The sequence below is a fragment of the Amycolatopsis sp. La24 genome, assembly GCF_029087445.1.
GTDB classification, from domain to species: Bacteria; Actinomycetota; Actinomycetes; order Mycobacteriales; family Pseudonocardiaceae; genus Amycolatopsis; species Amycolatopsis nivea.
Genome location: NZ_JARACH010000078.1, coordinates 1 through 40,789 on the forward strand (window position 1 = coordinate 1; position 40,789 = coordinate 40,789).

Below are 40,789 nucleotides of genomic sequence, written 5' to 3' on the forward strand. Positions count from 1 at the left end.
TTTCGGTGGTTTTAGCGTCAGGGAAACGCCCGGTCCCATTCCGAACCCGGAAGCTAAGCCTGACTGCGCCGATGGTACTGCAACCGAAGGGTTGTGGGAGAGTAGGACACCGCCGAACTTAACCTGATAGGTCTGGGCCCCGGTCCGAGAACCCCTGGTGGTTCTCCCGGGGCCCAGACTCATGTTCGCGTCCGCTCGGAGGGCGCGCGAGGCGGCTCAGGTCCGCCCGCGCGAGGTTGCTCCGAACGGGCCCGTAGGATAGTCAATCGGCCCTCGTACGGAGGGCCGTCTTCAGAATTCCAGAGTTGTCTATGGCAGGAGGCCAGGTGTCCGAGTTCGGTCGACGTGACTCAGCGGATGAGGGGTCCGGTCGGTCGGCTCGCCGCGACCAGGACTCCCGCGGCGGCCGGTCCGACGCGCCCCGGGGAGACCGGCGCGGCGCGCGGCAGGACCGCGGCGGGCGGGACAGCCACCAGGGCCGGCCCCGGCGGGACGACCGCGGCGCACGCGGGTCCGGCGGGTTCGCCGGCCGACCCGATCGCGGCGACGGCCCCCGCGAAAACCGCGGCTACGCCGGGAAACGTGACGACGACCGCGACTTCCGCCCCCGCGGCAAGCGCGAGTTCGACCGTCCGCAAGGCAAGTCTTACGGCGATCGTTCCGGCGGAAAGCCTTACGGCGACCGTTCGGGGCGTCCCGAGGGACGTTCGTCCTACGGCGAGCGCTCCGGCGGGCCCGGCAAATCGTACGGTGATCGTCCGGAAGGGAAGTCTTACAGCGATCGCGGCGGGCGGCCGCAGGGCAAGTCCTCGTACGGAGAGCGGTCCGGCGGGCGCTGGAACGACGACCGGCGCGGCAGCGACGACCGGCGCGGGCCGGGCGGATACCGCGGCAAGGACTCCCAGGGTGGTGGGTTCCGCGACGATCGGCGCGGGTCCGGCGGATTCCGCGACAACGACCGGCGCGGCGGTTACGGCGACCGTGACAACCGCGGTGGCAAGCCCGGCGATCGCGAGGCGCGCGGCGGCTACCGCGACGACCGCGGTGGCAAGCCGGGCGGGTATCGGGACGACCGGGGTGGCAAACCCGGGGGCTACCGGGATGACCGCGGTGGCAAGCCGGGCGGCTACCGGGATGACCGCGGCGGCAAACCCGGTGGCTACCGGGACCGGGACGACCGCGGTCCGCGCGACGGTGGATTCCGCGACGATCGGCGCGGGTCCGGCGGATTCCGGGACGACCGGTTCGGTGGAAACCGGCGCGACGACCGCGGGTTCCGCAACGATCGCGACGAGCGTCGCGACAGCCGTCCGGGCGGGTTCCGCAATGACCGCCGCGACGAAGGCGGTTACCGCGGGGATCGCCGGGACGATCGCTCCAGCGGGTTCCGCGACAACCGGCGGGACGACCGTTCGGGCGGCTTCCGCAATGAGCGGCGCGACGAAGGCGGCTACCGCGGAGACCGGCGGGACGATCGGTCCGGTGGGTTCCGCAATGACCGCCGCGATGAAGGCGGTTACCGCGGGGATCGGCGCGACGATCGCTCCGGCGGATACCGGAACGACCGGCGTGATGACCGCTCCGGCGGGTTCCGCAATGAACGGCGCGACGAGGGCGGCTATCGGGGCGAGCGGTCCGGCGGGTTCCGTCGCGACGACCGCGCCGGGGACAAGCGGCCTGGCGGGGATCGCCGGGACGAGCGTTCGGGCGGGTTCCGCAAGGACCAGCGCGACGGTGGGTTCCGGAATGACCGTCAGGACGAGGGTGTCCGCGGGCGGCGCGACGAGGTCGAGGAGACCTCGTCGGCTGCGGTCGAGGAATCCGCGGTGGTCGACGAGGTGACTGTGGGCTCGGGTACCGCGGACGTCGAGTCGGGTGCGGGGGACCGGACCGACAGCGTCGAGGCCGCTGAGGGCCAGGAACGGCCGCAGGACAGCCGGGACGACCGCGGCGAGCGGCAGGACCGTCGGGAGCGCGACAATCGCAGCGACCGTGGCGACCGCGACAATCGCAGCGAGCGTGGCGACCGCGACAACCGTGGCAGCAGGGACAGCCGCGACAGCCGGGGTGACCGGCGTGACCGCAGGGACGACCGTCCGCGCACCAAGCGGCCGGTGACGGTCGAGGAGCAGGACGCGGCACTCGCCCGCGAGCTGCTCGAAGCTCCGGAACTGCCTGAGGACATCGAGTTCTCCGACCTCGACGAGGAAGTCCGCCGCGAGCTGCGGACCCTGCCGAAGGGGCTCGCGGAGACCGTCGGTAAGCATCTAGTCGCCGCGGGCGGGCTGGTCGACGAGGACCCGGAGGCCGCGCTCGAGCACGCGCGGTACGCGAAGACCAAGGCGTCTCGGGTGCCGATCGTCCGCGAAGGGCTCGGGCTGGTCGCCTACCACGCCGGCAACTGGCAGGAAGCGCTGTCCGAACTGCGCGCCGTCCGGCGGATGACGCGCAGCGACGAGCACATCGCGATCATCGCGGACGCCGAGCGCGCGCTCGGCCGTCCGGAGCGCGCCCTCGACCTCGCCAAGGAGACCGACAAGGAACGGCTCACCAAGTCGACCCAGGTCGAGCTGGCGATCGTCGCGGCGGGTGCGCGGCGCGATCTCGGGCAGCTGGACGCGGCGGTCGTGTCGTTGCAGGGGCCGGACCTCCAGGCGGCCAAGCGCGATCCGTGGAGCGCGCGCCTGTTCTACGCGTACGCCGACAACCTCGAGGCTGCCGGGCGCAAGGAAGAGGCCGTGCAGTGGTTCCTGAACGCCGCGGAGGCCGACGCCGAGGACGAGACCGACGCCGCCGAGCGGGCCGCGGACCTGGCGAACGAGGCGAACGCGAACGAGGCGAACGGTTCCAGCGAGACGGATGACTGACGTGGCCTACGACGCGCTGCTGTTCGATCTCGACGGCACCGTGTACCACGGGACGCAGGTGATCGAGGGCGCCGCGGAAGCCGTGGCCGCCGTGCGCGACAAGGGCACGGCGGTCCGGTTCGTGACCAACAACGCGTCCAAGGCCCCGTCGGCGGTCGCGGAGCATCTCCGGGACCGCGGGATCTCCGCGGACACCGAAGAGGTGCACACGAGCGCTCAGGCGGCGGCCGGGCTCCTTCGGGACCGGCTGCCGTCCGGGGCGAAGGTGCTCATCGTCGGCACCGTCTCGCTCGGCGACCAGATCTCCGCCGTGGGACTGGAACCGGTGCGGACTGCGGGCGACGACGTTTCCGCGGTGGTGCAAGGACATTCGCCGGAAACCGGATGGGCGGACCTCGCCGAGGCGAGCATCGTGATCCGGGCAGGCGGGCTGTGGGTCGCGACGAACACCGACACCACGCTGCCGACCGAGCGCGGGCTGATGCCGGGCAACGGGTCCATGGTCGGGGCGCTCAAGATCGCCACCGGGGCGGAGCCGGTCGTCGCGGGGAAGCCGCAGCCGCTGCTGTTCGAGACGGCCGCGCGGTCGGCGAAGGCGAAGCGCCCGCTGGTGGTCGGGGACCGGCTCGACACGGACATCGCGGGTGCGGTCGCGGCGGGGCTCGACTCGCTGTGCGTCCTCACCGGCATCGCGACTCCGGCGACGCTGCTCACCGCGATCCCGGCGGAACGGCCGACTCACCTCGCCGCCGACCTCACCGCGCTCGCGCAGCCGGCCGACGAATTGCGCGTCGGCAAGCGAACCGGCTGGGAGATCAGCGAAGGGGACGTGCTGACCGTCCGCGGCGAAGGCGACAAGCTCGACCTGCTGCGCGCGCTGTGCGACGCGGCGTGGCGCACGGGCGTCTCGCAGGTGCGCGCGGACGGCGACGCGGCCGCGGCGGCAGTGACCGGGCTCGGGCTGGCCTGACTGGTAGTTTGGGGCTGTGCACCCGAACGTTCCGCGGCCGGTTCCCGGACCCCCGCCGATCCCCGGACCCGGCCCGCAGCAGACTGACCCGCGGGCGGGCATCGACGAGGCCGTCGCCGGGCTCGACGACCTCGACACGCTGCCGCCCGCCGAGCACGTGGACCGGTTCGAGGCCGTGCACACCGAGCTGACCGTGGCCCTGTCCAGCATCGACAAGGTCTGACCGGCGTGGCCAAACGGGCCAGGCTCGACGCGGAACTCGTGCGGCGCGGACTCGCGCGCTCCCGCGAACAGGCCTCCGCGCTCATCACCGGCGGCAAGGTCACCGTGCGCGGCATGGTCGCCACGAAACCTGCCACCGGCGTGGAAAACGACGCGCCGATCGTCGTGAAGGACGAGGACGACCCGGGCTGGGCGTCGCGCGGTGCGCACAAACTCCTTGGCGCGCTTGAGCGTTTCGGTCCCGAGGGGCTCACCGTCGAGGGCCGTCGCTGTCTCGACGCGGGCGCGTCCACCGGCGGGTTCACCGATGTGCTGCTGCGCAACGGCGCCGACCAGGTCATCGCCGCCGACGTCGGGCGCGGGCTGCTCGACTGGAAGCTGCAGACCGACGATCGCGTCGTGGTCCTCGACCGCACGAACGTCCGCAACCTGACGCCCGACGTCCTCGGCGGCCAGGTGGATCTCGTCGTCGGCGACCTTTCCTTCATCTCTCTCAAGCTCGTGCTGCCCGCGCTCGCCGAATGCGCCCGCGACGGCGCGGATCTGCTGCCGATGGTCAAACCTCAGTTCGAGGTCGGCAAGGACCGGCTCGGCAGCGGCGGCGTGGTGCGCGATCCGGAACTGCGCGTCGAATCCGTGCTGGGCGTGCTCGCCGAAGCCGCGAAGCTCGGCCTGTCGCTGCGCGGGGTCGTCGCGAGCCCGTTGCCGGGACCCTCCGGGAACGTCGAATACTTCGTGTGGCTCCGCAAAACGGAGCCGGAAGACGCGGGCAGCGAGGACGCCGAACGGCTCGTGCGCACCGCAGTCCAGGAAGGACCCCAGTGACCGCCGAACGTGAAGTGCTCCTCGTGGTGCACCCCGACCGGGACACCACCCGGGAGGCCGCCCGCGAGGTGTCCCAGCGGTTCGCCAAGGCCGGGATCCGGCTGCGCGTGCTCGACGAGGACGTTCTCCAGCTGATCGACCCGGACGGCTGCATGGCGAAGCCGTGCACCGTGGTCGCGCCCGAGCACAACCCGGCCGAGGGCGCCGAACTCGTGTTCGTCCTCGGCGGCGACGGGACCCTGCTGCGCGCGGCGGAGCTCGCCCGCCCGGCCGAGGTGCCGGTGCTCGGCGTGAACCTCGGCCGCGTCGGCTTCCTCGCCGAGGCCGATTCGGACGCGCTCGCCGACGCCGTGCAGCGCGTGGTCGATCGCGAGTACCACGTCGAGGACCGGATGACGGTCGACGTCACGGTCACCGCCGACGGCGCGGAGATCTACCGGACCTGGGCGCTCAACGAGGCCAGCGTCGAGAAGTTCAGCCGCGAGCGGGTGCTCGACGCGCTGATCGAGGTCGACGGCCGCCCGGTGTCGTCCTTCGGCTGCGACGGCGTGCTGTGCGCGACGCCGACCGGTTCCACCGCGTACGCCTTTTCCGCGGGCGGCCCGGTGCTGTGGCCGGACGTAGAGGCGCTGCTCGTGGTGCCGAGCAACGCGCACGCGATGTTCTCCCGTCCGCTCGTCGTGTCACCCGAGTCGGTGATCACCGTCGGCATCGACCCGAAGGGCCCGAAGGCGGCGCTGACCTGCGACGGGCTGCGGTCGTTCGACCTGCCGCCGGGCGCGCTGGTGCGCGTCGTGTGCGGCAAGCAGCCGGTGCGGCTGGTGCGGCTGTGGGACGGCGTGTTCACCGACCGGCTGGTGTACAAGTTCGGCCTGCCGGTGCGCAGCTGGCGCGACCGGCGCGGCGGGGAGCGCCAGGGCGGCTGATCCGCGACGCGCCCGCACAAGTGTTCGACCAGCGAAAAGAAGAGTTAGCGGACCTCGAACGCACAGAAGGTCGGTGCGGGCCGCTACCGTATGCGTCGTGCTGGCCGAGATGCGCATCCAGGGCCTCGGAGTCATCGAGGAAGCCCTGCTGGAACTGCACGCGGGCTTCACCGTGGTCACCGGTGAGACGGGTGCGGGCAAAACCATGGTCGTCACCGGGCTGCATCTGCTCTCGGGCGGACGGGCCGAGGCGTCGAAGGTCCGGAACGGGATGCTGAAGGCATTCGTCGAGGGCCGGTTCACCGTGGGCAAGGACGACGCGGCCGCCCGCATCGTCACCGACGCGGGGGCCGACGTCGACGAGGACGGCAGCGTCATCGCGCTGCGCACGGTCGCGGCCGACGGGCGCTCGCGGGCGCACCTGGGCGGCCGGTCGGTGCCGGTCGGGGTGCTGTCCGACCTGTCCGAGCAGGTGATCGCCGTGCACGGGCAGAACGACCAGCTGCGGCTGCTGCGCCCGGCCGAGCAGCGCGCGGTCATCGACCGGTTCGCCGGCGAGGACGTCGGGCGGCCGCTCGCCGCCTACCGCCAGGTCCGCGAGGAATGGCTGGCCGTCATCACCGAGCTGAGCGAGCGCTCCAACCGCTCCCGCGAGATGGCGCAGCAGGCGGACCTGCTGAAGCACGGGCTGAACGAGATCGACGCGGTCGCCCCAGAACCGGGCGAGGACGTCGAGCTCACCGAGCAGATCAAACGCCTCGCCGCGGTCGACGAACTGCGTGCGACGGCCACCGAGGCGCACGCGGCGGTGTCCGGCGCGCAGGACGGCGATCCGGACGCGCCGGGCGCGCTCGGCCTGGTCGGCGAGGCGGTGCGGCGGCTGGTGTCGGCGGAGGATTCCGCGCTGAGCGACCTCGTGCCGCGGCTGGAAGAAGCGTCCACGCTGCTGAGTGACGTCGGCGCGGAGCTGGGCAGCTACGTCGAGAACCTGGACGCCGACCCGGCGCTGCTGGAGAAGGTGCTCGCGCGGCAGGCCGATCTCAAGCGGCTCACCCGCAAGTACGCCGCGGATGTCGACGGAGTGCTGGCATGGGCCGAAGACGCGCGCCGTCGGCTCGAATCGATGGACACGTCCGAAGAAGCCCTGTCCGCGCTGGCGTTGCGCCGGGACGAGCTGGCCGTGCAGCTGGTCGCGCACGCCACCGAGGTTTCCGCCGCGCGCGGCAAGGCGGCCGCGGAACTGGCGACGGCGATCACCAAGGAGCTGTCCGGTCTCGCGATGGGGCAGGCGGAGCTGGAGATCACCGTCGAGCAGCGTCCGGCCGAGCACGGCGACCGGCAGGCGCTCGCGATCGACGGACACGCGGTGCACGCGGGCCCGGACGGCGTCGACGAAGTGGAACTGCTGCTGCGGGCGCACAACGGCGCGCCGCCGCTGCCGGTGCACAAGGCCGCTTCGGGCGGTGAGCTGTCGCGGGTGATGCTGGCGATCGAGGTCGTGCTGGCGCACGCGGACACCGTGCAGACGCTGGTGTTCGACGAGGTCGACGCCGGGGTCGGCGGCCGGGCCGCGGTCGAGATCGGACGGCGGCTGGCGCGGCTCGCGCGCACCCACCAGGTCCTCGTGGTCACGCACCTGCCGCAGGTCGCCGCGTTCGCCGACCAGCATCTGGTGGTGGACAAGGGAACCAGCGGCGGCGTCACGCGCAGCGGCGTGAAAACGCTCGACCAGGACGACCGGGTGCGCGAACTGGCCCGGATGCTCGCCGGCATGGACGGCACCGAGACCGGCCGCGCCCACGCCGAGGAACTCCTTGCCACGGCGGAGAAAGACAAGGCGAAGAACACCGGCGCGAAGCGCAAGCGCGCGAAGAAGGGCTGACCGGATTCCATGACCTGGGCCACGCTGGCCGACGTCGAAGCCGAACTCGCCCGCGCGCGGCGGGAGGACGATCTCGACCGCTTCCTCGGACTCCTCGGCGACGAGGAGCTGTTCGTGCCGATCCACCGGGACGAGGCGCAACGGCTCGCGCAGGACCGGACCTGGTCGCCCGCGAAAGTCTGCTGCGCGCACGGCGGCGAACCGTCGCTGCAGGTGTTCACCCGCGGCGCGCTGCCGGATTTCGGCGCGGACGTGGTGTTCCTCAGCGGCGACCTCGACTGGGCCACGCACGGTCTCGGCCACGAGGAACAAGTCGTGTTCAACCGCGGCACGCTCGGCGAATGGCGGGTGAGCGCGGCGGCCGTGCTGCCCTGGGTCGACGCGAACCCGCACCGGGTCACCGCGGTGGAGCAGCAGGTCGAGCGGCTTTACACGGCCCGGTACGGACTTCTCGACGGTCCGGTCGCGCACGCGCTCGCCTGCGGCGCGCACCAGGCGGTGCTGTCGGCCGAACCGTGGAACGTCCTCGACGCGCGCTACCACGACTACGTCGCCGAGGTCCGCGGCCTGCGCGACTGGTGGGGCGTCGCGGACGCGACGGGCTGGCGGGCCGCGATGGACCGGCTGCTCGGCGATTCCTACCAGCTCACCACCGGAAACCTCGTGCTCGTGCTGCGCGCCCGCAGCGGGCTGGCGCTGGACGTCTACGGCTGGGTCGAACTGGTCCGGCAGTGGTGCGCCGACAACGACGCCGAGGACCAGGCCGGTCCGCTCCTCGATGCGGTGCGCCGGATCGTCCGGTACGAACAGCGGTTCCGCGCCGACGGCCTGCTCGAGCCGGACGGCGTGGTGGACAGCATCATCGGCTGGGACGTCGGCCGCGCGGTCGAATTGGCGCGCTGGGGTCTGGCGGTCGGGTACTGCGACGCGCTCACCGCGGAATTGATGGTGCTGGAAGCCGGCGCGATCGCCCGGCGCTACCACGGTTCCTGGGCGGAATTGTCCACCGGATACGTGCTGGGCAGGCTGCTCGCGCTCGACGGCGAGGAATTCGGGCCGGAATACGTTTCGGCCGCCCGGGTGCGCCACCGGCTGCTGAACGATCCCGCGAGCCCCTGGTCCAACCTCGATTTCGAGGCGGGCGGACCGCACAGTTAACCCCGGCTCCGCCTACCGCGCGACATGGCTCACCACAACGAGTCACGTCCGCATCGGCGCGTCGGCTCCGCACCCCGGCACAAATTTGTCACCATCAGCCACATGAAGCTCACTGGTCTACTCGCGCGGAACCAAGAAGCCCTCCCCGGCGTCATCGGTGTCGCGCGGGTCGACCGGCGCACGAGGGAACTGCTGCGCCGGGTCAGCGCGGGCGACATCGTCGTGCTGGACCAGCTCGACCTCGACCGGGCCACGGCCGACGCGCTGGTCGCCGCCGAGGTCGCCGCGGTGGTCAACGCGTCCCCGTCGATTTCCGGCCGGTTCCCCAACCTCGGCCCGGAAATCCTGGTGGCGGCGGGCATCCCGCTGGTCGACTCGGTCGGCGGGGACCTGCTGCGCAGCGTCAAGGACGGCACGAAGCTGCGCGTCCACGAGGGCGCGGTCTACCTGGGGGAGCGGCAGCTGGCGACCGGGGTCGAGCAGACCCCGGAAAGCGTCGCCGACCAGATGATCGAGGCGAAGGCCGGGATGTCGACCCAGCTGGAAGCCTTCTCCGCCAACACGATCGAGTTCCTGCGCCGCGAGCGGACGCTGATCCTCGACGGCGTCGGCGTGCCGGAGCTGAAGGTCCCGGTGCGCGACCGGCACGTGCTGGTCGTCGCCGCGGGGAATGGGCACGCCGAGGACCTCAAGAAGCTCAAGAAGTACATCGGCGAGCACCGGCCGGTGCTGATCGGCGTCGACGCGGGCGCGGACACCCTGCGCGCGCAGGGTTATCAGCCGGACGTCATGGTCGGCGACCCGACCGGGATCGGCACCGCGACGCTGCGCAGCGGCGGCGAGGTCGTCGTCCCCGCGCAGCCGGACGGGCACGCGCCGGGCGTCGAGCGGATCCAGGACCTGGGCATCGGCGCGGTCACCTTCCCGGCGTCCGGCAACGCCGAGGACCTCGCCCTGCTGCTGGCCGACGCGCACGGCGCGAGCCTCGTGGTCACCGTCGGATTCCAGGCCACGCTGCGGGAATTCCTCGACCACGGCCGGTCCGGGTCGAACCCGTCCACGTTCCTCACTCGGCTCAAGCTCGGCACGAAGCTGGTCGACGGCAAGGCTGTCGCGACGCTGCACCGGGCCAGGGTGTCGCTCGGCGCGGTCGCGCTGCTCGTGCTCGCCGCCATCGTCGTCGTCATCGCCGCGCTGCTGGTCTCCGACGTCGGCTCCGTCTATCTCGAGTGGATCCAGCACACCTGGTCCACGTTCGTCGCCTGGGTGAAGGGTCTCTTCACGTGATTTCCCTGCGGTACCACATCGTTTCCATCACCGCGTGCTTCCTGGCGCTGGCCGTCGGCGTGGTGCTGGGCTCGACCGCGCTCAACGGTTCGCTGCTGTCCGGGCTCGCGGACCAGAAGAAAGACCTCGGCACGCAGGTGGCCGATCTCGAAGCGCAGCGCAATTCGCTCAACGCGCGGCTGTCCGACGCGGACGCGTTCGCCGGGACGATGGGCCCGAAGGTCGTCGCGGGCGCGCTCGACAAGCGCAGCGTCGTCCTCGTCACCACGCAGGACGCGCGCCCGGCCGACCGCGACGCGCTCAAGAAGCTCGTCGGCCAGGCCGGAGCCTCGGTCACCGGCGAACTGCAGCTCACCGACGCGTTCACCGACCCGGCGAAGGCCGACCAGTTGCGCGACGTCGTCACGCGGCTGCAGCCGGCCGGGGCGAAGTTCCCGACCGCGGGCGACTCCGGCACGCTCGCCGGCGCGCTGCTCGGCTCGACGCTGCTGCTGGACAAGGCGAGCGCGAAACCGCAGTCGAGCGGCGACGAACTCGCCGCCGCGCTCGGCGGGCTGACCGACGGCGGTTTCGTGAAGCCGAGCCAGGGCGTGCAGCCCGCGCAGCTGGCGATCGTGCTGACCGGAGCGCAGCAGACCGGCGACGGCGCGGGGGACCGGGCCGCGACGATCGCGCGGTTCGCCGCGCAGATGGACCGTTCCGGCGCGGGCACGGTGCTCGCCGGGGACCCGGGTTCGGCGGGCGGCTCCGGCCCGATCGGGGTGGTGCGCGCGGACACCTCGGCCACGTCGATTCTGTCCACTGTGGACAACGCGGATTCGGCCGCGGGCCGGGTCGCGACGATCCTGGCGTTGCAGGAACAGCTCAACGGCGGGTCGGGACGGTACGGCATCGCGGGCAACGCGCAGGCGATCGCGCCGGGCGTGACCGCTTCGGGGAACTGAGACTTTTCGCCTCCCGCACACCAGTCGGCGGCGGCACCGGATTCCCTTCGTGGGCGAGGAAATCCGGTACCGCCGCCGGCTGTGTTCGCGGGCAACGCGGCGGTTTCCCTTCGGGGCGGGAAAACCAGCACAGGCAAGGCGGCGGCACCGGGTCTCCTGTCGGGGCGGAGAACCCGGCGCCGCCGTCATTCACGCGCCTGCTGCGGGGTCAGCAGGTGCCGTTGTCGGCCCAGACCGCGGCGCTGCCGGGCGTTTCGCCTCGCGTCCACCACTTGGCGGACCAGCGGTGGCCGTTGTAGGACACGACCGCGCCGGCGTTGTAGGACTGGGAGGTGTTCCACGCCGCCGGGCACGCGGTGGTGGGACCGCCGCCGCCGGAGCAGGCTCCGTTGTCCGACCAGACGTCCGAGGTGCCGGGCTGCTCGCCCTGCGTCCACCACTTCGCCGTCCAGGTGTGGTTGTTGTACGACACGACCGCGCCGCCGTTGTAGACCTTGCCCGAATCCCAGGCCGCCGCGGTGCACTGGCCGCCCGGCGGAGTCGTGGGAGTGGTGGGCGTGGTCGGGGTCGTCGGAGTGGTCGGGGTCGTGGGAGTGGTCGGCGTAGTGGGAGTGGTGGGCGTCGTCGAGGTGGTCGGCGGCGGGCCGGAGCAGCCCTCCGTCGGCGCGGCGAGCCCGTCCACCACGGCGTGGAACAGTGTCGAATCCGGGTCGAGGTCGTAGAGCGAGAACATCATCGCGCCGCCGAGGCCGTTGCAATGGATGTAATCGGTGCGCGCCTTGATCGACTGCTTCGACGAACCGCCGTAGAAGCTCGTCCCGTCGTAGAACCACGCGGATTGCGTTGTCGGGTCCCAAAAGGTGGTCGCCGGGTTGTCGACCACGCCGGTGAGTTCCTTGTACATCGCGACGCCGGGCACGTTGCCGCTCAACGGATGCGGAGCGGACGGACCGGTCGCCGTCTGGTACAGCCCGTGGTTCGAGCCGGCCGGGACGCCGGTCCAGCCCCGGTAGTAGAACGGGATGCCCAGGGTCAGCTTCGAGGCCGGGAACCCGCCGGGGATGCCGTACGCCGGATCTCCTTGCGTGTACGCCTTCATCACCTGGTCGATGGTGTATTTCTCGGTGCCCGGCGGAATGGGCGTCGACGGGTCGTTCGGCGAGGGGTAGAGCGGGTCCTGGAAGTTCGTCGGACCGGTCTTGTCCCACGCGCCGTGCATGTCGTAGGTCATCGGGTCCGCGAAGTCCATGTACTGGTGGATCTTGTCGGTCTGGATCTTCGCGATCTTGTCCTGGCCGCCGGGCAGGGCGGCCGAAAGCGCGTAGTGCTTGCCCAGCGCGTCGAGCTGGCCGCGGAACTCGGCGAGCAGCGAGGTGAAGTTCTGGGTGTCGTTGGGGCTGTAGTGGTTGCCCGTGTGGCCGCCGGGGTGCGCCGGGTACTCCCAGTCGATGTCGAACCCGTCGAAGATGTTCGCGGCGGTGCCGGGGCCGCCGAAACCGCCCGCGGCCGGGATGTTGCCCTTGATGAACATGTCGATGCAGGAGCTCACGAACTTCTTGCGGGAGGCGTCCGTGGCCGCGGCGTCGGAGAAGTACTTCGAGTAGGTCCAGCCGCCGAGCGACAGCAGCACCTTCAGCTTCGGGTGCCGGGCCTTGAGTTCCTGCAGCTGGTGGAAGTTGCCGACGATCGGCATGTTGTAGGTGTCGGCGGTGCCGTCGACGCTGATGTCCGAGCCGAACGACTTCTGGTAGTCGGCGAACTGGTCGCCCGCGCCGTCGCCCGCGTTCGGGTCGTCCTCGCCGCCCGGGTCGGGGGTGGTCGCCTTGGTCGTCTCGAAGCAGGTGAGGTTGTTCGGGTCGATGTTCTCGAAGTCGTAGAGCAGGTAGTCGATGTTGTCGGCGATCTTGTCGACGTTCTTGAGGTAGTAGGCGTTCTGGTAGATGCTCCATTGGTCGAAGTAGGCGATGCGCAGGCCTCCCGAAGAGGGCGCGGGCGTCGCGGTGGCCGGGGCGGGCCGGGCCAGGATGGCGAGACCGGCCACGACCACGGCGGCCAGGGCGGCGCAGGCCACGGCCAGCGGTCTCAAGGTCCGGTGGGGCATAAGGGTTCTCCCTCGCACAAGCGAAGTCCGCCCGCCGCACCGGAATGCGCGGCAAGCGTCGGACATCGGGTGATCACTGCAGGAGCGGGGGCCGGCCCGTAGTCGAATGTGAACCAGGGCACAGCCGGAGTCAATACTGTGGACTAGACCAATTTCCGCGCCTGGGCGTTTTGTGGTGAAGTGTCCGGAAAGGCCCGACGAACGGCCTGTTCCAAGCGGGGCGAGTGGTCCGGACCACCGCGGGGTTCCGGTTCACCCGTACGGGTGTGGCTGATCCGACACCCGTCCCGTCCGGCATCAGGCGGGTCTCAGGAAGATCATGGGTGGTTCACAGCTGCGCACGAGAGCCTGGCACCATGAGCGCCAACGACCCCGGGAGCACGGCCGAACGATGACCACTACCGAGATCCCGCTCGTCCGTGCGGACGAGCCGGCGCCCGCCCGATCGCCGCACCTGCGTCAGCTCGATTTGTACCGGGTCGTCACGTTCGCCCTGGTCATCCTCATCCACGTGGTCGGCTCCACGACCTTTCCGCAGGACGTCGTCGCCGACGCGATCCAGACCCCGCTGCACCTGACCCGCGAGGCGTTCTTCGCGCTGACCGCGTTCGTGCTCGTGTTCGGCTACCGGGACCGGCCGGTGCGGACCGGGAAGTTCTGGCGCAGGCGGTTTCCGCTGGTCGCCATTCCGTACGTGACCTGGACGGTCATCTACCGGGTCTACACGCTGATCACCTCGGGCCAGCCGTTCGGGTCGGTCGGCGCGCAGCTGCGCACGCTCGGGCTGGACCTGCTCACCGGGAACGCCTGGTACCACATGTATTTCATGCTGGTGACGCTGCAGGTGTACCTGCTGTTCCCGCTGCTGGCCAAGATGTTCGACCTGATCCGCCGCCGTCCGTGGACCGTGCTGGCGGTCTCCGGCACGATCCAGGTCGCGGTCGCGATCTTCATGAGCTACCCGCCCGCCGCGCTGGGCTATGTGTTCGTCAGCAAGTTCTTCGCGACTTTCCTCGTCTACCAGTTCTACATGCTGCTCGGCGCCGCAGCGGCGCTGCATTTCGAGGCGGTGCACGCCTGGTTGCGCACGCACACGCGCTGGGTCCTGCTGGCGATGGCGGGCGGGCTCGCGATCGCGGAGACCGGCTACTTCGTGAGTGTCCACTTCGGAGAGTGGCCGGAGATGGCGTCGGACGCCTTCCGCCCGTACCTGATCCCGTGGTTCGTCGCGGTGATCGCGGGCATCTACCTCGCGGGCGCGCGATGGGCGGAGAGCAGGCAGCGCGGCGGAAGGTTCGTGTCCTGGGCGGTGAACCGGTCGTTCGCGGTGTTTCTGACCCACCCGATCGCGATCGCGGTGCTGGACCCGCTGTTCGTCTTCGTCGGCGACCGCTACGGCGCGCCGTGGACGACGCTGGTGGCGTACCCGGCGACGGTCGCGCTGACCTTCGCGATCGTCGAGGTGCTCCGGCGGCTGCCGTGGAGCAAGGCGCTGACCGGGCGCGCCCGGGTGCCGGTGCGCGGCTGAGCGGTCAGCCCGGCCAGGTGCGGTGCTTGTCGAGCGGCCGCGCGTAGGAACCGGCCCGGCTGGTGCGCAATCCCAGTGCCACCAGGGATTCCGCGAGCCGGACCGCGGCGGCGACGCCGTCGACCACCGGGACGTCGAGCATCGCCGACATCTTGCGGTCCAGCCCGGTCATCCCGGCACAGCCGAGCACGAGCACCTCGGCGCCGGCGTCGCGCGCCCGCAATCCCGCGGTGAGCAGGGCGGATTCCGTGCGTTCCTCGTCGCGCAGCTCCAGCACGCTCAAGCCGGTGCCGACGACCGCGACGCAGTTGGCGGCCACTCCGGCCGAGTGCAGGCTGTCCTCGATCAGCCCGCACGTGCGGTCCAGCGTCGTCACCACGCCGTACCGGCGGCCGAGCAGCCCGGCGAGATGCGCCGCGGCCTCGGTGATGTCGACTACCGGCACGTCCAGCAGTTCCCGCGCGCCCTCGCGGCCGTGCTCGCCGAAACCGGCGAGGACGACCGCGTCGAACGTTTCCCCGGTGGTGCGCAAGAGGTCCAGCACCGCGGCGGCGGACAGGAAGCTGTCCAGCCAGCCCTCCGCCGATTCCGGGCCCCACTTCGGCGTCAGTGCGACGATCTCGGTGCCGGGGCTGGCCGCCGCCCGCGCCCCGGTCTCGATCTCCTTCGTCATGGCCTCGGTGGTGTTGCAGTTGGTGACGAGGATCCGCATCAAGCCCTCCGCTGGCGGTACGAAACGGCGTAGTAGAGCAGTCCGGCGCTGGCGGTGCCGAGGAACCACGAGTACGGCGCGGCCGGCGCGAAGAACGGCACCAGCGCGATCACCGCGGACAGCACCGCGCACGGGAAGAAAGCCGCCATCGCGCGCGGATTCACCTTGGGGTACTTGCCGTCGCGCACGAACAATTGCTCGACGTCCACCTTGCCGCGGCGGATCAAGTAGTAGTCGACGATCATGATCCCGAACAGCGGCCCGAGGAACGCGCCGAGCCCGCCGAGGAAGTAGTTGACCACCACCGGCGACGAGTACAGCTTCCACGGCAGCACGCACAGCGCGGCGACGGCGCTGATCATCCCGCCGACGGTGAACGAGATCCGCTTGGGCCAGATGTTGGCCAGGTCGTAGGCGGGGGAGACGAAGTTCGCGACGATGTTGACGCCCATCGTGGCGATGGCGAAGGTGAGCGCGCCGATGATCAGCACCGGGGTGTTGTGCACGCGGGCGAGCAGTTCGGCCGGGTCGGTGATCGCCTCGCCGAACACCTGCAGGCTGCCCGCGGTGACGATCACCGACAGCAGCGCGAACGCCGTCGAGTTCACCGGGAGGCCCCAGAAGTTGCCGCGCCGCACCGTTTTCTGGTCCGGGGCGTTGCGGGAGAAGTCGCAGAAGTTGAGCATCAGCGTGCCGTAGGTGGACAGGATCAGCCCGGCCGCGCCGAACCACTGCCGCACCTGCTCGCCGCCGGACAGCCGCCGCGGGCTGCTGGTGAACGAGATGTGCCAGTGGCTCGCGGCGAGGATCCACACCGCGAGCGCGATCATCACGATCCAGATCAGCGGGCCGCACCAGTCCTGGAACTTGCGCACCGCCTCCATGCCGCGGGTCAGTACGAACGCCTGCACCAGCCACAGCGCCACGAAGCACATCCAGCCGAGCGCGTGCAGGCCGAGGAAACTGTGCTCGGTCAACGGTTTCAGGCCGGGATCGATCGCCAGCACGAGCAGGGTGATCGCGACGCTGGCGAGATAGGTCTGGATGCCGTACCAGAAGATCGCGATCACGGCGCGGATCAGCGCGGGCAGGTTCGCGCCGAACGTGCCGAAGCTGATCCGCGCGACCACCGGGAACGGGACGCCGGTGCGCTGCCCGATCCGGCCCATCAGGTTCATCCCGAAGAAGATGATCACGAACCCGAACAGTAGCGCGGTGAACACCTGCCAGGCCGACAGGCCGAGCACGAACAGGCCGGCGGCGAAGGTGTAGTTGCCGAGGTTGTGCACGTCCGACATCCAGAGCGCGAAGATGTCGTAGACCTTCCAGCGCCGCTCCTCGGCGGGTGCCAGGTCCTCGTTCCACAGCCGGGGGTCGGGTTTCGGCTGGACGTCCGCGCTGGTTTCGGTGGACGGGGCGTGCGTCATTGCAGACCTCCGGTCGACGTGCCGGCAGCTTTGGGATCCCAAACTTGGGATCCCAAATATCGCGCCGCAGGTCTGCTGAGTCAACCCTCTGCCCGATAAACTCGCGAATGGCCGGTGTCGGCGAGAGGGGGTCAGGTGGGCGCCACGGAGGAGCGGCAGCCGCTCGCGGCGACGCGTGCCCGGGTGCTCGACGAGCTGCGGGAGCGGATCCTGACCGGGCGGCTGAAGCCGGGGGACCGGCTGGTCGAGCGCGAGCTGGCCGACGATCTCGGGGTCTCGCGGGTGCCGGTGCGCGAGGCGATCCGCAGCCTGGAATCCGAGGGGTTCGTGGTCGTGCCCTCGCCCCGGCGGGTGGTGGTGCGGCAGTTGGCGCGCGTGGACGTCGAGGAGCTGTTCGACGTCCGGGAGGCGCTGGAGAGCCTCGCCGCCGCGCGTGCCGCGCAACGGGCCGGGAAGCCGGAGATGCGCCGGCTGGAGCGGCTGCTAGCCGAGTCCGCGAGGGTCACCCAGGGTGGCGACGGCGCGCGGATTTCGGAGGTCAACAGCAGGCTGCACGACGAGATCATCGCCATCGCGGGCAACCGGCTGCTCACCACGATGCTGCATCCGCTCGAAGGCCAGCTGCGGTGGCTGACCAGCCAGAACGAGCACTGGGGCGAACTGCTGGACGAGCACCGCCGCCTGGTGGACGCCATCGGGTCCGGCGACGTGGAGCGGGCGCGCGAGTACGCCGCCGAGCACGTCCGGGTCAACCGCGCGGTGACGTTGCGCGACCTCTTCGGGGACGACGAGCGGGACGAGCGCCCCGCGGGCTAGTAAGGTGACCCTAACTTCAAGCGAGGGGGTCGCTGGTGGCGCACGTGCAGGGCGAGCCGGAGTGGGTGTCCACCAAGGACGGACGACGGCTGTACGCGATGGTGCTGCGCGGCCCGGAGAACGCGCCGACTGTGGTGTTCGAGGCGGGCGCGGCGGCGAGCCGGTCGTCGTGGGGGCTCGTGCAGCCGCTGGTCGGCGAGTTCGCACGGGCGGTGGTGTACGACCGGTCCGGGCTCGGCCGCAGCGCGCCGGATCCGGCCGGGCGCACGCTGGACCGGATGGCCGACGACCTCGTGGACGTGCTGAGCCACTTCGGGCCGGGGCCGTACGTGCTCGTCGGGCACAGTGCCGGGGGACCGATCGTGCGGCTCGCCGCGTCCCGGACTTCCGCTCAGGTGTCGGGGCTGGTCCTGGTGGACCCGACCGACGAGGCGGCGGACGTGCTGTTCTCACCGCGATTCCGCAGCCTCGAACGGAAGCTGCTGCGCACCGGCCGGATCCTCGCGGCGACCGGATTGCTGAAGTTCTTGTACCGCCCCATGCTGCGGGCCGCGCCCGAAGACGTCCGGCGCGATCTGGTGCGGGAAGCCTTTACCTCGCAGGTGTTGCGCACTCAGACCGAGCAGGCGCGGACCTTCCTCGACGAACTGGAAGCCTGGCGGACGAATCCGCCCGTGCTGAACGGCTGCCCGGTGACGGTTGTGTCCGGCGGCCGGGCCGGGGACGGGATGAATGCGGCGGTGCGTGCGGAGGCGAATGCCGCGCACGCGCTACGGGTGTCGCCGCGGGGACGGCATCGGATCGCGGAGGAGTCCGGACATCTGGTGCCGGTCACTGAACCCGAGGCGGTGGCGGAGGAGGTCCGCCGGTTGCTCAGCTGACGGCGTCGCTCCACGTCTCGACGAACTTCGGGAACGTCTTGCCGACCGTGTCCGGGTTCTCGACCAGCACGCCGGGCACGCGCAGCCCCAGCACCGCCGCCGCCATCACCAGCCGGTGGTCTTCGTAGGTGTGGAAAACCCCGCCGTGCATCGCGGCGGGAGTGATTTCCAGGCCGTCCTCGAGTTCGGTGACGCCCGCGCCCAGGCCGGACAGCTCGGTCGCCAGTGCGGTGAGCCGATCGGTCTCGTGGCCGCGCAGGTGCGCGACGCCGGTGATGCTCGACGGGCTCTCGGCGAAGCACAGCATCGCCGCGATGACCGGGGTCAGTTCGCCGACCTCGTGCAGGTCGAGGTCGATGCCGGGGAACGCGCCGCCGCCGGTGACGACCAGGCCGTCGTCGTCCAGCGTCGCTTTCGCGCCCAGTTCGGTCACCAGGCCGCGCAGCCAGTCGCCCGGCTGCGTGGTCTGCTTCGGCCAGCCGTGCACCCGGACCGTCCCGCCGCCGACGACCGCGGCGGCCACGAACGGGGCCGCGGTGGACAGGTCCGGCTCCACGACGTACTCCGGGCACGACAGTTTCGCTGGCTCCACGTGGAATTCCGTGCCGGAACGCTCCACAGTGGCCCCGAACCGGCGCAGCATGTCCAGCGTCATCGCGATGTGCGGTTCGCTCGGCGGGGCGCCGCCGACCAGTCGCACCGTCACGCCCCGCTCGAACGCCGGACCGGCGAGCAGCAGCGCGGACAGGAACTGGCTGGAGGCCGACGAATCGAGGTCCACCCGGCCGCCGCGCAGCCCGCCGGTGCCGTGCACGGTGAACGGCGGCGCGCCGCGTCCGCCGTCGTCGATCCGCGCGCCGAGCTTGCGCAGCGCGGCCAGCAGGGGGTCGATCGGGCGGCGGCGGATCGCGTCGTCGCCGTCGAACTGCACCGAGGCGTCGCCGAGGGTGGCGAGCGCGGGCGTGAACCGGGCGACCGTGCCGGCGTTGCCGAGGGTGACGGTCGTTTCGTCGCCGCGGCCGCTGATGGTGCCCAGCGGGTGGACGAGGAAGCCGTCGATGGTCTCTTCGGAAAGCGCGCCCAGCGAGGCGAGCGCGGCCAGCATCAGCCGGGTGTCGCGCGAATCGAGCGGATGGCGCACCCGCGTGGGGGCGCTCGCGAGCGCGGCGAGCACATAGGCCCGGTTGGTGATCGACTTCGATCCGGGGACGCGCACCGCGGCGTCCAGCGAGGCGCCCGCGACGGGGGCGGTCCAGTGGTCATCGCGGATGTTCGGCACGCGCGCAGCCTAGCGCGGCGCGGGTGAACCGATTCCGCCGCGCCGGGAAGAGGCGTCGGCGAGCGATCTGCCGGGAGTGGGATATGCTGGCGGCCCGTGGGACTTCAGTCGCGGGCTACCAAGTATGTCTTTGTCACCGGAGGCGTTGCCTCCTCTCTGGGTAAGGGTCTGACGGCGTCCAGCCTCGGACAGCTGCTCACTTCGCGCGGACTTCGCGTCACGATGCAGAAGCTCGACCCGTACCTCAATGTCGACCCCGGGACGATGAACCCGTTCCAGCACGGCGAGGTGTTCGTCACCGACGACGGCGCCGAGACCGATCTCGACATCGGGCACTACGAGCGCTTCCTCGACCGCTCTCTCGACGGCAAGGCGAACGTCACCACCGGACAGGTGTACTCGGAGGTGATCGCCAAAGAACGCCGCGGCGAGTACCTCGGCGACACCGTCCAGGTGATCCCGCACATCACCGACGAGATCAAGGCGCGGATCACCGCCGCGGCCGGGCCGGACGAGAACGGCGTCGCGCCGGACGTGGTGATCACCGAGGTCGGCGGCACGGTCGGCGACATCGAGTCGCTGCCGTTCCTCGAGGCGTGCCGCCAGGTGCGCCACGACGTCGGCCGCGACCAGTGCTTCTTCCTGCACGTGTCGCTGGTGCCGTACCTCGCCCCCTCGGGCGAGCTCAAGACCAAGCCGACCCAGCACTCGGTCGCCGCGCTGCGCAACATCGGCATCCAGCCGGACGCGCTGGTGTGCCGCGCGGACCGGGAGATCCCGGACGACCTCAAGCGCAAGATCGGCCTGATGTGCGACGTCGACACCGAGGCGGTCATCGCCTGCCCGGACGCGCGCTCGATCTACGACATCCCGAAGGTGCTGCACGGCGAGGCGCTCGACGCGTACGTGGTGCGCCGGCTGGGCCTGCCGTTCCGGGACGTCGACTGGACGGTGTGGGGCGACCTGCTCGACCGCGTGCACAACCCGAGCGAGATCGTCCGGGTCGCCGTGGTGGGCAAGTACATCGACCTGCCGGACGCGTACCTCTCGGTCACCGAGGCGCTGCGCGCGGGCGGGTTCGCGCACCGCGCCAAGGTCGAGATCGTCTGGGTCGCCTCGGACGACGCGCAGACCGAATCCGGCGCGGCGTCCGTGCTGTCCGATGTGGACGGTGTGCTGATCCCCGGCGGGTTCGGCATCCGCGGCATCGAGGGCAAGGTCGGCGCGATCCACTACGCGCGCACGCACGGCGTCCCGCTGCTCGGGCTGTGCCTCGGCCTGCAGTGCATGGTCATCGAGAGCGCGCGGAACCTCGCGGGCATCGAGGGCGCGAACTCGGCCGAGTTCGACGAGGACACCCAGCACGCGGTGATCTCGACCATGGCCGACCAGCGCGACGTCGTCGCGGGCGAGCGGGACATGGGCGGCACCATGCGGCTCGGCGCGTACCCGGCGAAGCTCAAGGCCGGTTCGCAGGTCGCCAAGGCGTACGGCACCACCGAGGTGTCCGAACGCCACCGCCACCGCTACGAGGTGAACAACGCCTACCGCAAGCAGATCGGCGACGCGGGCCTGGTGTTCTCCGGCACCTCGCCGGACGACCGGCTCGTCGAGTTCGTCGAACTGCCCGCGGACAAGCACCCGTTCTTCGTGGGCACCCAGGCGCACCCCGAGCTGAAGAGCCGCCCGACCCGGCCGCACCCGCTGTTCAGCGCGTTCGTGAAGGCCGTCGTGGACCGCAAGGTCGCCGAGCGGCTCCCGGTCGAACTCCCCGAAACGCCCGTGGCGGCTCGGTGAGCGCGCCCGGCACGCACGAGTTCTCCGTCGCCGGCAGCACGGTCGTCCACGTGGGACGCGTCGTCGGCCTCCGGGTCGACGACGTCGTGATGCCCGGCGGGGAAACCGCCAAGCGCGAGGTGGTCGAACACCTCGGCGCGGTGGTGATCGCGGCGCTGGACAGCGAGGACAACGTCACGCTCGTGCACCAGTACCGGCATCCGCTCGGGCGCAGGCTGTGGGAGCTGCCCGCCGGGCTGATCGACAAGCCGGGGGAGGAGCCGGTCGAGGCGGCGAAGCGCGAGCTGGCCGAGGAATCCGGGCTGGCGGCGGCCCGCTGGGACACCCTGGTCGACGTCGCGGCCTCGCCCGGGTTCACCGACGAGGTGGTGCGCGTCTTCCTCGCGCGCGATCTGTCCGAAGTGGACCGCGACGTGCTCGGCGACGAGGAGGCCGACCTGGTGGTGCGGAAGTTCCCGCTCGCCGAGGCGGTCCGGATGGCGCTCGCGGGCGAGCTGGTCAACGGCGCGACCGTCTCGGGCGTGCTGTCGGCGCACGCGGTGCTGACCGGGGCGGCGGAGACGCGCCCGGCCGACGCGCCGTGGCAGGACCGGCCCTCCCGGTTCGCCCGCCGACTGGCCGAGGGCTGAATTCCCGGTTCTGTCGGGGCGCCGTCCTAGAGTGGCGGCGTGAATGACGCGAGAGTCGAGGTGCGGGGCGCGATCGCCACGTACCTCGACCATCTCGTCGTCGAACGCGGCACCGCCCGCAACACCCTCGACAGCTACTCCCGCGACCTCCGCCGCTACGCCGCCCACCTGGAAGCGGCGGGGATCGCGCGGCTGACCGAGGTCACGCCCGCGCACGTCACCTCGTTCGGAGCGGCGCTGCGCGAAGGCGACGAAGAACACCGGCCGCTGGCGGCGTCGTCGGCCGCGCGGGCGCTCGTCGCGGTGCGCGGGCTGCACAAGTTCGCGCACGCCGACGGGCTCACCGAACACGACCCGGCCCGCGACGTCCGTCCGCCGGCCGCGGCGAAACGGCTGCCCAAGGCGTTGCCGGTCGCGGACGTCCTGAAGCTGCTCGACACCCCGCCGCCGGACGGCGAACGCGCCTTGCGCGACCGCGCGCTGCTGGAACTGCTCTACTCGACCGGAGCCCGGATCTCCGAGGCCGTCGGGCTCGACGTGGACGATGTGGACGAGACCGAGCGCACCGTCCTGCTCGACGGCAAGGGCGGCAAGCAACGGCTGGTGCCGATCGGCCGTCCCGCGCTGGAAGCACTCGACGCGTACCTGGTCCGCGCTCGTCCCGCGCTCGCCGCGAACGGCCGGGGCACGTCCGCGATCTTCCTCAACGCCCGCGGCAGCCGGCTGTCCCGGCAAAGCGCGTGGCAGGTGCTCAAGGACACCGCCGAGCGGGCCGGGATCACCGCCGCGGTGTCGCCGCACACCCTGCGCCACTCGTTCGCGACCCACCTGCTCGAGGGCGGCGCGGACGTCCGCGTGGTGCAGGAACTGCTCGGCCACGCCTCGGTGACCACGACCCAGGTGTACACGCTCGTCACGGTCACGACGCTGCGAGAGGTCTACGCCACCGCGCATCCGCGCGCGCTGGGCTGAACGTCCGAACCGCCTCAGGGCCTTCCCACGCTGCGGTGACTCGGCCCGTGCGGCCCGGCGCGGCGCTTTGCCGGTGCTCCGGAAATCCGCATAGGCTGCCGGAGACCCCGCCGAACAAGGAGCTTTCGCGCCATGTCGACACCGACTCCGAACCAGCCGGAGGACCCGGCAGCGCCCGCCGGGCCAGCTGGGCCGGCAGTGTCCGCCGGGCCCGCTGCGTCGTCCGGGTCCTCCGGTTCGGCCGCGGCGAACCTCGAGCACGCGCGGATCGCCACGCCGGCGGACCACGAGGGCGACGAGCCGGAACGGCCGCTGACCCGCGCCGAACGCGCCCGGATGCGGGCGAAGGAGCGCGCGGAGAGCGGGATCGGGCCGACCGGCCGCCCGCTGCGCGAGATCCCCGAGCCGCCGCCGCTCGAGCGGCACGGCCCGGCGAAGGTGCTCGCCATGTGCAACCAGAAGGGCGGGGTCGGCAAGACCACGTCCACGATCAACCTCGGCGCCGCGCTCGCCGAATGCGGCCGCCGGGTGCTGCTGGTCGACTTCGACCCCCAAGGCGCGCTGTCGGTCGGGCTCGGCATCCAGCCGCACGAACTGGACCAGACGGTCTACAACGTCATCATGGAGCGCTCGGTGCAGATCGAGGACGTGCTCCGCAAAACCCGCGTCGACGGCGTTGACCTGCTGCCGAGCAACATCGACCTGTCCGCGGCGGAGGTCCAGCTCGTCGCAGAGGTAGGGCGCGAGCACACGTTGTTACGGGTCCTTCGTCCGGTGATGAACGACTACGACTATGTTCTTGTCGACTGCCAGCCCTCGCTCGGCCTGTTGACGGTGAACGCATTGACCGCCGCGGACGGTGTGATCATCCCCCTGGAGTGCGAGTTCTTCAGTCTGCGAGGCGTCGCGCTCCTGATCGACACGATCGAGAAGGTGCAGGAACGCCTCAACCCCAAACTGGACATCACGGGGATTCTCGCCACGATGTACGACCCGAGAACCCTGCACTCGAAGGAGGTCATGGCTCGCGTGGTCGAGGCATTCGGCGACACCGTGTTCGACACGGTGATCAACCGCACCGTGCGGTTCCCCGAGACGACGGTCGCGGGCGAGCCCATCACGACCTGGGCCCCCAAGTCCGCCGGCGCCGCGGCTTACCGCGCGCTGGCCCGCGAGGTGATCGCTCGGTGAGCAGGCGCGCTTCCCTGCCCGGAGCGTCGGAGCTCTTCCGCCTCACCTCCAGTCCGGCGACCCCCGCGCTCGAACGTCCCGCCGTGCCCGCTCCGGCGGAACCGGTGGCCCCGCCGCGCAAGCCGAGCGCTCCGGCGGACGCCGACCAGCTGGCCCGCAACGCGGCGCGCAGCGGGTCCGGGCGCACCAAGCACGACGCGAAGATCACCGTGTACGTCTCCGGCGAGGAACTGCTCGCGATGGAGCAGGCCCGGCTGAACCTGCGCGCCAAGCACGACCTGGTCGTGGACCGCGGCCGGCTGGTCCGCGAGGCGGTCGCCGTGCTGCTCGCCGACTTCGACCAGCGCGGCGAGGACTCCGTGCTCGTGCAGCGATTGCGGGCGAACGGCGAGGACGGCGGAACCGAGGGCTGATGGACGAACCGGCATCGGCCGAGCTGCCGGAGCCGGAAGCGGCAGCCACCGAAAGCACGCGCGGCACGGAGGAACCCGGCGCAGCGGCTCCGGAAAGCACGGCGGCCGCGGAGGCTCCGGAGGAGACCGACGCTCCGGAAGCCCCCGGGCCCGCCGAGGCTCCGGCCGTGCACGAGACGGTGCACGGCGGCACCATCCCCGAGGGATACGCCGCCGACGAGGGGTCCTCGAAGTTCAAGGTGCGGCTGCAGAACTTCGAGGGCCCGTTCGACCTGCTGCTGCAGCTGATCTCGCAGCATCAGCTGGACGTCACCGAGGTCGCGCTGCACACCGTCACCGACGACTTCATCGCCTACACCCGCGCCCTCGGCCCGGACTGGAACCTCGACGAGACCACCGAGTTCCTCGTGATCGCGGCGACCCTGCTCGACCTCAAGGCCGCCCGGCTGCTGCCCGCGGCCGAGGTCGAGAACGAGGACGACCTCGCGCTGCTGGAAGCCCGGGACGTGCTGTTCGCGCGGATGCTGCAGTACCGCGCGTACAAGCAGGTGGCCGCGCTGTTCGGCGAGCTGGAGGAAGGCGCGCTGCGGCGGTACCCGCGGTCGGTGGCGCTGGAGGAGCGGTACCTCGGGCTGCTGCCGGAGGTGATGCTGGGCGTCACGCCGGAGCGGTTCGCGGAGATCGCGGTCGCGGTGTTCCGGCCGAAACCGCCGCCGCAGGTGTCGATCGCGCACATCCACATGGGCCGGGTGTCCGTGCGCGAGCACGCCGCGCTGCTGCGGCTCAAGCTCGCCGAGGCCGGGCAGGCGACGTTCAAGGAACTGACCTCGGACTGCGAGCACACGGTCGAGGTCGTGGCGCGGTTCCTCGCGCTGCTGGAGCTGTACCGCGAGTCGTCAGTGCAGTTCGACCAGCTGGAGGCATTGGCGGAACTGCACGTCCGCTGGACCGGCGGCAGCGTGGCCGAGGCGTCCGTCGCCGCCGAGCACGACCGCGCGGCGGCCGATGAGGAGGAATACGGGTGAGCACCGAAGACGACCGCGCACCGGAGCGGGAGGAGAGTCCGGCGGAAGAGGCTCAGGTCGAGGCCGAACAGGCTGCGGTCGAGCCGGACGAGACTGAGCCGGAAACCGCGCCGCAGCCGGAAAACGAGGCCGAGCCTGTGGAGGCCGTCGAGCCGGAACCCGCGCCGGAAGTCGAAGCGCCGGAGCCAGCCGAAACCGAGCCGGAGTACGCCGAAGCCGAATCCGCGCCGGAGGCCGAAGCCGCGGAGCCGTCCGACGACGAAGGACTGGTCGCCGTCGACAGCGGCCTGCCCAGCGTCGAGTCGGACGAGGCGCTCGAAGCCGCTCTCGAAGCGCTGCTGCTCGTCGTGGACTCGCCGATCGCGGAGGATTCCCTCGCCGAAACGCTGGACCAGCCGGTCGCCAGGGTGACCGTCGCGCTGCGGACGATGGCGCAGAAGTTCACCGAGCGGGCCAGCGGGATCGACCTGCGGCGCGTCGGCGAAGGGTGGCGGTTCTACACTAGGGACACCTACGCCCCGTTCGTGGAGAAGCTCCTGCTGGACGGCCAGCGGTCGAAGCTGACCAGGGCCGCGCTGGAGAGCCTCGCCGTGATCGCGTACCGGCAGCCGGTCACCCGGGCCCGGGTCGCGGCGGTGCGCGGGGTGAACGTGGACGGCGTGATCCGGACCCTGCTGGCGCGGGGGCTCATCGAGGAGATGGGCACCGACCCGGAGACCACGGGCACGCTGTACGTGACGACCGAGCTGTTCCTGGAGCGACTGGGGCTGTCGTCGCTGAACGACCTACCCCCGATCGCTCCGCTGCTACCCGAAGTGGACACCATCGATGACATCTGAGCAACACCCCGACGGCATCCGCCTGCAGAAGGTCCTGTCGCAGGCGGGCGTGGCGTCGCGCCGGGCCGCCGAGGACCTGATCGCGGCCGGCCGGGTGGAGGTGGACGGCGAGGTCGTCACCGAACTGGGCCGCCGCGTGCACCCGGACGAGGCGGTGATCCACGTCGACGGCACGCGGGTCAACCTCCGCGACGACCTCGTGTACCTCGCGTTCAACAAGCCCAAGGGCGTGCACTCGACGATGTCGGACGACCGGGGCCGCCCGTGCGTCGGCGACTACCTGCGCGGCCGGTGGGAGGAGACCCCGGGCGTCGTGCACGTCGGACGGCTCGACGAGAACACCGAGGGCCTGCTGCTGCTGACCAACGACGGCGACCTCGGGCACCGGCTGATGCACCCGTCGTACCGGGTGCTCAAGACGTACTTCGCGGAGGTCGAGGGGCTGGTGCCGCGCGGGCTCGGCAAGGAGCTGCGCGCGGGCTGGGAGCTGCCGGACGGGATCGTGAAGGTCGACCAGTTCCGGGTCAAGGACATGCATTCCGGCCGGAGCATGATCGAGCTGGTGATCCACGAGGGCCGCAAGCACATCGTGCGCAGGCTCATGGCGGCCACCGGGCACCCGGTCCGCAAGCTGGTGCGCACCGCGGTCGGCGACGTGCAGCTGGGCAACCAGCGCCAGGGCACGATCCGCAGGCTGAACCGCGGCGAGGTCGGCACGCTGTACCGCACCGTGGGACTCTGACCGGTTCCCCACTTTCGGCCCTGCTGCCGGACCCCGCGCCCCGACCAGAGTTGTCGGTACCCGACGACGACTCTGGAGGGCGACGGGAATGCGTGTGCTGACAGGGCTGTGCGCCGCCGCGGTGCTGGCCGCGGGAGTGGTGGTGCCGGCGGCCGCGACGGCCGCCCCGGCGAGAACCGCCACGGAGCCGCAGTACGACTACGCCGGGGCGATCCGCGAAACGGTGTGGGTCGACCTCGGCCGGGACGGCGACGGGGACGGCGTGCCGGACCGGGTCGCCGCCGACATCGTGCGACCGAAGGAACCGGCCGAGGCGGGCAAGAAGATCCCGGTGATCATGGACGCCAGCCCGTACTACTCCTCGGTGGGGCGCGGCAACGAAACCCAGTTCAAGACGTACGACGCGCAGGGCCGACCGGTCGGCTTCCCGCTGTTCTACGACAACTACTTCGTGCCGCGCGGGTACGCGGTGGTGCTCGTGGACCTCGCGGGAACCAACCGGTCGACCGGGTGCATGGACGTCGGCGGCAACTCGGACGTCCAGTCGGCGAAGAAGGTCGTCGACTGGCTGAACGGCCGCGCGACCGGCTACACCGCGAAAACCGGCGGCACGAAGATGTCGGCGGGCTGGAGCGACGGCGGCGTCGGGATGATCGGCAAGTCCTACGACGGCACCATCGCCAACGGCGTCGCCTCGACCGGCGTCGAAGGACTCAAGACCATCGTGCCGATCTCCGCGATCAGCTCCTGGTACGACTACTACCGCTCGGACGGCGCGTCGTTCGGCTTCAACCCGGACGGGCTCGCGCAGACCGTCGAGCGGCGCAACGGCGGCCAGGATTGTTCGGCACAGAACCGGAAACTCGCCGAGGGCGCGACCGAGAACGGCGACTACGGCCCGCTGTGGGCGGAGCGCGACTACGTGGCGAACGCGAAGAACGTGCGCGCCAGCGTGTTCATCTCGCACGGCGTCAACGACCTGAACGTCATGCCGATCAACTACGGCCAATGGTGGGACGCGCTCGCCGCGAAGGGCGTGCAGCGCAAGATCTGGCTCGCCCAGACCGGCCACGTCGACCCGTTCGACTACCGCCGTACCGAGTGGGTCGACACCCTGCACCGGTGGTTCGACCACTACCTGATGGGCATCGACAACGGCATCGATAAGGAACCGCAGGCGACCGTCGAACGCCAGCCGGACCAGTGGGTCAACGAAGCGACCTACCCCGCGCCGGGCACCAAGGGGACGGTGTTGCGGCCGCAGCCGGGCCGTACCGCTGGCGTCGGCACGCTCGGCACCGCGGGTGGCCGGGGCAGCGCGTCGTTCACCGACAACCCGAAGATCGGCGAGAACGAGTGGGCGGCGAACCCGTCGGGCACGTCGCCGAACCGCGTCCTGTACAGCACTAGCGCGCTCTCTTCGCCGGTGCAGGTCTCGGGCACCTCGTCGATCACCGTGACGGCCACGCCGAGCACTCCGACCGCGCATCTATCGGCGATGCTGGTGGACTACGGCCCCGCGAAGATCCGCAATTTCTCGGGCTCTGGCGAAGGAATCGTGACCGGCACGGACCGCACGTGCTGGGGTTCGAGCATCGACGGCGACAGCGCTTGCTACAAGGTGACCAGCGCGGACACGACGAACGTGGACTACACGATCATCAGCCGAGGCTGGGCGGACCTGGCGAACTACCAGTCCCTGAGCCGGGAAGCGCGGCTGACGCCGGGCAAGGCGTACACGATGACGTTCCGCCTGGCGAGCACCGACCACATCGTCCCGGCCGGGCACCGGCTGGCACTGGTGATCGGCGGCACGGACGCCAATTTCATCACCGCACCGGCGAACCCGCCGAAGCTGACCATCGACCTGGCCAAGACCTCGGCCCGGATCCCGCTGGTCGGCACGGTTCCGGCGCGTCCGCGGACGGAATCCGCTCCGGCGGGTCCGCTCGCGCACGTTCCGGCCGCGGCGCGGTTCGACCTGCGCTGACAAAAGTCCGTGAAGGGCTCCTTGAGAGAATCAGATTCCCTCAAGGAGCCCTTCACGGACCTCGGCCCCACGCACTCACCCGCCGCCAGAGGGACGCAACCCTCCGCGAGCGCGGCGCGTGACGCTGCCCTCGGTCGGGGAGCACGGTCGGGCTGGTGCGGAGGTCGTGAGGGGAACCCTGACGGAATCAGATTCCCTCAGGGTTCCCCTCACGGACGTCAACCGGAGCGGAGAAGCAACGCAGCCCCGTCGACGCTGCGCCTCGCCGTACCAACACCGCCCGCCGCGCCACTGAGAAAACCCCAATGCCGCATTGGGTGCGTGCGACGCACCGAACGCCACATTGGGTGCATGTGACGCACCCAATGCCACATTGGGGCGCTTCTAGCCACCCACCAAACCGCAGCCGCTCACCCAGCAGTGACGGTCTCCTTGGCCGCTGCCTTGCGCTGGAAGGCTTTCGCGATCGGCTCGACCACCCGAGCCGCGGTCGGTCCGAGGATCGCCATCAGCAGCACGTAAGCCGTAGCGAGCGCGGCCAGTTCGCCATCGACAGCTCCAGCAGTAACCGCCAACCCGGCGATGACGATCGAAAACTCGCCCCGCGCAACCAAAGCCGCTCCCGCGCGGGCCCGGCCGAGTCGACCGATTTTCTGCCGCCGAGCAGCCCACCACCCGGTGGCCACCTTCGTCAAAGTGGTCACCACAGCAAGCGCCGCAGCCCACCCGAGCACCGGCGGAATCGACGCCGGGTTGGTGTTCAGCCCGAACACCACGAAGAACATCGCAGCAAAGAGATCCCGCAGCGGTTCCAGCAGCCGGGTCGCGTTGTGCGCGGTCGACCCGGACACCGCGATGCCCAGCAGGAACGCCCCGACCGCCGCCGACACCTGCAGTGCCGAAGCGATCCCGGCCACCAGCAGGGCGGCGCCGAGGATCTTGAGCAGGAACACTTCCCGGTCGTCGCTGTCCACCAGCGCCGACACGTACCGCCCGAACTTCAGCGCGATCACCAGCACCACCGTGATCACCAGCAGCGAAATGCCCACGGCTTCCAGCCCGCCGAGCAGGCTCACCCCGCCGAGAATCGCGGTCAGGATCGGCAGGTACAGCGCCATCACGAGGTCCTCGAACACGAGGATCGACAGCACCACCGGCGTTTCGCGGTTGCCGAGCCGGCCGAGGTCGCCGAGGACCTTCGCGATGATGCCGGACGACGAGATGTACGTGACGCCCGCCATGACGATCGCGCCGATCGGGCCCCAGCCCAGGATCAGCGCCACCGCCGCGCCGGGTGCGGCGTTGAGCACGATGTCCACCAGTCCCGCGGTCCACGACCGCCGCATGCCGGTGAACAGTTCGGCCGCGGAGTACTCCAGGCCGAGCAGGAGAAGCAGCAGCACCACGCCGATTTCGCTGGCGAGGTGGGCGAAATCGCCGATGTCGGCGAGCGGGATCAGGCCGCCCGAGCCGAAGCACAGGCCGCCGAGGAGATACAGGGGGATGGGGGAGAGGCCGATCCGGCCGGCGAGCCTGCCCAGCGCGCCGAGCACGAAGAAGACCGCGCCGAGTTCGATCAGCGAAAGTGCGGTGTGGTCCATCAGCCGTGCTTGAGGATCTTGGCGGCGGCTTCCAGTCCCTCGGACGTGCCGACCACGACGAGCAGGTCGCCCGCGGTGAAGAGGAAGTCCGGCGTCGGCGACGGGTGCACCTGTCCGGCCCGCATCACCGCGACGATCGAGACGCTGGTCCGCGTGCGCATCGCGGTGTCGCCGAGCGAACGGCCGTCGAACGGGCTGTCCGCGGTGATCGGCAGCTGCTTCGTGTTGATGCCCGGCAGCTCGCGGTGCTCCTCGTTCAGCTGCGCCACCAGCTGCGGCGCGCCGAGCAGGTTCGAGAGCGCGCCCGCCTCGTCCGCGGTCAGCGGCAGCGACGCGAGGCAGGCGTCCGGATCGTCGGATTTAGAGACGATCAGCTCGATCTTGCCGTCCCGCTGGGTGACGACGCCGATGCGGCGGCCCGCGCGGGTGGCGAAGTCCTTGCGGACACCGATTCCGGGAAGAGGGGTGACTTCGACGTTCACTCGGACACGGTAACTCATTGTCCGATTCGCGGAGTTCAGCCCAGCAGGAACAGGACCGAGGTCGCGGCCATGAACGCGGCGGTCGCGCCGTGCACTCCGTAGGCCATGCTCTTCTTCCCCTTGTGCCGCAGGATGATCAGCATGTCGCACGCCGGCATGACGGTCGCGGCCAGCAGCAGCCAGCCGGCCAGGTGCGCGCTGCCCGCCAGCATCGCGACGCCGAGGATCAGCCCGGTGCCGATGTCGCGGTTCCCTTTGATCTCGAAGAACGCCGTCGAGCCGGTCGGGATTTCCCGCAGGCCGAACGTCGCGGCGCTTTTCGCCGGGGCGGTCAGATAGCCGATGCCGACGTAGATGATGCCGAGGACGGGGACGGCGGCGAGGACGTAAGCGGCGATCAGCATGGGGACCTTCCGAGGGAGTTAGCAGCGCTAGGAACAAGTGCAACGCTAACTTAGCGGCGCTAGCTTGTCTAGCGGCGCCTGAATTTCCGCCGCGGACACCGCCTGAGGTGCCGGGACCGGCTACGGGCAGAATGAACCGGACTGGGTGTGCGGGACGAACGTGAGGAGAGCATCGGTGACGGGAGCCCTACGTGGGGTGGTCGCGCTGGACGGCCCGTCGGGAACCGGCAAGACCACGGTGGCGCGCAAGCTCGCCGGACGGCTGAGCGCCCGCTACCTCGACACCGGAGCGATGTACCGCGTCGTCACGCTCGCCGTGCTGCGCGCCGGGATCGACCTCGCCGACGAACACGCGGTCGGCGCCCTCGCGCACGACGTCGACTTCTCGCTCGGCACCGACCCGGAGCGGCCGGACATCCGGCTGGCCGGCGAGGACGTCGCGGCCGAGATCCGCGGCCCCGAGGTGACCGGCGCGGTGTCGCCGGTGTCGGCCGTGCCGCAGGTGCGCGAGGTGCTCGTCGCCCGCCAGCGCCGGATCATCGCCGACGCGGTCGAGGACGACGGCGGGATCGTCGTCGAGGGCCGGGACATCGGCACCACCGTCGCGCCGGACGCGCCGCTCAAGATCTACCTCACCGCCTCGGCCGAGGTCCGCGCCGCGCGGCGGAACACCCAGGACTCCGCGGCGGGACGGGCCTCGAGCGTCGAATCCGCCCGCGAATCGGTGGAGCGCCGCGACCGGATCGACTACACCCGCGCCGCCTCGCCGCTGCGCGCGGCCGGGGACGCGGTCCAGGTCGACACCTCCGAGCTGACCATCGACCAGGTGATCGTCGCGCTGGCCGAACTCGCCCGCGGGCGGGGGCTGCTCGGCGACTGCCCGGCCGAACCGGCCGCCGCCGAGGCCGGGGTCAGCCGGTGAGCGGGGCCCTCCCCGAGGGGGCGAACGGCCTCCTGCTCGACATCGGGCGGACCGCGGGCCGGTATTATCTGCGTCCGGCGTTCCGGATCCGGGTGCACGGCCGCGACCGGGTGCCCGCCGACGGGCCGCTCGTGGTGATCGCGAACCACAGCTCGAACGTCGATCCGCAGCTGGTGATCGGAATGCTTCCGCGCCGCAGCGCGTTCTTGGCCAAGGCCGAGCTGTTCACGGGGATCGGAGGCCGGTTCCTGCGGGCGATCGGCCAGATCCCGGTCCGCCGGGGCGAGATCGACCGGACGCCGCTGACCACGGCGGTCGGGGTGCTCAAGGCGGGCGGGGCGGTCGGGATCTTCCCGGAAGGCACGCGCGGCGAGGGCGACGTCGGCGCCGCCGAGCGCGGAGCGGCGTGGCTGGTGCGCGCTTCGGGAGCCACCGTGCTGCCGATCGCGATCCGCGGGACGCGCAAGCCCGCCGACGGCAAGCGCCGCTGGCGACCGCGCGTGGACCTCCTCTTCGGGGAGCCGTTCGCGCTGAAGGTCGGTCCGGGCCGCAAGGGCCTCGACCAGGGCACCGAGGAGCTGCGCACGCAGCTCGCGGCGCTCGTGCAGTCTTTGGACGACTGGCGCGGCGAACACGGGTTCGCCACGCCGTAGGTGAAGTTGGGAAACGATGACAGGGTTTGACGCCGCCGCTGACAGTGCGGTGGACGGTCTCGGCGAGGTCGACGGCAGCTGGTCCGACGAGTCCGAGTTCGCCGCGCTCGACGCGAAGATCGAGGCCGAGGAGGCCGACGGCCGGGCGGCCGCCGCGCAGCCGGTGCTCGCCGTGGTCGGGCGGCCGAACGTGGGCAAGTCCACGCTGGCCAACCGCATCCTCGGCCGCCGGGAAGCGGTCGTGCAGGACGTGCCGGGCGTGACGCGCGACCGCGTCGCCTACGACGCGTTCTGGGCCGGGCGCCGGTTCACGCTCGTCGACACCGGCGGCTGGGAGCCCGACGCCACCGGCCTGCAGGCCTCGGTCGCGCAGCAGGCCGAGATGGCCATGCAGACCGCGGACGCGGTGCTCCTGGTCATCGACGCGACGGTCGGGGCTACCGCCACCGACGAGGCCGTCGCGCGCGTGCTGCGCCGTTCCAAGAAGCCGGTCCTGCTGGCCGCGAACAAGGTAGACGACGACCGGCTGCTGGCCGACACCGCGTCGCTGTGGTCGCTGGGCCTCGGCGAACCGCACCCGGTCAGCGCGCTGCACGGGCGCAGCTCGGGCGACCTGCTCGACGCGATCATGGCCGCGCTGCCCGAAGCACCGCGCGAAGCCGGCACGGTGACCGCCGGGCCGCGCCGCGTCGCGCTGGTCGGCAAGCCGAACGTCGGCAAGTCCAGCCTGCTCAACAAGCTTTCCGGCGAGCAGCGTTCGGTGGTCGACTCGGTCGCGGGCACCACGGTCGACCCGGTCGACTCGCTGGTCGAGCTGGACGGCGAGGTCTGGCGGTTCGTGGACACCGCGGGCCTGCGCAAGCGCGTGAACTTCGCCGACGGCGCGGAGTACTACGCCTCGCTGCGGACCAAGACCGCGATCGACGCGGCCGAGGTCGCGCTCGTGCTGCTGGACGCCTCGGAACCGCTGACCGAACAGGACCTGCGGGTGCTGACGATGGTGGTCGAGGCGGGCCGCGCGTGCGTGCTCGTGTTCAACAAGTGGGACCTGGTCGACGAGGACCGCCGGTACGCGATGGTGCGCGAGCTGGACCGCGGCCTCGTGCGGGTGCCGTGGGCGGAGAAGGTCAACGTCTCCGCGCTCACCGGACGCGCGGTGCGGAAGCTCGCGCCCGCCCTGCGCACGGCGCTGTCCTCGTGGGACCAGCGCGTGTCGACCGGTCAGCTCAACGGCTGGCTGTCCGACCTCATCGCGGCCACGCCGCCGCCGGTGCGCGGGGGCAAGCAGCCGAAGGTGCTGTTCGCGACGCAGGCGGGCATCCGCCCGCCGACGCTGGTGCTGTTCACCACCGGGTTCCTCGAGGCCGGGTACCGCCGGTTCATCGAGCGGAAATTCCGCGAGCAGTTCGGCTTCGCGGGCAGTCCCGTCCGGGTGAATGTGCGCGTCCGCGAAAAGAAGCAGAAGCCGAAGGCGGGCGGAAAAGCGGCTCGCAACCGCTGAGCCGGGACCGCCCCAATGTGGCATTGGGTGCGTAGGACGCACCCAATGTGGCATTCGGTGCGTGAGATGCACCCAATGCCACATTGGGGTTATCCCTTGCCCGGCCTGCGCGTCGTGATGTCCGACACGCCGCCGTTACCCTGACGCGACCTGGGCTTGATCGCCGCGTAAGGTGGACGGTCGCTACGGGCGCCTCATTCGGATGGCCGGCCCGAATGACGCTCGCGAAAGGTGAGTGATGGGCTTGCGCGCCCAGAGTTCGACCGTGTCCACCCCGTTCCGGAATACCGGAACGCACCCGGCCGCTGGGGCGGCCCGGTGACGCTGACCGCCGATTCCGGCAGCACCGAAGCCCTGACTCTCGCCGTCGAGGCGGCGCTCTCGCCCGCTCTGTTCGAGACCGCCGCGCCCGCCGCCGAGCGCACCCTCCTGGACATCCTCACCGCGACCGCGGAGCGGCACCCGAACGCCGCGGCGCTCGACGACGGCACCGGCCCGCTGAGCTACCGCAGGCTGACCGAAGAGATCGACGCGTACGCCCGCAAGCTGCGCGAGCACGGCGTCGGCCTCGGCGACCGTATCGGCATCCGGATCTCCTCGGGCACCGCCGAGCTGTATATCGCGATCCTGGCGACCCTGTCGGTCGGCGCGGCGTACGTGCCGGTCGACGCCGACGACCCCGACGAGCGCGCCGAGCTGGTGTTCGGCGAGGCAGGCGTCGCGGCGATCGCCACCGACGGCGAGATCACCGTCGCCGGGACCCCGAGCGGCGCCACCGGACAGCCCGGCCCGGCCGACGACGCGTGGATCATCTTCACCTCCGGCTCCACCGGCAAGCCGAAGGGCGTCGCGGTCACGCACGCCTCGGCGGCGGCCTTCGTGGACGCCGAAGCGCAGCTTTTCCTCGCCGACGAGCCGATCGGCCCCGGCGACCGGGTGCTGGCCGGGCTGAGCGTCGCGTTCGACGCCTCCTGCGAAGAGATGTGGCTGGCCTGGCGGCACGGCGCCTGCCTGGTGCCCGCGCCGCGCGCGCTGGTGCGCACCGGCGTCGACCTCGGCCCGTGGCTGGTCGCGCAGGGCATCACGGTCGTCTCGACGGTGCCGACGCTGGCCGCGCTGTGGCCGGCGGACGCGCTGGAAGACGTGCGCCTGCTCATCTTCGGCGGCGAAGCCTGCCCGCCGGAGCTGGCCGAGCGCGTGGCCGTCGAAGGCCGCGAAGTGTGGAACACCTACGGCCCGACCGAGGCGACCGTCGTGGCCTGCGCCGCGCAGATGACCGGCGAGGGCCCGGTGCGGATCGGCCTGCCGCTGGCCGGCTGGCAGCTCGTCGTGGTGAACGAGGAGGGCGAGCCGGTCGCCATGGGCGAGACCGGCGAGCTGGTCATCGGCGGGGCCGGGCTCGCCCGGTACCTCGACGCGGAGAAGGACGCGCAGAAGTTCGCGCCGCTGCCGTCGATGGGCTGGGAGCGCGCCTACCGCAGCGGCGACATGGTCCGCGCGGAGCCGGAAGGCCTGCTGTTCCTCGGCAGGCTCGACGAGCAGATCAAGCTCGGCGGCCGCCGGATCGAGCTGGGCGAGGTCGACGCGGCGCTGCAGGCGCTGCCGGGTGTGCGCGGCGCGGCCGCCGCGGTCCGCCGCACCAAGGCGGGCAACCAGGTCCTGGTCGGCTACATCGTCCCCGAGGACGGCGAAACGCTCGACACCGACGACGCCGCGACCCGGCTGCGCGCGCAGCTGCCCGCCGCGCTGGTGCCGCTGCTCGCGACGATCGACGACCTGCCGACCCGCACGTCCGGCAAGGTCGACCGCGCCGCGCTGCCGTGGCCGCTGTCCACTGTGGACGCGAGCGCGGCCGGGCTGTCGCCCACCGAGGCGTGGCTCGCCGAGGGCTGGAGCGAGATCCTCGGCGTGTCGGTGAGCACCGCCAGTGCCGACTTCTTCACCAACGGCGGCGGCAGCCTCACCGCGGCGCAGCTGATCGCGCGCATCCGCACCCGCCACCCCGAGGTGTCGGTCAGCGACATCTACCAGAACCCGAAGCTCGGCGCGCTCGCCGCGAAGCTGGACGCGCTCAGCGGCGAGGAGACCGAACGCCGCGAGATCGCGCCGACGCCGCGTCGCGCCGGTCTCGTGCAGTCGCTGCTGATGGTCCCGCTGATGGGTCTCGTCGGGCTGCGCTGGACCACGCTCGCGGCCGCCTGCTCGAACGTGCTGGCGTTGCTGGGCGTGTCCTGGGCGCCGACGCTGAACTGGGCGTGGCTGGTGCTCGCCTGGCTCGTGCTGTTCACCCCGGCGGGCCGGATCGCCATCGCCGCGGGCGGCGCGCGCGTGCTGCTGTCCGGGGTCCGCCCCGGCACCTACCCGCGCGGCGGGAGTGTCCACTTGCGACTGTGGACCGCCGAGAAGCTGGCCGAGTTCAGCGGTGCGGACAGCGTCGCGGGCGCGTCGTGGATGACGACGTACGCGAAGGCGCTCGGCGCGCGCATCGGCAAGGACGTCGACCTGCACTCGCCGCCGCCGGTCACCGGTTTCCTCAAACTGGGCCGCGGCGCGGCGGTGGAGCCCGAGGTCGATCTGTCCGGCCACTGGGTCGACGGCGACGTCGTGCACATCGGCAAGATGCGGATCGGGGCCGAGGCCCGGGTCGGCGCGCGCAGCACGCTGTTCCCCGGCGCCCGGGTCGGCAAGGGCGCGGAAATCGCGGCCGGGTCGACCGTGCGCGGCGCGGTCCCGGCGGGCCAGCGCTGGGCCGGTTCGCCCGCGGTGCGCTCGGACGTCAAGGACGCGCTGAAGTGGCCGTCGAGCCGTCCGCCGCGGTCGCGGTTCTGGGCTTCGGTGTACGGCGCGACCTCGGTGTTCCTGGGGCTGCTGCCCGGGATCGCCGCGCTGCCGGGCGTCGCGGTGATCGGGTACGCGATCGCCGGCACCTCTGATCTGGGTGCCGCGTTGAGCCAGGCGTTGATCTTCGTGCCGGTCGCGACCGTCGCTTACTTCCTGACCTACGCGCTGCTCGTGCTGGCCGGGGTCCGCGCGCTGGGCGTCGGCATGGTCGAGGGCTATCACCCGGTGCACGGCCGCGTCGCGTGGCAGGTCTGGGCGACCGAGCGGCTGATGGGGATGGCCCGCGAAGGCCTGTTCCCGTTGTACGCCAGCCTGTTCACGCCGGTGTGGCTGCGGCTGCTCGGCGCGAAGGTCGGCCGCAACGTGGAGGCGTCGACCGTCCTGGCGCTGCCGAAGATGACCAAAGTGGACAGTGGCGCGTTCCTCGCCGACGACACCATGGTCGCCACCTACGAACTGGGCCACGGCTGGCTGCACGCCGCCCCGGCGCGGATCGGCAAGCAGGCGTTCCTCGGCAACTCGGGGATGACCGCGCCGGGCCGTTCGGTGCCGAAGCGCGGGCTGGTCGGGGTGCTGTCCTCGACGCCGGCGAAGGCGAAGAAGGGCTCGTCGTACCTGGGCATGCCGCCGCTGCCGGTGCGCCGCGCGGTGGAGGAGAGCGACACCAGCCGCACGTACACGCCGCCGCTGCACCTCAAGGCGGCGCGGGCGCTGGTCGAGCTGTGCCGGATCCTGCCGGTGATGTGCGCGGTCGCGCTCACCGTCGGCGTCGCGTTCGCACTGGTGGCGCTGGCGGCGTGGGGCGGCTTCTGGGTCGCCGCGCTGCTGGCCGGGCCGGTGCTGCTGGCCGCCGGGATCGTCGCGGCGCTCACCGCGACCGCGGCGAAGTGGCTGCTGGTCGGGAAGTTCCGCGAGATCGACCATCCGCTGTGGAGTTCGTTCGTGTGGCGCAACGAGCTGGCCGACACGTTCGTCGAGGCGCTCGCGGTGCCGTGGCTGATCGGGTCGCTCGGCGGCACGCCGCTGCTGCCCGCGTGGCTGCGCACGATGGGCGTCAAGATCGGCCGCGGCGTCTGGCTCGACACCTACTGGCTGCCCGAGTCCGACCTGGTCGAACTGGGCGACGGCGCGACGATCAACCGCGGCTGCGTGGTGCAGACGCACCTGTTCCACGACCGGATCATGACCATGTCGCGGGTGAGGCTGGAAGAGGGCGCGACGCTCGGCCCGCACGGGATCGTGCTGCCGGGCGCGAGCATCGGCGCGCGCACCACGGTGGGCCCGGGTTCGCTCGTGACGCGCGGCGACGCGGTGCCCGCGGACAGCCGCTGGCTCGGCAATCCGATCTCGGCCTGGCGGCGGTGAGGGCACGGCCGTTGCGGCTCCTGCTTTCGTGCCTCATCCTGGAAACGATCACGGCAGCGGGCGAAGGCGGGTTTCGGTGCGGGTGAACGGGAAAGCGGCCGCGCCCGGAGCGGAGACCTCGGGCGACGGGTACCTCCCCGCGCACGGGAACGGCGGCTACCGGGTCCGGCACTACGACCTCGATCTCGACTACCGGATCGGGCCGAACCGGCTGTCCGCCACCGCGGTGCTCACCTGCGAGGCCACCCAGGCGCTGTCCCGGCTGACGCTCGACTTCGGCGAGTTCCGGGTGTCGCGCGTGCTGGTCGACGGCAAACCGGCGAAGTACGTGCGGCGAGGGCTGAAGCTGCAGGTCAAACCGGCGCGGTCGCTTCCGGCCGGTGCCGAGTTCCAGGTGGAGATCCGCTACGCGGGCAACCCGCGGCCGGTCAGCAGCCGGTGGGGAGACATCGGCTGGGACGAGCTGACCGACGGCGCGCTGGTGGCGAGCCAGCCGGTGGGCGCGCCGTCGTGGTTCCCGTGCAACGACCATCCGGCGGACAAGGCGAGCTACCGGATCTCGGTCGCGACGTCGTCGCCGTATCTCGTTGCGGCGACGGGGAATCTCGTGTCGCGGTACCAGTCGGCGAGCACGACCAAGTGGGTGTTCGAGCGGCCGGAGCCGACTTCGACGTACCTGGTGAGCGTCCAGATCGGGCGGTACGAGGACCTCGAATTGTCTTCCGGCGCCTGGGTTCCGGGGACCGCGGTCGACCGGCCGGGCGGAGTCGTCCAGCGAGCCGCGGTGCCGCCCCGGCTGCGGCGGGCGTTCGCGCGGGACTTCGGGCGGCAGGGCCGGATGATGGACGCGCTCGAGGAGTGGTTCGGGCCGTATCCGTTCGGCGAGTACGTGGTGGTCGTGACGGACGACGACCTCGACGATCCCATCGAGGCGCAGGGGATGGCGATCTTCGGGGCCAACCATGTGGACGGGAAGCGGACTCACGAGCGGCTGGTGGTGCATGAGCTGGCGCATCAGTGGTTCGGGAACAGTCTGACTGTCGCTGACTGGCGGCATATTTGGCTCAATGAGGGGTTTGCTACTTACGCCGAGTGGTTGTGGTCGGAGCGGGCTGGTGGGGAGTCGGCGGAGGCGTTGGCTCGGGGTTGGTATGCGCGGGTGCGGGCCAAGCCGGCGGATGTGAGTATCGGGGATCCTGGGGTTTCTCGGATGTTTGATGAGCGCGTGTATAAGCGTGGGGGGTTGACGCTGCACGCGCTGCGGGGGGAGATGGGGGATTCGGCGTTTTTCGCGCTGGTTAAGGCTTGGGCGGTGGAGAATCGGCATGGGGCGGTGACTACGGAGGGGTTCGTGGCGCTGGCCGAGTCTTATGCTGGGCGGTCTTTGGGGGAGTTCTTCGTCCGGTGGTTGGAGAGGGTTGAGTTGCCGTCCTTGCCGTTGTTGTGATTCGGCTCGTCGCCTGGCGGCGACATTGCGCACGGGTGGTTGCGTGGGGCACCCCGAAGTTTGATTGTGCTGACGGTTCGGGGGTGCTTGTCAAGGCGGGAAAGATGCCTTGACAAGCACCCCCGAACCGCAGGGGAGCTTCGTATCGGG

33 protein-coding genes and 1 rRNA gene are annotated in these 40,789 nt (G+C 71.2%); 27 read left to right on the forward strand and 7 right to left on the reverse strand.

Annotation, left to right across the window (positions count from 1 at the left end; genetic code table 11):
- Window position 1: 1 nt before the first annotated feature.
- The 10 genes from rrf to PUT80_RS41250 all read left to right on the forward strand — a co-directional run bounded on the left by rrf (window position 2) and on the right by PUT80_RS41250 (window position 11,081).
- Window positions 2-118: ribosomal RNA gene (gene rrf / locus PUT80_RS41205) — 5S ribosomal RNA — on the forward strand.
- 208 nt (window positions 119-326) lie between these two features.
- Window positions 327-2,867: a hypothetical protein gene (locus tag PUT80_RS41210; protein ID WP_275295380.1), complete on the forward strand. Its 2,541-nt coding sequence runs from the start codon at window positions 327-329 to the stop codon at window positions 2,865-2,867.
- Window positions 2,860-3,837, forward strand: a complete 978-nt coding sequence (locus tag PUT80_RS41215; protein WP_275295381.1) for an HAD-IIA family hydrolase — start codon at window positions 2,860-2,862, stop codon at window positions 3,835-3,837. The genes PUT80_RS41210 and PUT80_RS41215 overlap by 8 nt, the downstream gene beginning before the upstream one ends.
- A gap of 16 nt (window positions 3,838-3,853) precedes the next feature.
- Window positions 3,854-4,060 carry a hypothetical protein gene (locus tag PUT80_RS41220; protein WP_009079580.1) on the forward strand — a complete coding sequence of 69 codons (207 nt, stop codon included), beginning with the start codon at window positions 3,854-3,856 and terminating at the stop codon, window positions 4,058-4,060.
- Window positions 4,061-4,065: 5 nt separating this feature from the next.
- Complete coding sequence (locus PUT80_RS41225) at window positions 4,066-4,884, forward strand: TlyA family RNA methyltransferase (protein ID WP_275295382.1); 819 nt, start codon at window positions 4,066-4,068, stop codon at window positions 4,882-4,884.
- Window positions 4,881-5,810: an NAD kinase gene (locus PUT80_RS41230; protein ID WP_037815439.1), complete on the forward strand. Its 930-nt coding sequence runs from the start codon at window positions 4,881-4,883 to the stop codon at window positions 5,808-5,810. The genes PUT80_RS41225 and PUT80_RS41230 overlap by 4 nt, the downstream gene beginning before the upstream one ends.
- A gap of 97 nt (window positions 5,811-5,907) precedes the next feature.
- A complete protein-coding gene (recN, locus tag PUT80_RS41235) occupies window positions 5,908-7,692 on the forward strand; it encodes a DNA repair protein RecN (RefSeq protein WP_037815441.1) in 1,785 nt (594 codons plus the stop codon).
- A 9-nt stretch (window positions 7,693-7,701) separates the two neighbouring features.
- Window positions 7,702-8,850 carry a DUF1266 domain-containing protein gene (locus tag PUT80_RS41240; RefSeq protein WP_275295383.1) on the forward strand — a complete coding sequence of 383 codons (1,149 nt, stop codon included), beginning with the start codon at window positions 7,702-7,704 and terminating at the stop codon, window positions 8,848-8,850.
- Window positions 8,851-8,952: 102 nt separating this feature from the next.
- A complete protein-coding gene (gene steA / locus PUT80_RS41245) occupies window positions 8,953-10,137 on the forward strand; it encodes a putative cytokinetic ring protein SteA (protein WP_037815443.1) in 1,185 nt (394 codons plus the stop codon).
- Window positions 10,134-11,081: a copper transporter gene (locus PUT80_RS41250; protein WP_275295384.1), complete on the forward strand. Its 948-nt coding sequence runs from the start codon at window positions 10,134-10,136 to the stop codon at window positions 11,079-11,081. The genes steA and PUT80_RS41250 overlap by 4 nt, the downstream gene beginning before the upstream one ends.
- A gap of 208 nt (window positions 11,082-11,289) precedes the next feature.
- On the opposite strand, the gene PUT80_RS41255 is transcribed toward PUT80_RS41250, so the two are convergent.
- The gene (locus PUT80_RS41255) at window positions 11,290-13,182 is read right to left on the reverse strand and encodes a glycosyl hydrolase family 18 protein (protein WP_275295385.1); all 1,893 of its coding nucleotides are present in this window, start codon (window positions 13,180-13,182) and stop codon (window positions 11,290-11,292) included.
- A 391-nt stretch (window positions 13,183-13,573) separates the two neighbouring features.
- Between PUT80_RS41255 and PUT80_RS41260 the strand changes: the two genes are divergently transcribed.
- A complete protein-coding gene (locus PUT80_RS41260) occupies window positions 13,574-14,710 on the forward strand; it encodes an acyltransferase (protein WP_275295386.1) in 1,137 nt (378 codons plus the stop codon).
- A gap of 4 nt (window positions 14,711-14,714) precedes the next feature.
- Here the strand turns inward: PUT80_RS41260 and PUT80_RS41265 are convergent, their stop codons facing one another.
- On the reverse strand, window positions 14,715-15,422 hold the full coding sequence (locus tag PUT80_RS41265) for an aspartate/glutamate racemase family protein (protein ID WP_037815451.1): 708 nt from the start codon (window positions 15,420-15,422) through the stop codon (window positions 14,715-14,717).
- Window positions 15,422-16,849 carry an NCS1 family nucleobase:cation symporter-1 gene (locus PUT80_RS41270; protein ID WP_037815454.1) on the reverse strand — a complete coding sequence of 476 codons (1,428 nt, stop codon included), beginning with the start codon at window positions 16,847-16,849 and terminating at the stop codon, window positions 15,422-15,424. The genes PUT80_RS41265 and PUT80_RS41270 overlap by 1 nt, the downstream gene beginning before the upstream one ends.
- Window positions 16,850-16,984: 135 nt before the next feature.
- On the opposite strand from PUT80_RS41270, the gene PUT80_RS41275 reads away from it, so the two are divergent.
- Window positions 16,985-17,665, forward strand: coding sequence for a GntR family transcriptional regulator (locus tag PUT80_RS41275; protein ID WP_275295387.1), 681 nt, complete (start codon window positions 16,985-16,987; stop codon window positions 17,663-17,665).
- Window positions 17,666-17,700: 35 nt separating this feature from the next.
- Window positions 17,701-18,546 carry an alpha/beta hydrolase gene (locus PUT80_RS41280; protein ID WP_275295388.1) on the forward strand — a complete coding sequence of 282 codons (846 nt, stop codon included), beginning with the start codon at window positions 17,701-17,703 and terminating at the stop codon, window positions 18,544-18,546.
- Here the strand turns inward: PUT80_RS41280 and aroA are convergent.
- The gene (aroA, locus tag PUT80_RS41285; protein ID WP_275295389.1) at window positions 18,539-19,825 is read right to left on the reverse strand and encodes a 3-phosphoshikimate 1-carboxyvinyltransferase; all 1,287 of its coding nucleotides are present in this window, start codon (window positions 19,823-19,825) and stop codon (window positions 18,539-18,541) included. The genes PUT80_RS41280 and aroA overlap by 8 nt on opposite strands.
- Before the next feature lie 96 nt (window positions 19,826-19,921).
- On the opposite strand from aroA, the gene PUT80_RS41290 reads away from it, so the two are divergent.
- From PUT80_RS41290 to PUT80_RS41330, 9 genes are all read left to right on the forward strand, one after another.
- Window positions 19,922-21,622, forward strand: coding sequence for a CTP synthase (locus PUT80_RS41290; protein WP_081684781.1), 1,701 nt, complete (start codon window positions 19,922-19,924; stop codon window positions 21,620-21,622).
- Window positions 21,619-22,251, forward strand: a complete 633-nt coding sequence (locus PUT80_RS41295; RefSeq protein WP_275295390.1) for an NUDIX hydrolase — start codon at window positions 21,619-21,621, stop codon at window positions 22,249-22,251. The genes PUT80_RS41290 and PUT80_RS41295 overlap by 4 nt, the downstream gene beginning before the upstream one ends.
- 39 nt (window positions 22,252-22,290) lie before the next feature.
- Entirely contained in the window at window positions 22,291-23,223 is a 933-nt protein-coding gene (gene xerD / locus PUT80_RS41300; RefSeq protein WP_275295391.1) for a site-specific tyrosine recombinase XerD, read from the forward strand.
- 132 nt (window positions 23,224-23,355) lie between these two features.
- A complete protein-coding gene (locus PUT80_RS41305; protein WP_199817785.1) occupies window positions 23,356-24,414 on the forward strand; it encodes an AAA family ATPase in 1,059 nt (352 codons plus the stop codon).
- Window positions 24,411-24,827 (forward strand): cobyrinic acid a,c-diamide synthase, encoded by a 417-nt coding sequence (locus tag PUT80_RS41310; protein WP_134668136.1) that lies wholly within the window; start codon window positions 24,411-24,413, stop codon window positions 24,825-24,827. Before PUT80_RS41305 ends, PUT80_RS41310 begins: the two co-directional genes overlap by 4 nt.
- Complete coding sequence (locus PUT80_RS41315; RefSeq protein WP_240692044.1) at window positions 24,827-25,852, forward strand: segregation/condensation protein A; 1,026 nt, start codon at window positions 24,827-24,829, stop codon at window positions 25,850-25,852. The genes PUT80_RS41310 and PUT80_RS41315 overlap by 1 nt, the downstream gene beginning before the upstream one ends.
- Window positions 25,849-26,691, forward strand: coding sequence for an SMC-Scp complex subunit ScpB (gene scpB / locus PUT80_RS41320; RefSeq protein ID WP_275295392.1), 843 nt, complete (start codon window positions 25,849-25,851; stop codon window positions 26,689-26,691). The genes PUT80_RS41315 and scpB overlap by 4 nt, the downstream gene beginning before the upstream one ends.
- The gene (locus PUT80_RS41325; RefSeq protein ID WP_037815466.1) at window positions 26,681-27,433 is read left to right on the forward strand and encodes a pseudouridine synthase; all 753 of its coding nucleotides are present in this window, start codon (window positions 26,681-26,683) and stop codon (window positions 27,431-27,433) included. The genes scpB and PUT80_RS41325 overlap by 11 nt, the downstream gene beginning before the upstream one ends.
- A gap of 88 nt (window positions 27,434-27,521) precedes the next feature.
- Window positions 27,522-29,423, forward strand: coding sequence for a Xaa-Pro dipeptidyl-peptidase (locus PUT80_RS41330; RefSeq protein WP_275295393.1), 1,902 nt, complete (start codon window positions 27,522-27,524; stop codon window positions 29,421-29,423).
- A 410-nt stretch (window positions 29,424-29,833) separates the two neighbouring features.
- On the opposite strand, the gene PUT80_RS41335 is transcribed toward PUT80_RS41330, so the two are convergent.
- The 3 genes from PUT80_RS41335 to PUT80_RS41345 are packed head-to-tail and all read right to left on the reverse strand — an operon-like array spanning window position 29,834 to window position 31,910.
- Window positions 29,834-31,024 carry a cation:proton antiporter gene (locus PUT80_RS41335; protein WP_037815470.1) on the reverse strand — a complete coding sequence of 397 codons (1,191 nt, stop codon included), beginning with the start codon at window positions 31,022-31,024 and terminating at the stop codon, window positions 29,834-29,836.
- On the reverse strand, window positions 31,024-31,506 hold the full coding sequence (locus PUT80_RS41340) for a cation:proton antiporter regulatory subunit (protein WP_009079551.1): 483 nt from the start codon (window positions 31,504-31,506) through the stop codon (window positions 31,024-31,026). The genes PUT80_RS41335 and PUT80_RS41340 overlap by 1 nt, the downstream gene beginning before the upstream one ends.
- A 35-nt stretch (window positions 31,507-31,541) precedes the next feature.
- Window positions 31,542-31,910, reverse strand: coding sequence for a DUF4267 domain-containing protein (locus tag PUT80_RS41345; protein WP_238605689.1), 369 nt, complete (start codon window positions 31,908-31,910; stop codon window positions 31,542-31,544).
- A gap of 196 nt (window positions 31,911-32,106) precedes the next feature.
- On the opposite strand from PUT80_RS41345, the gene cmk reads away from it, so the two are divergent.
- The 5 genes from cmk (at window position 32,107) to PUT80_RS41370 (ending at window position 40,639) form a co-directional block, all read left to right on the forward strand.
- A complete protein-coding gene (gene cmk, locus PUT80_RS41350; protein WP_275295395.1) occupies window positions 32,107-32,832 on the forward strand; it encodes a (d)CMP kinase in 726 nt (241 codons plus the stop codon).
- Complete coding sequence (locus PUT80_RS41355; RefSeq protein WP_205673281.1) at window positions 32,829-33,485, forward strand: lysophospholipid acyltransferase family protein; 657 nt, start codon at window positions 32,829-32,831, stop codon at window positions 33,483-33,485. Before cmk ends, PUT80_RS41355 begins: the two co-directional genes overlap by 4 nt.
- Window positions 33,486-33,501: 16 nt before the next feature.
- Window positions 33,502-34,986, forward strand: a complete 1,485-nt coding sequence (gene der / locus PUT80_RS41360) for a ribosome biogenesis GTPase Der (RefSeq protein ID WP_275295394.1) — start codon at window positions 33,502-33,504, stop codon at window positions 34,984-34,986.
- Between the two features lie 318 nt (window positions 34,987-35,304).
- A complete protein-coding gene (locus tag PUT80_RS41365; RefSeq protein ID WP_275295396.1) occupies window positions 35,305-39,192 on the forward strand; it encodes a Pls/PosA family non-ribosomal peptide synthetase in 3,888 nt (1,295 codons plus the stop codon).
- 82 nt (window positions 39,193-39,274) lie between these two features.
- The gene (locus tag PUT80_RS41370) at window positions 39,275-40,639 is read left to right on the forward strand and encodes a M1 family metallopeptidase (protein WP_275295397.1); all 1,365 of its coding nucleotides are present in this window, start codon (window positions 39,275-39,277) and stop codon (window positions 40,637-40,639) included.
- Window positions 40,640-40,789 lie beyond the last annotated feature (150 nt).

Bases quoted from the DNA above. Each gene is read 5' to 3' on its own strand.
- PUT80_RS41215 (WP_275295381.1), top strand. From the start codon at position 2,860: ATGACTGACGTGGCCTACGACGCGCTGCTGTTCGATCTCGACGGCACC.
- PUT80_RS41240 (WP_275295383.1), top strand. From the start codon at position 7,702: ATGACCTGGGCCACGCTGGCCGACGTCGAAGCCGAACTCGCCCGCGCG.
- steA (WP_037815443.1), top strand. From the start codon at position 8,953: ATGAAGCTCACTGGTCTACTCGCGCGGAACCAAGAAGCCCTCCCCGGC.
- PUT80_RS41255 (WP_275295385.1), bottom strand. From the start codon at position 13,182: ATGCCCCACCGGACCTTGAGACCGCTGGCCGTGGCCTGCGCCGCCCTG.
- PUT80_RS41260 (WP_275295386.1), top strand. From the start codon at position 13,574: ATGACCACTACCGAGATCCCGCTCGTCCGTGCGGACGAGCCGGCGCCC.
- PUT80_RS41265 (WP_037815451.1), bottom strand. From the start codon at position 15,422: ATGCGGATCCTCGTCACCAACTGCAACACCACCGAGGCCATGACGAAG.
- PUT80_RS41270 (WP_037815454.1), bottom strand. From the start codon at position 16,849: ATGACGCACGCCCCGTCCACCGAAACCAGCGCGGACGTCCAGCCGAAA.
- PUT80_RS41305 (WP_199817785.1), top strand. From the start codon at position 23,356: ATGTCGACACCGACTCCGAACCAGCCGGAGGACCCGGCAGCGCCCGCC.
- PUT80_RS41315 (WP_240692044.1), top strand. From the start codon at position 24,827: ATGGACGAACCGGCATCGGCCGAGCTGCCGGAGCCGGAAGCGGCAGCC.
- PUT80_RS41325 (WP_037815466.1), top strand. From the start codon at position 26,681: ATGACATCTGAGCAACACCCCGACGGCATCCGCCTGCAGAAGGTCCTG.
- PUT80_RS41330 (WP_275295393.1), top strand. From the start codon at position 27,522: ATGCGTGTGCTGACAGGGCTGTGCGCCGCCGCGGTGCTGGCCGCGGGA.
- PUT80_RS41335 (WP_037815470.1), bottom strand. From the start codon at position 31,024: ATGGACCACACCGCACTTTCGCTGATCGAACTCGGCGCGGTCTTCTTC.
- PUT80_RS41345 (WP_238605689.1), bottom strand. From the start codon at position 31,910: ATGCTGATCGCCGCTTACGTCCTCGCCGCCGTCCCCGTCCTCGGCATC.
- der (WP_275295394.1), top strand. From the start codon at position 33,502: ATGACAGGGTTTGACGCCGCCGCTGACAGTGCGGTGGACGGTCTCGGC.